This window comes from Synergistetes bacterium HGW-Synergistetes-1 (assembly GCA_002839185.1).
Taxonomy (GTDB): Bacteria; Synergistota; Synergistia; order Synergistales; family Synergistaceae; genus Caenicola.
The window spans coordinates 346,029-402,290 of the sequence record PGXO01000001.1; the positions used below are offsets into that span (position 1 = coordinate 346,029).

Annotated in this window: 66 protein-coding genes and 2 pseudogenes (2 of these 68 running past the window's edge); 5 read left to right on the top strand and 63 right to left on the bottom strand. The window is 47.0% G+C overall.

Annotated features, from left to right (window positions below; translation table 11 throughout):
- The 7 genes from CVV54_01620 to CVV54_01650 all read right to left on the bottom strand — a co-directional run.
- A protein-coding gene (locus tag CVV54_01620; protein PKL05536.1) for a pur operon repressor crosses the window boundary here: on the bottom strand, window positions 1-226 show its beginning. The gene continues 575 nt to the left of window position 1, outside the view; the window shows 226 of its 801 coding nt (coding positions 1-226); the start codon lies at window positions 224-226; its stop codon lies off the left edge, out of view.
- A 6-nt stretch (window positions 227-232) separates the two neighbouring features.
- Window positions 233-1,081 carry a hypothetical protein gene (locus tag CVV54_01625; GenBank protein PKL05537.1) on the bottom strand — a complete coding sequence of 283 codons (849 nt, stop codon included), beginning with the start codon at window positions 1,079-1,081 and terminating at the stop codon, window positions 233-235.
- 88 nt (window positions 1,082-1,169) lie between these two features.
- Complete coding sequence (locus CVV54_01630) at window positions 1,170-1,415, bottom strand: hypothetical protein (GenBank protein PKL05538.1); 246 nt, start codon at window positions 1,413-1,415, stop codon at window positions 1,170-1,172.
- Window positions 1,416-1,546: 131 nt separating this feature from the next.
- Window positions 1,547-3,460, bottom strand: a complete 1,914-nt coding sequence (gene selB, locus CVV54_01635; GenBank protein ID PKL05539.1) for a selenocysteine-specific translation elongation factor — start codon at window positions 3,458-3,460, stop codon at window positions 1,547-1,549.
- Window positions 3,453-4,889: an L-seryl-tRNA(Sec) selenium transferase gene (gene selA / locus CVV54_01640; GenBank protein PKL05540.1), complete on the bottom strand. Its 1,437-nt coding sequence runs from the start codon at window positions 4,887-4,889 to the stop codon at window positions 3,453-3,455. The genes selB and selA overlap by 8 nt, the downstream gene beginning before the upstream one ends.
- Before the next feature lie 130 nt (window positions 4,890-5,019).
- Window positions 5,020-6,162, bottom strand: a complete 1,143-nt coding sequence (locus CVV54_01645) for a coproporphyrinogen dehydrogenase (protein ID PKL05541.1) — start codon at window positions 6,160-6,162, stop codon at window positions 5,020-5,022.
- Window positions 6,162-7,973 (bottom strand): elongation factor 4, encoded by a 1,812-nt coding sequence (locus CVV54_01650; protein PKL05542.1) that lies wholly within the window; start codon window positions 7,971-7,973, stop codon window positions 6,162-6,164. The genes CVV54_01645 and CVV54_01650 overlap by 1 nt, the downstream gene beginning before the upstream one ends.
- A 163-nt stretch (window positions 7,974-8,136) precedes the next feature.
- Here CVV54_01650 and CVV54_01655 point away from each other — a divergent pair, with 163 nt between their 5' ends.
- Window positions 8,137-9,210 carry a pyrrolo-quinoline quinone gene (locus tag CVV54_01655; protein PKL05626.1) on the top strand — a complete coding sequence of 358 codons (1,074 nt, stop codon included), beginning with the start codon at window positions 8,137-8,139 and terminating at the stop codon, window positions 9,208-9,210.
- Window positions 9,211-9,219: 9 nt separating this feature from the next.
- On the top strand, window positions 9,220-9,405 hold the full coding sequence (locus tag CVV54_01660; protein PKL05543.1) for a hypothetical protein: 186 nt from the start codon (window positions 9,220-9,222) through the stop codon (window positions 9,403-9,405).
- 390 nt (window positions 9,406-9,795) lie between these two features.
- On the opposite strand, the gene CVV54_01665 is transcribed toward CVV54_01660, so the two are convergent.
- From CVV54_01665 to CVV54_01675, 3 genes are read right to left on the bottom strand one after another with little or no spacing between them, the layout of a single operon-like run.
- A complete protein-coding gene (locus CVV54_01665; GenBank protein PKL05544.1) occupies window positions 9,796-11,073 on the bottom strand; it encodes a peptidase M20 in 1,278 nt (425 codons plus the stop codon).
- A 40-nt stretch (window positions 11,074-11,113) separates the two neighbouring features.
- Window positions 11,114-12,322 carry a diaminopimelate decarboxylase gene (gene lysA / locus CVV54_01670; protein PKL05545.1) on the bottom strand — a complete coding sequence of 403 codons (1,209 nt, stop codon included), beginning with the start codon at window positions 12,320-12,322 and terminating at the stop codon, window positions 11,114-11,116.
- Window positions 12,306-13,490 carry an NAD-dependent malic enzyme gene (locus tag CVV54_01675; GenBank protein PKL05627.1) on the bottom strand — a complete coding sequence of 395 codons (1,185 nt, stop codon included), beginning with the start codon at window positions 13,488-13,490 and terminating at the stop codon, window positions 12,306-12,308. The genes lysA and CVV54_01675 overlap by 17 nt, the downstream gene beginning before the upstream one ends.
- A gap of 191 nt (window positions 13,491-13,681) precedes the next feature.
- On the opposite strand from CVV54_01675, the gene CVV54_01680 reads away from it, so the two are divergent.
- Window positions 13,682-14,197: a formylmethanofuran dehydrogenase gene (locus CVV54_01680; protein ID PKL05628.1), complete on the top strand. Its 516-nt coding sequence runs from the start codon at window positions 13,682-13,684 to the stop codon at window positions 14,195-14,197.
- Between the two features lie 80 nt (window positions 14,198-14,277).
- On the opposite strand, the gene CVV54_01685 is transcribed toward CVV54_01680, so the two are convergent.
- Genes CVV54_01685 through CVV54_01700 form a run of 4 tightly spaced genes read right to left on the bottom strand, consistent with a single transcriptional unit; the run spans window position 14,278 to window position 18,510 of the window.
- A complete protein-coding gene (locus CVV54_01685) occupies window positions 14,278-15,279 on the bottom strand; it encodes an aspartate-semialdehyde dehydrogenase (protein ID PKL05546.1) in 1,002 nt (333 codons plus the stop codon).
- The gene (locus tag CVV54_01690; GenBank protein PKL05547.1) at window positions 15,279-16,511 is read right to left on the bottom strand and encodes an aspartate kinase; all 1,233 of its coding nucleotides are present in this window, start codon (window positions 16,509-16,511) and stop codon (window positions 15,279-15,281) included. Before CVV54_01690 ends, CVV54_01685 begins: the two co-directional genes overlap by 1 nt.
- On the bottom strand, window positions 16,511-17,473 hold the full coding sequence (locus CVV54_01695; protein PKL05548.1) for a homoserine kinase: 963 nt from the start codon (window positions 17,471-17,473) through the stop codon (window positions 16,511-16,513). The genes CVV54_01690 and CVV54_01695 overlap by 1 nt, the downstream gene beginning before the upstream one ends.
- On the bottom strand, window positions 17,470-18,510 hold the full coding sequence (locus CVV54_01700; GenBank protein ID PKL05549.1) for a threonine synthase: 1,041 nt from the start codon (window positions 18,508-18,510) through the stop codon (window positions 17,470-17,472). Before CVV54_01700 ends, CVV54_01695 begins: the two co-directional genes overlap by 4 nt.
- Window positions 18,511-19,001: 491 nt before the next feature.
- Here CVV54_01700 and CVV54_01705 point away from each other — a divergent pair, with 491 nt between their 5' ends.
- Together CVV54_01705 and CVV54_01710 are read left to right on the top strand one after the other, a co-directional pair.
- Complete coding sequence (locus tag CVV54_01705; GenBank protein PKL05550.1) at window positions 19,002-20,357, top strand: radical SAM protein; 1,356 nt, start codon at window positions 19,002-19,004, stop codon at window positions 20,355-20,357.
- A 166-nt stretch (window positions 20,358-20,523) separates the two neighbouring features.
- Window positions 20,524-21,018: a transcription elongation factor GreA gene (locus CVV54_01710; GenBank protein ID PKL05551.1), complete on the top strand. Its 495-nt coding sequence runs from the start codon at window positions 20,524-20,526 to the stop codon at window positions 21,016-21,018.
- An 81-nt stretch (window positions 21,019-21,099) separates the two neighbouring features.
- On the opposite strand, the gene CVV54_01715 is transcribed toward CVV54_01710, so the two are convergent.
- The 49 genes and pseudogenes from CVV54_01715 to CVV54_01955 all read right to left on the bottom strand — a co-directional run.
- Window positions 21,100-22,056 (bottom strand): D-alanine--D-alanine ligase, encoded by a 957-nt coding sequence (locus CVV54_01715; GenBank protein PKL05552.1) that lies wholly within the window; start codon window positions 22,054-22,056, stop codon window positions 21,100-21,102.
- A 63-nt stretch (window positions 22,057-22,119) separates the two neighbouring features.
- A complete protein-coding gene (locus CVV54_01720) occupies window positions 22,120-23,814 on the bottom strand; it encodes a hypothetical protein (GenBank protein PKL05553.1) in 1,695 nt (564 codons plus the stop codon).
- Complete coding sequence (locus tag CVV54_01725; protein ID PKL05554.1) at window positions 23,802-24,347, bottom strand: hypothetical protein; 546 nt, start codon at window positions 24,345-24,347, stop codon at window positions 23,802-23,804. Before CVV54_01725 ends, CVV54_01720 begins: the two co-directional genes overlap by 13 nt.
- 91 nt (window positions 24,348-24,438) lie before the next feature.
- Window positions 24,439-25,371: pseudogene (locus tag CVV54_01730) on the bottom strand (hypothetical protein).
- Window positions 25,372-25,401: 30 nt separating this feature from the next.
- The gene (locus CVV54_01735; protein PKL05555.1) at window positions 25,402-27,009 is read right to left on the bottom strand and encodes a CTP synthase; all 1,608 of its coding nucleotides are present in this window, start codon (window positions 27,007-27,009) and stop codon (window positions 25,402-25,404) included.
- Window positions 27,010-27,047: 38 nt separating this feature from the next.
- Entirely contained in the window at window positions 27,048-28,430 is a 1,383-nt protein-coding gene (locus CVV54_01740; GenBank protein PKL05556.1) for a peptidase M23, read from the bottom strand.
- 54 nt (window positions 28,431-28,484) lie between these two features.
- Window positions 28,485-29,810 carry a transcription termination factor Rho gene (locus tag CVV54_01745; protein PKL05629.1) on the bottom strand — a complete coding sequence of 442 codons (1,326 nt, stop codon included), beginning with the start codon at window positions 29,808-29,810 and terminating at the stop codon, window positions 28,485-28,487.
- 252 nt (window positions 29,811-30,062) lie between these two features.
- Window positions 30,063-30,518, bottom strand: a complete 456-nt coding sequence (locus CVV54_01750; GenBank protein ID PKL05557.1) for a hypothetical protein — start codon at window positions 30,516-30,518, stop codon at window positions 30,063-30,065.
- A 57-nt stretch (window positions 30,519-30,575) separates the two neighbouring features.
- A complete protein-coding gene (locus CVV54_01755) occupies window positions 30,576-31,445 on the bottom strand; it encodes a hypothetical protein (GenBank protein ID PKL05558.1) in 870 nt (289 codons plus the stop codon).
- A gap of 10 nt (window positions 31,446-31,455) precedes the next feature.
- Window positions 31,456-32,418, bottom strand: coding sequence for a 6-phosphofructokinase (gene pfkA / locus CVV54_01760; protein ID PKL05559.1), 963 nt, complete (start codon window positions 32,416-32,418; stop codon window positions 31,456-31,458).
- A 91-nt stretch (window positions 32,419-32,509) separates the two neighbouring features.
- Complete coding sequence (locus CVV54_01765) at window positions 32,510-33,193, bottom strand: hypothetical protein (GenBank protein ID PKL05560.1); 684 nt, start codon at window positions 33,191-33,193, stop codon at window positions 32,510-32,512.
- An 83-nt stretch (window positions 33,194-33,276) separates the two neighbouring features.
- Window positions 33,277-34,473, bottom strand: a complete 1,197-nt coding sequence (locus tag CVV54_01770) for a methionine adenosyltransferase (GenBank protein PKL05561.1) — start codon at window positions 34,471-34,473, stop codon at window positions 33,277-33,279.
- A gap of 113 nt (window positions 34,474-34,586) precedes the next feature.
- Window positions 34,587-35,036: an N-acetyltransferase gene (locus CVV54_01775; protein ID PKL05562.1), complete on the bottom strand. Its 450-nt coding sequence runs from the start codon at window positions 35,034-35,036 to the stop codon at window positions 34,587-34,589.
- Between the two features lie 91 nt (window positions 35,037-35,127).
- Window positions 35,128-35,310, bottom strand: a pseudogene (locus CVV54_01780) (alcohol dehydrogenase).
- 97 nt (window positions 35,311-35,407) lie between these two features.
- A complete protein-coding gene (locus CVV54_01785) occupies window positions 35,408-36,607 on the bottom strand; it encodes a hypothetical protein (protein ID PKL05563.1) in 1,200 nt (399 codons plus the stop codon).
- A gap of 181 nt (window positions 36,608-36,788) precedes the next feature.
- Window positions 36,789-38,156 (bottom strand): L-lysine 6-transaminase, encoded by a 1,368-nt coding sequence (locus tag CVV54_01790; protein PKL05564.1) that lies wholly within the window; start codon window positions 38,154-38,156, stop codon window positions 36,789-36,791.
- A gap of 462 nt (window positions 38,157-38,618) precedes the next feature.
- Window positions 38,619-39,656, bottom strand: coding sequence for a rod shape-determining protein (locus tag CVV54_01795; GenBank protein ID PKL05565.1), 1,038 nt, complete (start codon window positions 39,654-39,656; stop codon window positions 38,619-38,621).
- Window positions 39,657-39,729: 73 nt separating this feature from the next.
- On the bottom strand, window positions 39,730-40,506 hold the full coding sequence (locus tag CVV54_01800) for a tRNA pseudouridine(38-40) synthase TruA (protein ID PKL05566.1): 777 nt from the start codon (window positions 40,504-40,506) through the stop codon (window positions 39,730-39,732).
- 2 nt (window positions 40,507-40,508) lie between these two features.
- Window positions 40,509-41,312, bottom strand: a complete 804-nt coding sequence (locus tag CVV54_01805; protein ID PKL05630.1) for a transporter — start codon at window positions 41,310-41,312, stop codon at window positions 40,509-40,511.
- Entirely contained in the window at window positions 41,309-42,157 is an 849-nt protein-coding gene (locus CVV54_01810; GenBank protein ID PKL05567.1) for an energy-coupling factor ABC transporter ATP-binding protein, read from the bottom strand. The genes CVV54_01805 and CVV54_01810 overlap by 4 nt, the downstream gene beginning before the upstream one ends.
- Window positions 42,142-42,978: an energy-coupling factor transporter ATPase gene (locus CVV54_01815; GenBank protein ID PKL05568.1), complete on the bottom strand. Its 837-nt coding sequence runs from the start codon at window positions 42,976-42,978 to the stop codon at window positions 42,142-42,144. The genes CVV54_01810 and CVV54_01815 overlap by 16 nt, the downstream gene beginning before the upstream one ends.
- Window positions 42,979-42,982: 4 nt before the next feature.
- Complete coding sequence (locus CVV54_01820; GenBank protein ID PKL05569.1) at window positions 42,983-43,336, bottom strand: 50S ribosomal protein L17; 354 nt, start codon at window positions 43,334-43,336, stop codon at window positions 42,983-42,985.
- Window positions 43,337-44,398 carry a DNA-directed RNA polymerase subunit alpha gene (locus CVV54_01825; GenBank protein ID PKL05570.1) on the bottom strand — a complete coding sequence of 354 codons (1,062 nt, stop codon included), beginning with the start codon at window positions 44,396-44,398 and terminating at the stop codon, window positions 43,337-43,339.
- 23 nt (window positions 44,399-44,421) lie between these two features.
- On the bottom strand, window positions 44,422-45,048 hold the full coding sequence (locus CVV54_01830) for a 30S ribosomal protein S4 (protein ID PKL05571.1): 627 nt from the start codon (window positions 45,046-45,048) through the stop codon (window positions 44,422-44,424).
- Between the two features lie 25 nt (window positions 45,049-45,073).
- Window positions 45,074-45,466, bottom strand: a complete 393-nt coding sequence (locus CVV54_01835; protein PKL05572.1) for a 30S ribosomal protein S11 — start codon at window positions 45,464-45,466, stop codon at window positions 45,074-45,076.
- Between the two features lie 25 nt (window positions 45,467-45,491).
- A complete protein-coding gene (locus CVV54_01840) occupies window positions 45,492-45,869 on the bottom strand; it encodes a 30S ribosomal protein S13 (protein PKL05573.1) in 378 nt (125 codons plus the stop codon).
- A gap of 4 nt (window positions 45,870-45,873) precedes the next feature.
- Entirely contained in the window at window positions 45,874-45,999 is a 126-nt protein-coding gene (locus tag CVV54_01845) for a 50S ribosomal protein L36 (protein PKL05574.1), read from the bottom strand.
- 64 nt (window positions 46,000-46,063) lie between these two features.
- On the bottom strand, window positions 46,064-46,282 hold the full coding sequence (locus tag CVV54_01850; GenBank protein PKL05575.1) for a translation initiation factor IF-1: 219 nt from the start codon (window positions 46,280-46,282) through the stop codon (window positions 46,064-46,066).
- A 9-nt stretch (window positions 46,283-46,291) separates the two neighbouring features.
- Entirely contained in the window at window positions 46,292-46,612 is a 321-nt protein-coding gene (locus CVV54_01855; GenBank protein PKL05576.1) for a KOW domain-containing protein, read from the bottom strand.
- Window positions 46,603-47,373: a type I methionyl aminopeptidase gene (gene map / locus CVV54_01860; GenBank protein PKL05577.1), complete on the bottom strand. Its 771-nt coding sequence runs from the start codon at window positions 47,371-47,373 to the stop codon at window positions 46,603-46,605. The genes CVV54_01855 and map overlap by 10 nt, the downstream gene beginning before the upstream one ends.
- Window positions 47,370-48,020, bottom strand: a complete 651-nt coding sequence (locus tag CVV54_01865) for an adenylate kinase (protein ID PKL05578.1) — start codon at window positions 48,018-48,020, stop codon at window positions 47,370-47,372. Before CVV54_01865 ends, map begins: the two co-directional genes overlap by 4 nt.
- Before the next feature lie 14 nt (window positions 48,021-48,034).
- Window positions 48,035-49,330, bottom strand: coding sequence for a preprotein translocase subunit SecY (locus CVV54_01870; GenBank protein PKL05579.1), 1,296 nt, complete (start codon window positions 49,328-49,330; stop codon window positions 48,035-48,037).
- Window positions 49,331-49,777, bottom strand: a complete 447-nt coding sequence (locus CVV54_01875) for a 50S ribosomal protein L15 (GenBank protein ID PKL05580.1) — start codon at window positions 49,775-49,777, stop codon at window positions 49,331-49,333.
- A 12-nt stretch (window positions 49,778-49,789) separates the two neighbouring features.
- A complete protein-coding gene (locus CVV54_01880) occupies window positions 49,790-49,972 on the bottom strand; it encodes a 50S ribosomal protein L30 (GenBank protein PKL05581.1) in 183 nt (60 codons plus the stop codon).
- Between the two features lie 14 nt (window positions 49,973-49,986).
- Window positions 49,987-50,505 carry a 30S ribosomal protein S5 gene (locus tag CVV54_01885; GenBank protein PKL05582.1) on the bottom strand — a complete coding sequence of 173 codons (519 nt, stop codon included), beginning with the start codon at window positions 50,503-50,505 and terminating at the stop codon, window positions 49,987-49,989.
- A 16-nt stretch (window positions 50,506-50,521) separates the two neighbouring features.
- Entirely contained in the window at window positions 50,522-50,887 is a 366-nt protein-coding gene (locus CVV54_01890; protein PKL05583.1) for a 50S ribosomal protein L18, read from the bottom strand.
- Window positions 50,888-50,903: 16 nt separating this feature from the next.
- Window positions 50,904-51,446 (bottom strand): 50S ribosomal protein L6, encoded by a 543-nt coding sequence (locus tag CVV54_01895; GenBank protein ID PKL05584.1) that lies wholly within the window; start codon window positions 51,444-51,446, stop codon window positions 50,904-50,906.
- Between the two features lie 14 nt (window positions 51,447-51,460).
- On the bottom strand, window positions 51,461-51,865 hold the full coding sequence (locus CVV54_01900) for a 30S ribosomal protein S8 (protein ID PKL05585.1): 405 nt from the start codon (window positions 51,863-51,865) through the stop codon (window positions 51,461-51,463).
- Window positions 51,866-51,895: 30 nt separating this feature from the next.
- Window positions 51,896-52,081: a type Z 30S ribosomal protein S14 gene (locus CVV54_01905; GenBank protein ID PKL05586.1), complete on the bottom strand. Its 186-nt coding sequence runs from the start codon at window positions 52,079-52,081 to the stop codon at window positions 51,896-51,898.
- 14 nt (window positions 52,082-52,095) lie between these two features.
- Entirely contained in the window at window positions 52,096-52,638 is a 543-nt protein-coding gene (locus CVV54_01910; GenBank protein ID PKL05587.1) for a 50S ribosomal protein L5, read from the bottom strand.
- A gap of 11 nt (window positions 52,639-52,649) precedes the next feature.
- A complete protein-coding gene (locus tag CVV54_01915) occupies window positions 52,650-52,976 on the bottom strand; it encodes a 50S ribosomal protein L24 (GenBank protein PKL05588.1) in 327 nt (108 codons plus the stop codon).
- Between the two features lie 13 nt (window positions 52,977-52,989).
- Window positions 52,990-53,358: a 50S ribosomal protein L14 gene (locus tag CVV54_01920; protein PKL05589.1), complete on the bottom strand. Its 369-nt coding sequence runs from the start codon at window positions 53,356-53,358 to the stop codon at window positions 52,990-52,992.
- 3 nt (window positions 53,359-53,361) lie between these two features.
- Window positions 53,362-53,658, bottom strand: a complete 297-nt coding sequence (locus tag CVV54_01925; protein PKL05590.1) for a 30S ribosomal protein S17 — start codon at window positions 53,656-53,658, stop codon at window positions 53,362-53,364.
- A 6-nt stretch (window positions 53,659-53,664) separates the two neighbouring features.
- Entirely contained in the window at window positions 53,665-53,880 is a 216-nt protein-coding gene (locus CVV54_01930) for a 50S ribosomal protein L29 (protein PKL05591.1), read from the bottom strand.
- Between the two features lies 1 nt (window position 53,881).
- The gene (locus CVV54_01935; GenBank protein PKL05592.1) at window positions 53,882-54,301 is read right to left on the bottom strand and encodes a 50S ribosomal protein L16; all 420 of its coding nucleotides are present in this window, start codon (window positions 54,299-54,301) and stop codon (window positions 53,882-53,884) included.
- A gap of 6 nt (window positions 54,302-54,307) precedes the next feature.
- Entirely contained in the window at window positions 54,308-54,982 is a 675-nt protein-coding gene (locus CVV54_01940; protein ID PKL05593.1) for a 30S ribosomal protein S3, read from the bottom strand.
- A 12-nt stretch (window positions 54,983-54,994) separates the two neighbouring features.
- Window positions 54,995-55,327 carry a 50S ribosomal protein L22 gene (locus tag CVV54_01945; GenBank protein PKL05594.1) on the bottom strand — a complete coding sequence of 111 codons (333 nt, stop codon included), beginning with the start codon at window positions 55,325-55,327 and terminating at the stop codon, window positions 54,995-54,997.
- Window positions 55,328-55,340: 13 nt separating this feature from the next.
- The gene (locus CVV54_01950) at window positions 55,341-55,625 is read right to left on the bottom strand and encodes a 30S ribosomal protein S19 (protein ID PKL05595.1); all 285 of its coding nucleotides are present in this window, start codon (window positions 55,623-55,625) and stop codon (window positions 55,341-55,343) included.
- A gap of 27 nt (window positions 55,626-55,652) precedes the next feature.
- Window positions 55,653-56,262 carry the 3' portion of a 50S ribosomal protein L2 gene (locus CVV54_01955; protein ID PKL05596.1) on the bottom strand. 215 nt of this gene lie beyond the right edge of the window, so only the last 610 of its 825 coding nucleotides appear in the window; its start codon lies beyond the right edge, outside the window; it ends in the stop codon at window positions 55,653-55,655.

A 56,262-nucleotide genomic window follows, 5' to 3' on the forward strand; every position in this document is an offset into this window, starting at 1 on the left:
TACAGAGAGGTATGAACCGTGCACCGCCGCTGCGTCCCCGATCGACCTGCATCTGGCCGAATCCTTCAGCAGTCATCGCCGAATTGATCACTTCAACGTCATCGCTGATAACAGTTTTTGATACATTAAATTTGCCTGCCAGATCTGTCAGGGAGACAAGTTTGGAAGGAGTAAGCATAAACTTGGCCGCCAGTCTTACAAGTCTTTCTGTTCTCTGCCCTCTCATTGAGCATCACTCCAATTCCGTTGTTTTTATGATCCATTCTTCCCGTTCTAAAAATTGTTTTGCATTATTAAGAGAGAAACCGTCTCTGAATAGCATAAAGAGTGCGCTTCCACTGCCGGATAACCCCCAGGCAAGTGAGCCTGACTTTTCAGCAATATCAAAAGCTGTACGGTACTCTGAGTGTTTCTTTGATAATGCTTCGAGAAAATCATTGTGCAGAAGGCCAATCTTCCCTTTTGATCTTAATTTTTCAAATATCGTAAGTATCTCTTCCCTGCATCCTTCGTACCGATGTTCTGTTTTATTATTCTTTCTCGATCTGTCAATTTCCATATATGCAGCTGAGGTATCAGAACTCCATCGCGGAAATACAAGAAACCACTTCAAATCCGGTGTTCCGGTCAGAGGTTCTACATTTTCGCCAAGTCCTCTAACGATCGCCAGATCAGCGTTCCCTGCAAGAAAAGGTACATCTGCTCCGATCCGGGAAACTGGACCGTTTTCGATGTCCAGCCCATATTTATTGTTCAACCAGCACAGCAGTGCCGCTGCATTGCCGCTCCCAGCGCCTACCCCGCTTCCGGTAGGATATTCTTTTTTCAGGCGCATTTGCAGCGGAGGTATCTCCGAACATTTTGACCTTGCCCACTTCAATGTCCGGACAAGTATATTTTCTCCGCTGATTTCCATACCCTCTGTTATTATAATATCACCTATATTTTCATCGTCATGAGGTTGAATTGTCAACCCCTCTATCCCTTTTTTCTTCCAAAACAAAGAAATAATTTCATGGTAGCCATCAGGCCTTTGAGAAAGCACTTTAAGTGTTATGTTGATTTTTATTGGGCTGATCAATAATTCTTCCAGAACTATCACCTCTGCTAAAATCGGTCTCCATAAAAAAACATGCCCTGGCTTTTGCCAGGGCATGTTTTTTCTTATTTTAGAAAAGATTCTCCCCGCTTGATTCCAGCTGCACTTCAACCTCTCTAGTCAGAAGATCCGCATAACTGAAGGAGACTGTGCTCTGCTGAGATTCAATGTAGACAGTGAACAGACTTGGATATGTTTCCTGAATGATCCCGTTTCGCTCTTCGACTTTTCTACGGCCATTCGCGGCCCTGTAAAAAATTCGGGATCCTTTGTGCAGACGCACTAGTTCTCTAATAGTATCTAAAGTTTGCGCCATACACTTCACCTCCGACCCTTAGTCGGACTATTGTACAGCAAATTCAGATAAATATCAAGTTTTTAATAATATTTACTAATTGAAACAATCAAGTCTATAACAGCACAAAACTTTAAAACATCAACTCAGTCTCATCGTTTAAGAAGCAGTCTTTTGTCACCCACCCTGCGGGTAACTCCTTTACTGTCGAAATATTCAAGCAATGGAAGGATGTATTTCCTGCTGCTGTTCGTTATATCACGCACTCCCGCTAAGGTGATCTCACCATCGATTCCGGCAAGCTTTTTTCTCAGGTCCTCCTCAATGGTCAAAAATAGAAGGTAGCCCTCTCCAATGATGCTGAGATCCTTACGCTCTTTCAGATAGGCGATCATCCTGGTCATTTCTTTTTCAGACACACCAAGGGCAGATCTTGCTTCTTCCACTGAATGCATTGCGTATCCCGCAGTGATCGCCAGTTCCCTGAACTTTGAGACCTCTGAAAAAAATTTGGCTTCATCAAATGGTTCAAAATCTGAAAGTCTGTATCTGTCTCCATCCAAAACAAGCCACCGGTCTCTTAGAAAGATCCTGAGCAATTCTTTAACGAAACGAATATCGTTGATCATAAGGCACTTTGAAACTTCTTCAATTTCTATTCCTTTTCTCTCAGGATGTTCTCCATGGAATCTTTTCAGTTCTGATCCCAGGACCCCCTTAAGAAAACTTATTTTTTCTGACGAAATGTAAGTCGTCTCGCCTGTTTTTATCGTTGCCATGCGGCCCTTAGCCTCAAGGCTCGATACGATACTCTCAAGCCGGGATTTATCCGTTCCAAGCAACAGGAAGGCCTTCCTGGCCTTCAGGATCCCTTTGTAGTCAAGAAGGGAGGCAAAACGATCCTTTTCGTTTTCGCTCTCTGAGACTTTATTCAAGAAAGATATCAGAGATGCTTTTGATATTTTGCTCTTTGGTCTTTCTCCTGCAGGAAGCAAGACCCTTCCTCCCGCTATCGTTCTCAAGGGGCTGTATGTCCTGAGAATGAAATGAGCATCATGAGAGACAGTTATCTCTTCTTCGGGGAGCAGTTGAGCAGGTGCAGATTCCCCGGGCAATATTCTCTCCCTGTCAAGGAGCGAGATCCTGGCAATCGTATCTGTGGTTCCGACATGAAGCCTCAGCCTCTGCCAATGCTCCACAGGCTCGCTGAAGGAACTCAGTACTTTTACATGAACATCTAAGCATCCTGTTGCCGAAAAACTTTCAGCTGCAGTGAGAGCATCCCCTCTTTTTACTTTATCCAATGATGTTCCGGAAATGTTGATGGCAACCCTCTGACCGGCATATGCAGCTCCTACATTTTCACCGTGGACCTGCAGTGACCTCACCTTGGAGGCCAATCCGGCCGGCATGATCTGGACATCGTCTCCCTCTGATACAGATCCCTTCATCGCTGTACCCGTCAGAACAGTGCCAAAACCGGAGATGTGGAATGCCCTGTCCACCGGCATAAAGAATGCTCCGTTCCGGTCTCTCTGCTTTGCAGAGAGGACCATCCCTTCAATCTCAGACAAAAGGTCCGGTATGCCTTTCCCGGTGAGTGCAGAGACCGGGATCAGCGGTTTTCCTTCGAGAAAGGTGCCTGCTGTAAGCGAATATATCTCATCTTTTGCCAGCTCCAGCATTTCTTCATCCACCAGGTCTATCTTGTTGATGACCGCTATGCCGTTTTGGATACCCAACAACGTGAGTATCTCAAGATGTTCCCTCGTCTGAGGCATTACACCGTCATCAGCAGCGATAACAAGCATCACTGCGTCAATACCTGCCGCACCTGCAACCATCTGCCTTATAAATTTTTCATGTCCGGGAACGTCAATTATGCTTATTGTCTTTCCGGACGGGAGGTCAAGAGGGGCAAACCCAAGCTCGATCGTCATCCCTCTCTTTTTTTCCTCCAGGAGACGGTCGCAGTCCACCCCTGAGAGCGCTCTGACTATGGCTGTTTTTCCATGGTCGATGTGCCCTGCTGTGCCTAAAACGAATGGGTATTCCCTGTTAGTCACTGCTTTCTGCCTTTTCCCGGTTTAATGAAAACATCTCTCTGAATCCATCAAATATCCACTTTTCATCCTTTTCTGAAAGGGTGCGCACATGGAACAATAATCTGTCTTCACTAGCTCCTGTAATTACCGGAACACTGAGGAGCCTCAGCTTTTCTGCAAGCTTCCCTGTACTGCCAAGTTCTGGAAGTTTAAGTGAAACAGCATATCCGGGCAGTTCAGAACCTGGAAAAGCTCCGCCGCCAACTGTATCATTTACCGGAATTACATCAAGAAATACTGAGCGAAGTCTGGTCTTGCCCAAAAGGCCTGAAAGCTTCCTTTTGAACCTCTTTGCCTGCCTCTTCATATCTTCGGCATTCCTGTTTATCATCCTAAATGTCGGGATAGATCCCGTCTCTCCCTTGAGATAGAGCCTCAGCGTAGCCTCAAATGCTGCAAGAGTCATCTTGTCCACTCTTAATGCCCTAAGGAGTTGATGTTGTCTTAATTTATCCACCAGACAGGCAGATCCTGCAATAACACCTATCTGGGGTCCTCCAAGAAGCTTGTCTCCTGAAAAAGTGACCAGGTCTACACCGGATTCAATGCACTCTTTCACAGTCGGGTCACCTTTTAATGCCGGCCCATCCATCTTGACCAACATCCCGCTTCCCAGGTCTTCCATGAAGACAAGATCATTAGCATGCGCCATCGTGGCAAGTTCTTCCCTGGGAACAGAGGAGGTAAAACCCTGGACTGAAAAATTTGAAGTATGCACCTTAAGTATCATTGCAGTCTCTTCTGTTATTGCACTTTCATAATCTCGCAGATGTGTCTTGTTTGTAGTACCGACTTCGACCATCCTGCTGCCCGAAAGTGCCATTATTTCCGGTATCCTGAAAGAACCGCCTATCTCTACAAGTTCTCCCCTTGAGATCACTGTTTCCTTATCTTTTGCAAGGGCTCCGAGAGAGAGTATTACAGCCGCCGCATTGTTGTTGACCACTATTGCCGCTTCTGCTCCGGTCAGACGGCAAAGGAGCCACTCTACGTGGTCGTTCCTGTGCCCCCTTGATCCGGTTTCCGGCGAATATTCCAGTGTGCTGTAGTTCGCCGCAACGCTGTTTACAGCATCAACAGCTTCTTTTGCTAGAAGGGCCCTGCCCAGATTAGTATAGAGAACGACTCCGGTAGCATTAACCACCGGCCTCAGGCTTTTATGCGCTCGGGTTTTCAGCCTTTTTTCGGCTTCAGCAGCGATTTTTCCTGTGTCAAAAGCCGCGTCAGGATCTTTGAATATTTTCTCCCTTTGGTCATCGAGCACTCCTGAAATGACTGATTTTACTGAATCACGGCCTATTTCAGCTTCGTATTTCCCGATCCAGGGCATTGAAAGGATCTTGTCCATTGATGGTATATTGCGCATAGCGTTCTGGATCTTTTCTTTCAAGGAGAACCCCTCCTGCCGGCTGATAAAAAAATATAAGATCTAAATATCAAATATAAATACTGCTGTTGCGTACAATAAAAATTATTCCCAGTCATCTTCACTAAACATTATAAAGTACACCGGGTAAGAATCAAACCAGTTCAGACCAAATCATGTTTGCGACCCTCATGCCTTTTGATGAGAGAGAGATCCTTTTTTCGGAAATATCGTAAAGGTCTTCAGTAAACCGACTAAGTTTTTCAATTATCTTCTTCTCTTCCAAGATTCCGTACTTATTGGAAAATTCTTCCCTGTCAATTCCTTTTGACATCCTCAAAGCAAGTACCGCTGCTTCCGACGCCTTTCTTTCTCCAAATAGCCTTTCGCCTGAAGCTATCGAACTGCCGCCCTGATCAAGCGACCTGGAATATTCAGTGATCCCGGATATATTTTTGTATCGCCAGCCCTTAAGAAAGCCTGATGCGCCCGGACCGACCCCGAGATACTCCCCTTCTTCCCAGTAGTTGATATTGTGCCTGCTCTGATGCCCCTCTTTGGCAAAATTTGCAATTTCATACTGATTATAACCTTTTCGCGGCATATACCACTGGGCCCACCTATATGGCAAATAACCATCAGAAAGATCCTTTTCGGGCATTGACTCCCAAAGAGTACCGGGTTCCAGCGTAAGCTGATATAAAGAAATATGGTCTATTCCTGACTTTACCGCCTGGCTGAGGGTCCTCGACCAATTTCTGAAGGTCTGTCCAGGAAGTCCGAACATGAAATCTGAGTTGACAGAAAAACCTGATGCAAGGGATGCGGATATCGCTTCGTATGCCTGAGCGGCGCTGTGAAGCCTGCCCAGCTGTATCAGCTCGGCATCATCAAAACTCTGGGCTCCGATGCTTACCCGTGAGACCCTCCAGTCCCTCCAAAAGAGCAGATGATCAGCCCTTAAGGAGTTTGGATTAGCCTCGACAGTAACCTCTGCACCCGGCTCAAATATGAAATGGCTGTCTATTATCTCAGCCAGCCTGAGCCACTGAGGTCCGGTGATAACAGTAGGAGTGCCTCCGCCTATGTAGCATGTAGAAAGGGATGGTTTTCCTATGCGTTTTTCCCACCACTCGAGCTCTTTACTCAGCATTTCAAGCCACAGATCCCTCTCTCCCTCCGAGGGGACCTTGCTCTCAAATGCACAGTAAGGGCATTTTCTCTCGCAAAAAGGGACATGTATGTAAAGAGAGAGCCCCCCTGCGGGAGGCTCAAAAGGGTTCATGCTTTGGGTCATTATTTATCCTCTGATTTTGTGACATCCATGAATGCAAGGAAGGCTTCCTGCGGGATTGAGACCCTTCCGACCTGTTTCATGCGTTTTTTCCCCTCTTTTTGCTTTTCAAGGAGTTTCCGTTTTCTGGTTATATCTCCTCCGTAGCACTTGGCAAGAACGTCTTTCCTTACTGCTTTTATGTTCATCCTTACAATGACTTTTTTCCCTATCGCAGCCTGTACAGGTATCTCAAAAAGCTGCCTTGGGATAAGCTCCTTAAGCTTTCCTACAACTGCATGCCCCCTGTGGTAAGCCTGGTCCGTGTGGCATATGAAGGAAAAGGCGTCTACAGGCTCATCCTGGAGAAGGAGGTCGACCTTTACAAGGTCGGCTGCCCTGAAACCTATATGGTCATAGTCAAGCGATGCATAGCCTTTTGTGCTGGATTTCAGTCTATCGTGGAAATCAAGTATAAATTCCGCCAAAGGCATGTCGTATGTAAGCCTGACTCTTTCCGGAGTTATGTAGTCCATACCGACATACGTACCTCTTTTTTCCTGGCATAGCTGCATCGCTGCTCCCACAAACTGCTCTGGCATAAATATCGTCAGCTTTATGTAGGGTTCCCTTATCTCTTCGATCTTTACCTGGTCAGGAAAATCTGATGGCTTATGAGCTTCGATTACGCTTTGGTTGGTCAGCACAATTTGATATACAACGTTTGGAGCTGTGGCAACAAGGTCTACCCCAAATTCTCGGCTCAATCTTTCTTTTGCTATCTCCATGTGCAGAAGCCCCAAGAATCCACAGCGGAAACCAAACCCAAGCGCAGCGGAATTCTCCGGCTCAAAGCTAAGAGCTGAATCGTTTATCTGCAGTTTTTCAAGAGCTTCCCTCAGCTGGTTAATATCTTCCCTTTCAACGGGGTAAAAACCACAGAACACAACAGGTTTTACTTTCCTGTAACCAGGCAGCGGGCTTGCTGCTGGACGCCTTGACTCTGTTATGGTATCCCCTACGCGCGCCTCGTCTATCGTCTTTACGCTTGCCGCCAGATATCCGACTTCTCCGGGGCCAAGCTCAGAAACCTTGACCATGTCCGGCCTGAACATCCCCACTTCGTCAAGTTCATAGTCACGCCCAGTGGACATGAATCTGATATTTTTCCCGGCCTGGAGGGTTCCGTTGACCACCCTGACATAGCATATGACACCTTTATAGTTATCATAGACCGAATCAAAGATAAGAGCCTGCAGAGGCGCATCGGGGTCGCCATTCGGAGGCGGCACATCACGCACTATTCGCTCCAGAAGATCCGCTATGCCCTCCCCGGTCTTTGCGCTTACGCTAATGGCGTCGGCTGCGTTTATCCCGATGATATCCTCTATCTCTTTTTTTACTCTGTCAGGCTGTGCAGAAGGAAGGTCTATCTTGTTTAATATCGGGATTATCTCAAGGTTAAGATCTATCGCGAGATAACTGTTGGCAACAGTCTGAGCTTCTACACCCTGTGCTGCATCCACTACCAAAACCGCTCCCTCGCACGCTGCAAGTGAGCGGGAGACCTCATAAGTGAAATCGACATGACCCGGAGTGTCTATCAGGTTCAGCACATATTCCTGTCCGTTCTTGGCTTTGTAGTTCATTCTTACAGGGACAAGCTTGATCGTTATGCCCCTTTCTCTTTCGAGATCAAGCATGTCAAGCAGCTGGGCCTTCATATTGCGCCCTTCTATCGTACCTGTCTCTTCCAGCAGTCGGTCTGCCAGCGTTGATTTTCCATGGTTGACATGGGCTATTATGCTAAAATTGCGAAACTTGTCGAGAATCATCGATGTCACTCCTTCAGTCAACAGTATATTTTAGCCGAAAAAGCACCATTTTATCAATCATTCTTTTTGACGATAGACAATATTGCAAAAGAGATTAAGCTAATCAAATCAATTAAAAGGGGCGATCAGATTGGACCGTAAAAAGCTGAGTATTTTAACAGTCATGCTATTTCTTACACTTGCAATACAGATCCCTGCTTTTGCGCAGGATTGGCCGATGTTTCGTGCTAACAGCCAAAGGACCGGAAATGTCGATAATAATACAGCCAAGGTCGATTTTACAGGCAGAAAAGATTGGACTGTAAAGATCCCTGACGCGGTGAGATCTTCTCCTGCAATATTTAAGAGCTCAATAATTTTTGGCTCCAACAACGGTAACGTTTACTCCATGGATCTCTATTCAGGGAAAATAAACTGGACCTTCCTCACAGGCAACTGGGTGGTATCTTCGCCTGCGATCATTGACGGCAAAGTTTTCGTTGGAAGCTACGACAGCCGGATGTACTGTCTGGACGCCGAAACAGGAAAAATGATATGGAAGTTCACCACTCACAACAGTATCCATTCTTCACCTGCAGTTGCAGACGGTATGGTCTATTTCGGATCTAACGACGGATTTGTCTACGCCGTCGATATAAAAACAGGGTGGCAGAAATGGAGGTACAAGACTGAGCGTGCAGTTCAGGGTTCTCCTGTGGTCTCAGGCGGAGTGGTATACGTAGGGAATAACGAAGGCAAGCTTTTCGCTATTGACGCAACATCAGGAGCACTCAAATGGCGTGCTGTTGTTGGCGGACCTATCGTTTCAGCACCGGCTGTTAAAGATGGGCATCTCTACTTCACAAGCCAGGACGGCAAGATATACTGCGCAAGGATCAAACACCAGGCTGTAATATGGAACTATGACTCAAAAGCGCAGATAGAAACATCCCCTCTTGTGGAGGATGGAAATGTCTTATTCGGGAACATCAAGGGATGGGTGACCTCCCTTAACGCCATGACCGGATCTTTGGTGTGGAAATACAAGGCGAATGAATCGGTATATTCTTCACCTGCAGCATTCTCAGGAAAAATATTTTTCGGGACCAACAGCAATGTGCTCGTATGCCTTGACGGAAAAACCGGAAACGTTGTGTGGAGAGCTCCATTTGACGCTGATGTCCTTACAGCCCCTGCCATTGCAGAAGACCGGATCGTAATTACTGGGGCTGATGGGAAGGTTTGCACCCTTAGATAGCGGCGCTTTATGCGCCGCGTTAAACTGCCTGGAAATTTCGTCCAGGCGGGAAGCTGCGACAAAAACGGTCGCGGGAAGCAGTTGGGAAGCAGTTGTTTAAGGCAGGCGGAATTTGTGGCTTTTCAAGCCGCGGAGAATTTGCCGGGTGATTTATCCGGCGGAGAATTTGCGACATGGGGCGTCGCGGTGAATTAGACCTTGTGCCACATTCACGTCGTCCCCGAATGCCCCGGTCGGATCCAGCCTCTCTAGGTTCTTGCTATGACTAGCATTTTAAGACCCCAACAAAAGCCGCTGGATTCCCGATTGTATCATTCGGGAACGACGGAGATTAGGGCAAATGCCTGGGATGACCGACGGTTTTGAACCTCCGCGGACCTTGGCCGCAATTCTCCGCGATGCGAAGCGAGCAAATTCTCCGCAGCCCAGAGGCTGCAAATTCTTCGCGGCATGGTCCACGCCGCAATTCTCCGACCCTGACCCTGGCTCCTACGATTGTTTGACTATAGTTTGACCGGTTTCACAACTGCTTCACTACGGCTTCACGCGACTGATCCCGTCGCAGCTTCACAATTGAAGACGCCCCTATTTGCCGTTTAGCATAAAAACAGTTCTATACAACACGCCAAATGCAATACCCATCGCATTCTCGTCAAAATCAAAATGATCATTATGGTGCCCGGCTTTTGTATCAGCGCCTATGCCTATGTAGGTGGCCTTTCCGCCGTTGTCCTGGACTTTTTTCATCATCCAGCAGGCGTCATCGCTTCCTGCCATTGGCTGTATCAGGTCAGTGCTGTTTACTCCGCAGACAGAGGCTGCAACCTTCATTACGATTTTTGCAAGGTCCCTGTCACTGCTGGCACTTATCGCTTCACCGCATTTCTGCGTTGTGAGTTTGACATCGTACATCTCCGCCGCACCGTGGAGTATTCTCATAACTGCCCGGTAAATGTATACTGCCGCATCTTCTGTGGCGCCCCTTGTCTCTATTTTCATATGTGCTTTCGGGGGGACAACGTTTCTTCCGTCTCCGGCATTAAGCACCCCGACATTCGTACGAGTCAGACCGTCCGGAGAGGGAGCAATACCATGGATGCTGAGTGCTGCCGAGGCGGCTGCCAGAAGGGCGTTTTTGCCTTTTTGCGGTTCCGCACCTGCATGTGCACCCACGCCCTTATAGTCCGCGTCAATTTTTGTAGAATAGAGAAAACCGTCTGTTCCTCCAAAAATTGTTCCCGTTGGATTGCCCAGTCCCAGATGGAGGGTAAGGAAGTAGTCTACGTCATCAACTGCTCCGGACTTTACAAAAGCATATCCGCCCCTGGCCCCTTCCTCCGCAGGCTGGAATATGAAGCGAACTTTGCCTTTCAGCGAAGACTTCTCAGAAAAGAGCTCTTCTGCAAGGGTCATTCCTACAGCTGTGTGGCCGTCGTGGGCACAGGCGTGCATGCAGTTGGGGTTAACTGAATTGAAGCCAAGCTGCCTCGGCAGGTGTGTAGATCCTTCTGTTTCAGTTGTATCCACGCAGTCAATGTCAAACCTTATTGCAGTTACCGGTCCCGGTCTGCCCGTGTCTATTTCTGCTGTCAGGCCTGTCAGCCCCTTCATCTTTTCTATTATCTCCGGAGATGCACCCTGGCTTACAGCTCTTCCTATCTGAGCTTCAATGTCAGCGTTGCGGCCTAGGACGTGCTCCATTTCAACAAATTCTCCGGCAAACTGGATGTTCATTCCGACATCTGTCAGTGTCTCTGCTATTTTCGATGTTGTCCTGAACTCGGCCCAGCCAGTCTCAGGATACCTATGGAAATCACGTCGTCTTTCCACCATTTTTTTAAATACTTTTTCTTCAGAGTACATTCGGTACCCCCCTAACCATGTAACTGGCTGCTTAATAATGCTAGAAATTATTCATCAGGCTTTCCATTGTATCCGCCTTCCTAATAAGCCTGACGGATCCGTCCTCGGCCATAAGGACTTCTGCAGGACGAAGCCTGCAGTTATAGTTTGAAGCCATCGAATAACCATAAGCCCCGGCATTCTTTACGGCAATTATGTCGCACTCTGAAACAGGTCCAATATTTCTATCCATAGCCAGTATGTCTCCGCTTTCACATATATTTCCGACAATAGTTGCATTGTTTATGTCGTTGACCGCTTTTTTGTCTGAGAGAACTTCAATTTCATGATATGAATCATAGAGCACATGTCTCATCATTACATTGAAACCAATGTCAGTGCCGACGTAATATTTACCGTAGTTCTTTTTTACGGCATGTACGGTCCCAAGAAGAAGTCCGCATTCAGCTGATATATACCTGCCTGGTTCGCATTTAAAATGGACATTTTGGTTGTCGTATTTATCAAGGAAGAGATCGATCGTCTCAAATAGTTTCTCCGATAGTTCGCTGAGATCAAGTCTTTTTTCTCCGGGCTTGTAGGGTACTCCGAAACCTCCCCCGAAATCTATGAATTCCAGCCCTGGAAAATTTTCGGCTATCATATCAAGAAGTGATTTTGCTGCGTCGACATAAGGATCAGCATCCAGGAACAGGGATCCTATGTGCTGGTTTATCCCGATAAGCTTAAGGTCATATTTTTCAACTATTTTTTTTACTTCCGGGTAAAATTCAGACTGGATACCAAACTTAGTCTTATGCCCTGCTGTTATGACTTTTTCACAGTGTCCTGCCCCCATACCGGGGTTGAACCTGACAGCAACACTTCCTCCCGGATCGATCTGGCCGAACTGCTCAAGCTGGGATAGTGAATCAACGCTTACAAGTATCCCTCTCTCGATGCAGTAACTCATTTCCTCACATGAAACATTGTTGCCTATATAAAATATCTCTTCCGGAGCAAAGCCTGCGTTCTGCAACACAAAGATCTCTCCAGGTGACATTGCGTCAGCACCCAGCCCCTCTTCGCGAATGATCTTCAATAAAGAGAGGTTCGTGTTGGACTTCGCAGAAAAACTCGGCTTAATCCTTCCGCGAAAAGCCTCAAGCAGGTCACGGCACCTTTGTCTCAGGATGCTCTCGCTGTAAACGTATAGAGGGCTTCCGTATTTTTTCAGCAGTTCCTGTGCTGTATCAAATTTCACAAACAAACGTATCACTCCCGTTTAAGTTTATTCTGGCAACTCCTGTTCTCAGGGCGGCATTTGCAACAGCTTTTGCAACAGCCGGCACTACCCTTGGATCGAGAGCAGATGGGATTATGTAATTTTTTGACAGTTCTTCATCGCTTACAAGTTCTGCCAGAGCCAGTGAAGCTGCAAGTTTCATTTCTTCGTTGATCCTTCTCGCCCTCACATCCAACGCTCCTCTGAATATACCCGGGAACCCCAGGCAGTTGTTGACCTGGTTCGGGAAGTCACTCCTTCCGGTAGCAATTACAGCTGCTCCTGCTGCCAGCGCCTCTTCAGGGAATATCTCAGGTGTGGGATTTGCCATAGCAAATATCACGGGATCCTTTGCCATTCTTCTGACCATATCCTGTGTCAGCAGCCCCGGTCTTGAAACTCCGAGAAATGCGTCTGCGCCCTCTATGACTTCAGCCAGCGGGCCCTTTGCGCCTGTTGGATTTGTAATGGCGGCAAGTTCCTCCTGCGCCCCGGTCATGCCTTCGGTATAGCCTGAGCAAAGAGCCCCATGTATATCGCACACAATTACATCCGCTGCTCCGGCGGATAGGAAATACCTTGCAATTGAGCTTCCTGCTGCTCCGGCTCCGTTTATGACGAGCCTGGCTCCCTCTATGGTACGACCCGTAAGCTTGAGAGCGTTTTTATAAGCAGCCAGAGCAATTACAGCTGTTCCGTGCTGGTCGTCATGAAATACAGGGATATCAAGCTTTTCCTGGAGCTTCCTTTCTATTTCAAAACATCTGGGGGCGGAGATATCCTCCAGGTTTATACCACCGAACGAAACGGCTATCCTTGAGACCGTTTCTACGAAATCATCTACATCTTTCGTACTCACGGCTAGCGGTATTGAGTCGATCCCTGCAAACCTTTTAAAAAGACAGCTTTTACCTTCCATTACAGGCATTGAAGCCGCGGGACCAATATCTCCCAGCCCAAGCACCGCTGTGCCGTCTGTTATCACGGCTACCAGGTTATTTTTAATTGTCAGGTCCCAGAGGGCATCAGGGTCGTTTTCTATCTTCCTGCATGGCTCTGCAACTCCCGGCGTGTAGACCAGTGCGAGGTCTTCCATGGTATCGATCGGGGTACGGCATTCAATGTTCAGTTTTCCTTTAAGTTTTTTATGCATTTCAAGCGATCTTTCAAAGATGTCGTTTACCAATATCAGCACTCCTCAGTTGTATGAATGTTGTTTTCTTTGTCGGACTTGTTCGGGTGATCATACCCTATTTCTTAATATTACTACTTCAGCAGGCAAGATGCTATCATAATGGCCTACACAATGAATAAAAGGAGCTGATCCTCTTGGATAAAAAAACAATGCTTGAAAAGGCGGCCCATTTTCATGGACACACATGCGGAGGACTGCTGATAGGTGTATCAGCCGCTCACTATGCGATGGAACTTCTGGGAACAGAAGGATCGTCAAAGGATGAGGAGATCGTATGTGTCGCTGAAAATGATTCATGCAGCGTGGACGCGATACAGTCCATCCTTGGGTGCAGCGCAGGCAAGGGCAATCTTATTTTCCGAATGAGAGGCAAGCAGGCCTTTTCCTTCTTCAACAGACAGACGGGAAAAAGTTTTCGTCTCGTACTTAAGGATCTGGATTTCAGCACTCCGGAGGAAAAGATGAACTTCATGCTGAATGCCGGAGGGGAAGATATTTTTGATGTCAAAGAGGTTTCGTTTGACCTCCCGTTAAAAGCCAAAATATACAAATCCAAAAGATGCGCCCTTTGCGGTGAGCTTACTGCGGAACCGTGGCTCAGGGTCCAATGCGGCAAAGAGGTCTGTATTGACTGCTTCCAAAATAATGATCCGCTTATAAGGTAAAAAAACAACGAGAGGCCCTTCTTTTTTATAAAAGTCAGGGGCCTCTCACTCTTTTGATCTGTTTGAGCTGCTGATATGTCTTAGAGAAGCTCTGCTATCTGTACTGCATTAAGAGCAGCGCCTTTGCGAAGATTGTCAGATACGACCCACATTGAGATCGCATTTTTCAACCCCGTGTCTTTCCTTATTCTGCCCACATAGACCGCGTCTTTACCCGCTCCTGTTATCGGCATCGGATAGACCGCATTTTTAGGATCGTCCAAAACGACTACGCCAGCAGCGTTACGAAGGATCTCCTTTGCCTTTTTCGGTGCAAGTTCCTTTTCGAACTGGGCAGTCACGCTCTCTCCGTGGCAACGAAATATCGGTACCCGCACTGTGATGCCGCTCACCATGAGTTCCGGAAGATGCATTATCTTGCGCGATTCATTTACCATCTTCCATTCCTCTTCAGATATGCCTTCATCATCAAAGGCGCCTATGTGAGGGAGAAGGTTAAATGCTATCTGGTGAGGATAGACGCCCCCACCCGGCATCTCTTTTCCTGCGAGAAGAGCCTCTGCTTCATTTTTAAGCGTCTCGACTGCTTTTATTCCTGTTCCTGCAACAGACTGGTATGTGCTTATGTTTACATACCTGAGTCCAGCTTCTTTATGAAGGGGCCATAGCGCGACTACTGCCTGGATGGTCGAACAGTTCGGGTTTGCTATTATACCTTTGTGTCCGGCGGCATCCCCTGGATTTATTTCGGGAACTACCAGCGGGACATCGGGGTCCATCCTCCATGCAGAGCTGTTGTCGATGACCACTGCGCCTGAGTCAACAGCAACGGGGGCCCATTTTATGGAGGTCGATCCTCCCGCAGAGAAGAGAGCGATGTCAATATTTTTGAAAGACTCTTCAGATACTGCTTCGACAGTTATTTCTTCTCCCCTGAAGACGATCTTGCTTCCTGCAGACCGTGGTGATGCGAGAGGCCTGATTTTTGAGACAGGATAATCCCTTTGTTCGAGAGTCTTGATCATCTCTCTGCCTACAAGCCCGGTTGCCCCCAGGACAGCTACAGATCTCATCCTGTCCATTAAAAAGAAGCCTCCTCAATAAAATGTTCATGGAGCGCCTTCACGGCATCTTCCGCCCTGTTTGAACCGACTATGCAGGTAAGAGCAAGTGCAGTTGAAGCTATCATTTCAATATTTATCCCCTCTTCTGCCAGCACAGTGAACATCTTTGAGGGTATTTCGGGGTGGTTTGCAATACCGGCACCTACTATCGTTACTCTTGCAATTTCTGTATCAAAAGAGACTCCCTGAGCTTCTATCTCCCTGCATATTTGGCGTGAAACCTGGATGGCTGTCTCTAAATTTGCTTTTTTGACGAGAAAACCTATATCGTTTACTCCGCCTCTCATGTTGTTCTGGATTATCATTTCAGCGCCGACGCCATTTTCCGCCAGGCTGCTGAAAAGTCGTGCAGCGACGCCGGGAATATCAGGAACTCCCAGCAAAACAACTTTCGCGACCTGTGAATCGTGTACCACTGCTTTTATTACAAGACCTTCTGTAACCGGATTACTCATCACCCAAGTGCCCTCCTCTTCTGTAAAGCTGGAACCAACATAAAGCGGGATTTCATAGCGAGCCGCCATTTCGACACTGCGGGCCTGAAGAACATTCGCTCCCTGGACTGCCATCTCCATACACTCTTCAAAACCTATCCGTTCTATCTTTTTGGGCTTATTCACCACACGTGGGTCCCCTGACATTATGCCCTTAACATCTTTGAGCAGCTGACAGGATTCCGCACCCAGTGCGCCTGCCAGCGCAACTGCAGAAAGGTCTGAACCGCCCCTCCCCAGAGTTATAACATCACCGGAATCTGTAATGGCCTGAAATCCTGTTATCACTGCAACGATCCCTTCATTCAAAGCTTTTTCAACGTTTTTCGGCTCTATGCTGTATATCCTGCCTTCCATGGGAAACCCCTTGGCTTTTATCCCGGCCTGCAGGGCTGTAAAAGACTGTGCCGGAATACCGAATTTCTGTATTGCTAAAGCCAGGAGCGCAACACTTTGCTGCTCACCTGTTGCAAGCAGCTGATCCATCTCACGCCCGTTGCTGGTGTTCGCAACATCTTTGGCAAGAGCCAGAAGATCATCTGTCATGTTGCCCATGGCTGAAACCACTACTGCTACCCTATATCCGCTGTCACGGACTTTCTTTACGATCTGGGCGACATGTCTCATCCTTTCGGGGCCTGCAACAGAAGAACCCCCAAATTTTAAGACTGTAAGAGGAAGGCCTGCATGGTCCATTAATTATTCCCCCATACCCTTTCAATAGCATCTTTCAGCCCCATGTCAACAGTGACCTGGGGTCCCTGAGCACTGCTGTCAAGGACAAAGAACTGCGATCTGACACCATGTTCCGTGAACGTCTTGCACATTGTTTCGGCAACCCTCTGAGTCGGTCCGTTGACAAGAGCAATTACTGAAGGCCCTGAGCCGCTTATTGCAACGCTCAGGCATTCAGGGAGTTCTCGCACCCTGGAAAAAATGACTTCCCCGCCGCTGAAGAGCTTGCTTCTGTACTGCTGGTGCAGCCTGTCATCCATACCCCATTTAAGGTAATCCCATTTGCCTGTTGCCCATGCGGCAGTAAGCAGAGCAGCTCTTCCCAGATTGAATACTGCGTCTTCAAACGGGACCTGTTTGGGAAGGGCTTTTCTTGCATCAGACGTTTTTACTCTTTCATCCGGAACTGCGACAACGCAGAGCACCTCAGGAGGAAGAGCCGGGAGGCTTACATACCTCAGGTTTTCTCCATCCCAGCAGCTGACTACCATTCCTCCCAGGAAACAGGGGGCCACATTGTCAGGGTGGCCTTCGATCCGTGTCATCAGCTGGAGTAGATCAGCTTCTCCTGCTTCATGGCCTGTCAGGTATTTTGCTATCAGAACACCTGCAACTACAGCTCCGGCAGAACTGCCAAGTCCGCGGCAGAGGGGGATGATATTATGACACCAGAGTGAAAATCCCGGGCCTTTGACTCCCCATCTTTCACAGGCCACTTCGTAAGCCCTGACAACAAGATTCGCGGCCGGATCTGAAAGTTCTTTAGCTCCCTCTCCATGCGCTTCTATGTTGTATTGCTTTTCCGGCAACAGCTCAATTACCTTGAATATGTTGTAAAGGGAAACCGCCATGCCTATAGTGTCAAAACCGGATCCCAGATTGGCGCTGGTAGCCGGTACTCTCAGTGTTATCAGAGGATTCAACCTTTCATCACCTCCAGAAGTTCTGCAAGCGTGTCACCTATCTCTATTGGCCTCCCAACCTGCGACATGGCTGTATCCGGATCTTTGAGGCCATTGCCTGTAAGCACCATTACTACTCTGATGCCCTTTGGGAGCCGTCCGAGTTTCTTGAGTTTTACCAACCCTGCCAGTGGGGCGCATGATGCGGGTTCTGCAAATATTCCGCCTTTTGATGAAAGGAAATACTGGGCAGAAAGGATCTCTTCATCTGTAACAGAGTTGAATTCCCCGTTTGATTCCTTTACTGCATCTTTAGCCAGATGCGCGCTTACGGGGTTTCCAATACGTATAGCAGTGGCGATCGTCTCAGGCTCAGGACATGGCTCCCCTGTTACAAGAGGTGCAGCTCCCGCTGCCTGAAAACCCATCATTTTAGGCAGTGCCTTGATTTTTCCGATCTCCTCGTACTGCCTGTAACCTGCCCAATAGGCACTGATATTGCCGGCGTTGCCTACAGGTATGGCATGCCAGTCCGGAGCTGCTCCGAGATCCTCACAGACCTCCCAGGCGCCGCTCCTCTGACCCCATAGACGATAGGGGTTTACTGAGTTGACGATGGCGTAGCCTTTTTCATCGGCAGCCTCCCTTGCCATTTCAAGCGCCCTGTCGAAATTTCCCTTTACTGCTATAACTTCGGCTCCGTACATCAACGCCTGTGCCAGCTTTCCAAGGGCAACTTTGCCTGCCGGCAGCAGTACATAACAGGGGATCTGTGCTGCTGCAGCGTATGCTGCGGCAGAAGCTGAAGTATTGCCGGTAGAAGCACAGACAAGGGCTTTCGCACCGGATTCGAGTGCTTTGGCTACCGCCATTACCATTCCCCTGTCTTTGAATGAACCTGACGGGTTGCAGCCTTCAAGCTTTCCCCAGAGATCGATCTCCAGTTCTCTGCTTATACCTTCAAGGTGTACTAATGGTGTGTTTCCTTCTCCTAATGTTATAAGCGGCGTTTTGTCCGTTACGGGAAGAAGGCTTGCGTATCTTTGGATAACTCCCATTTCAATTCCCCCTTAAAATAATAAATACCGCCCCTGTACTTTGACAGGAGGCGGTATATTCCGCGGTTCCACTCCACTTCGGTCAGGTCTGTAAAAGACTTGCCCTCATTCGCGCTGTACAGGGCGCACCCTGATACCTTATCTGTTTAAATTCCAGCTTCGGCATCAGCTCAAGGGTGGTTTTCAAAGACATGGCAACCGAGATCTTCCAGCGCCGGCAAAGCCGGGATCCCGTCTCTGGGATGCTTTTTGTCCCTTACTATCCCTATCATCGCTGTTCAAAAATTAAGTTGATTGTGAGCGTTTATACATCTACTTAGAGTAATTGTCAAGCAGTTCTAATGAATGGTAATATAGGAAATTATACACCAAGTTTGACTATCACTTCCTGGAGGGATAAAATCGTATAAATAATGGTGTCGGAGTCCTTATTCGATTGGGGTCTGCCTTGCGTATTTACAGTTGGGCGCAGATACAAAGGAGTGAGCACTATGACATTTAGCATGAAGGAACATGTTGAAAGTCTGGGAATCAAGACCGTACTTTCATATCTGGAAGGGGATCCGGAAAAAAATATCCCCAAAGTTGTAAAATGGGTAAAAATGTTTGACAGAAAAGGGATTTATTCTGCAGCATATCCGGGACTTGAAAAAATTGTCTCGGACCCGCAAGACATGTGGTTCCAATTTATCAAGAGCCTCTATTCAGACATCGACCCTAAAGTGAGAAAACGGATATTCAGGAATTTTTTACTGCACTCAGCTATCGAGGGATTCAGCAAACGAGCAAAAAACGAGGAAAAATATAACTGCAACGTGCCGTGGGCTATACTTATGGACCCTACAAGCGCTTGCAACCTGCGCTGTAAAGGCTGCTGGGCTGCTGATTACGGCAGTTCTATGAATCTTGAGAAAGAAATATTGGACAAAATAGTCCAGGAAGGCAAAGAATTGGGCACATATACATATCTCTTCAGCGGCGGGGAACCACTCATGAGAAAGGATGACCTTTTAGATATTTGCAAAGAACATGACGATTGTTTATTTTTGGCATTCACAAATGCCACTCTGATAGACCATTCTTTCGCAGATCAAATGCTTAAAGTAAAGAATTTTGTTCCTGCCCTAAGCATAGAGGGTTTTAAAGACGAGACCGATTTCAGAAGAGGCGAAGGAACATACCTTGCTGTTGAGAATGCCATGAGGGTCCTGAAAGAAAAGAAACTGCCCTTTGGTATATCCTGCTGCTATACAAGCAAAAACTACAAGTCGATAGGGAGTGATCAGTTTTTTGATCACATGATAGAGATGGGGGCAAAATTTGTCTGGCTCTTTACTTATATACCTATAGGCGAGAATGCGGTAATTGACCTGATGACAAACGCAAAACAGCGAGAATTTATGTACAGGCAAGTACGCAGCTTCAGAAAAACAAAGCCCATTTTTACAATGGATTTCTGGAATGACGGAGAATATGTAAACGGCTGCATCGCCGGAGGAAGAAGATATCTTCATATAAACGCAAATGGAGATATTGAGCCCTGTGCATTCATACACTATTCAGACTCTAATATCCGTAATAAAACACTGTTAGAAACTTATACGTCGCCTTTGTTTATGCAATACAGGCAAAATCAGCCATTTAACAAAAACCATCTGCGTCCCTGTCCCCTTCTGGACAATCCCGAACGTTTAAGGATGATAGTTGAATTATCAGGTGCTAAGTCAACATATCCAGATAAACCCGAAGATGTCATAAGTTTAACTTCCAAATGCATGGACAGCTCAAAGCTCTGGGCTACTGTCGCGGATAAACTCTGGGCTGAAAACATGGGGCATAAAAAATAGGGAGTGCCTGTTGATATAAAAATATGTATACGCGCCTTTTTTCAAAGAGCAAAATCAACCTTAATCACATACATTTTTTTACGTACAATATTAATTGATATTTATAACTCTTTCTGCTAGAATGCTTTCCGCACAGGAGTATTTCGACTAGGTGGTGTTTGGTCACATGGCAGCAACAAAGGCATACGATGACAAAGTTATTATGACACGCGAAGGATACGACAAACTCAAAGCAGAGCTCATAGCACTGCGCGGAGACGGAAGAGCCGAGATAGCCGCCAAACTTGAAGAAGCGAGAGGATTCGGCGATCTCAGCGAAAACGCTGAATACCACGCAGCCAAGGAAGAACAGGAGAAACTTGAAAATAGGGTACTCTGGCTTGATTACCAGCTAGGTAAAGCCAAGATAGTTGACGCAGAGGATGTTGATACAAGCTCAGTAAGCCTTGGGACAACAGTCACTCTAAAAGACCTGGACCTCAAAAAAACTCTTATCTATACCCTTGTAGGAACTGAAGAAGCTGACATAAAAGAAAACAGGATCTCTGCCGCCAGTCCGGTCGGAATGGCGATAACCGGCAAAAAGATCAATGACGAGGTCATGGTCAGAACTCCCCGCGGCATAAGACATTTAAAAATAATGAAAATCAGGCTTAAATAAAGCCTGATTTTTTTATTTTTATGTTTAGGTTACAATTATATAATGTTTAGCTGAAAACTAAATATTAAATGTCTCTTTTTCTTAGAACCTTCTTTCAATACGGAAAGACACTTTTATCACGCTTTCAAGAAAATCTCCGAACTCCAGGCCATAGGCCCTTGCTGCCTTTGGAACAAGGCTAGTGGCTGTCATTCCGGGTGCGGTATTGACCTCCAGTAAATATGGTTCTCCTTCGTCATTGACCCTAAAGTCTACCCTGCTGTAAGACCTGCACCCAAGGCTTTTATGAGCAAGGACGGCCAAGTCACCGATCTTCCTTGATGCTTCTTCTGAAAAATCCGCGGGACATATATATTCTGTACAGCCGCTTGTGTATTTATTTTTATAGTCATAAAAACCTACGTGAGGCCTGATATCTATTGCAGGAAGCGCTAGGACTTCTCCGTTTTCCTTTTCCCATACCGGAACAGTGATCTCCCTGCCAGGGATATACTGTTCAACAAGAGCTTTTTCTTCATTTTTGTAGGCTTTCCAGCAGTTTTCTATGCCTTCTTTCAGTTCCTCTGCTGTTTTTGCCAGAGTGACACCAACAGTACTGCCTCCGCTGTTGGGCTTTACGACCAATGCCCCGTACCTGTCCAGCATCTCTTCCTCACGGATGCCGGCCGGATTTCCTTTGTGGATTATGCTTCCTTCAGGCATTGGAAGGTCATTGACAGAAAAGAGCAGTTTTGCGACTGTCTTGTCCATTGCAAACATACATGCTTCAGGTCCTGAGCCGGTGTATGGTATACCATAGGCATCAAGACATGTCTGGAAGCGTCCGTCTTCTCCCCAGTCTCCGTGAAGCGCGATAAATACACCATCTGCATTGAAAGTATGCCATTTTTCAACGAATTCCTTAGGTGAGAGAACATCTTCCAATACAACTGAGTGACCTTTCTGAGACAGTGCCTCGTATACCGCTCTGCCTGAGTTCAGCGATACTTCCCGTTCGGGGCTTGTTCCGCCGTATGCAACAACTATCTTCATTTGCATCAAGTCCTTTTTAAACGATCAAATTTGTCCGGTATCGAAGTAATTAACTTATGATCCAATTAATCAGAAACTCTTTTTGGTTGCCTCTGAATTCGTCTCTGACTGTATTCCTATTTTTACATCCGGGTAGGCATTTATGAAGAAAAAGAGTCCAGCTTTTATTTCGTCCCCTGCCTTGTTGTCACTTATCCACAGATGCCAAGTTATGCAGTGCTTATTGTAATTCACAGAATAGTACATGGAGCCTATTTCCTGTGAAATATTGTCATAGGTGGCAGTCACAGAGAAAGTCCATTTTTCCCAGGAGGCCCCGAAAGGCAGTGGGAAAGAGACAGTCTGGTAAAAGTTTTCGTTGTCAGCATATCTGTCCCATGCAAGGGGTGATGATCCTTCAGCCCATCTCCTGAAGTACATGGAGCTGAAATTTAGTGAACCTATATTCCATCTCACTCCGAACCACCCGTCGATAAGGTCCTGAGTCTGGTCTCCGCCTTCGTATGTATGGTACACGTATCTTGCACCGTAAAAAGGTTTGAAGAAGAAATCCCCGACATCGGGCGATCCTGTCATTTCAGTGCCGAAAAGTATCCTTTCCCTCCATGGCATGACAATGCCAAGGTTATCCTGATAGCGCCCGTAAATACCAAAGAATCTTATCTTACCCCAGTTTGAATCTTTTCCGTACCATGGCGAGTATACGCCAAATTCCGGGTCTGTCCAAACATTAAAGCGCTGTTCCAGTCCCGGTCTCATTTCAGTCTCTATCAATTCTCTCTGGGCCTGATATAGTATCGCCCTCCAGCCGTTTGGTGCATTATACTCAAGTCCCCACTTAGGGCGCCACATTATCTCATCAGAATCAGAGTCATAAATACGATCAGACTCTAAAAATACAGAGAGCCCCTCTGACAGTATCTCTCTGCTGTAACGTAGCCTTGCCTCCAACATATCGTTTGACCAGTATATAGCGTTGACATTCAATTCTCCGAAATTTCCTAATTCAATATATCCTTTAAGCCCACCGCCCATACCTTTGTTTGAATCATATGAGAAATAGGGAAGAAGACTCTGCTCTTTCGGTCCCAGTTTTGCCACGTAATCAAAGGGGTAGGTAAATATGCACTTCTCTCCGATGTATATTCTCGGACGCCTTATTATCATTTTTTTGTTGGGTATTATTACTACTTTCTTGGATTTGAGCCTGTAATGGGGTTTTTCAAAATCACAGGTCGTCGTCGTCACGTTCAGCCATTCTGTTATCTGCTCATCTTCAGCATCCTTTTTGCTCTTTTTGGGACGTGATTTGAGAACACCGAATTTTACAGCATCATCCACGGGCATTACTTTGACATTACCACCCTGCAAGTAAAGCGCGTCCATCTTGCCTGAAGCATCAGTCAGGAGGCCCCTTCTTGTTTCAAGGCTGTAAGTCAGGTGCTCTCCTGTCAGTTTGTCCGGTCCTGAAAAGAGCGTTACCTTTCCCCTTTGATCAGAAAAAGCCTCCACAAGCTGATTGTTGCTGTTGTATTCAACATGAGGAGCAAACATCCGCATGGTTTTATTTCGCACCTTAACGTTTCCGTCCGCTGTAGCTATCCCTGTGTTCTCCTGATAGACTACGCTGTCAGCGTCGATATGGACCTCATCAGGAGTTTCTTCAGCAGAAAGAGGTGTGAGAAGAAATGCACATGTAAAGATGAGGCCAAGCAGAATGACCTTTATTGGTCCGTCCAGAAATATTTTATTCATTCTTTCCAAGTTACTACTCCCCCGCCTGATACTATGCATTCTCCGCTTTTAGTATCGTAGGTACCCTCTTTACCTTCAACTGTGATCTTTCCATCCGTTATTATTACACCCTTGAAAAATCTCCACAGTTCTTTGGCTGCTTCAAATTCAACTCTGCCAGCCTTAAGGTTGTAAACATTATTTTTTTCTGTCATGACAGCGTCTGCGCTTGTCATTTCGATATCGTTGTTGGCTCTTGTAAATACACCTTTATCCGCGTTGATCCTGGTGACCTTGTCACCACTTTCAGTGATAGTAATATCAAGAGACTCCCCGTAAAAGAGTCCATCCCTGTGTTCTACCCTCGGAGAGATCAGTTTCCACTGCGCTCCGTTGATCTCCCTTTCTATTTCGATATTTTCAACAATAATATCCGGCAGAGGAATGTCACCTGCCCTGTTGGCAAGGTTAAGATCTCTCCATAAAAAGACCACAATCACAGCGATAAAAACCAACGCTGCGATCGTGTATGCCTTTTTACGGGATATTTTTTTTATTGACAAATCAATGTCATTCCAATCAAAAATATTACGGATTTATCTGTGATCCGGTGCCCTGAGGAGATGTCGCATCCCCGGAAACAGCCATAGATGATATCTGACTTGGTATCATATACCCGTGGACAGTTGCAGCAGATGTTGTTTCAACATAGAACAAAGTACCCTCTTTCAGGTGGTTGTCCGAACCCCTTACGAGGAAACCACCGGCAAGGCCAAGAGGACCAAGAAGGACTGCACCCGCAAAACTTGCGCCTACTGCTCCATAAGTCGCAGCATCAGCTTCCATAGCTTTTTTCGCTGCTTCTCCCATTGCTACAGTAACTGAGTTGGGGCCTATGACTTCAAGCGCGTCGAATGCCATTTCAATTTCCGATGGCCGTCCGAAGCTGCGCGGAGGCTTGACCTTGGTTATGTGGGCAAAGATCCTGCTGCCTCGGGGAGCTACAAGATTCTTGTTTATCACGATCTCTTCTACCAGTTTCAAAACAACTTTGTCATCGACCTTTACATTTTTCACCGTGAGTGTCTGAGAAAGTGATGTCTTTACGACAGTTGCGGCAGGTATCTCTACCGGGGTCGCAAGAACTCCTTCAGGAAGAAGCTTGGTTATAATCCTCTCTGTTCTTGAAGCCAGGGCGCCGCCCTGAACTGTTCCTTCAACGACTGCTTCCAGTGTGTCGATCCTTCGTGCCAGTGACCATTCCGGATGTATCTGCTGAGTAACAGCCCATTCTGCAACAGAGAGCTTGAAAAGGAGCGATGGCTGAGTTGTTGTCCCCTTCTCCAAGAAATCCAGCATAGCAGTCTGGCGTTCCGTCAGACTTCCGGGAAGCTCTCTCCCGAAGACTTCTTTTTCAGCTGTGTTAAGTCTGGAAAGAAGCCCTCCTCCCTGAGGCGAACCATAAACTATCGTCTCTATCCTCTCGAGTGTTTGAAAGGCAGGACCTCCGTCAACAGCTACATCTGATGCAGATGAGACTGTCACCGATGCAAAGGCTGTAAGAATTACTGCAGTCAGCATCAACATACTTTTCAACTTCATAATCGTTTCCTCCTTTCAATTTTTCACTTTAGAATTTTTTACAGCTGCTGCAATGAAATCCAGGAATAACGGATGGGGTTTTACCGGACGGGATAGAAACTCTGGATGGAACTGAACTCCCAGCATCCATGGGTGACATGTATTTTCCATTATTTCTACCTGTCCCCCTGAAGGACATATCCCGGCTACTATCATTCCGGCCTTTTCAAAGAGTTCTATATATTGATTGTTAAATTCGAAGCGATGCCTATGTCGCTCGCTTATTATCTCTGCACCATATATTGAAAAGGATTTCGTATCCTTCTTAAGTTCACACGGGTACGCTCCCAGCCTTGATGTTCCTCCTATGTCAGCTATGTTTTTTTGCCCCTCCATGTAGTGTATAACAGGGTGGGGAGTCATTTCGTTCATTTCAAGACTGTTCGCTCCTGAAAGTCCGAGGACGTTTCTGGCAAATTCTATAACTGCAACCTGCATCCCAAGGCAAAGGCCAAAGTACGGGACTTTGTTCTCCCTTGCATATTTCGCCGCTGCTATCTTTCCCTCTACTCCCCTCTGACCAAATCCTCCCGGTACAAGGATCGCATCCGCTTTGGACAGAATTTCTTCCGGGTTCCCATTTTCAAGATCCTCCGCTTCGACCGGCATTACCTGCACTTTCACGCCATTAGCTATACCTGCATGTGCAAGGGCTTCGTTCACGCTTAGATAGGCATCCTTGATTTCTGTGTATTTGCCGACAAGGGCAACCGTAACCTCACCTTTCAGGTTGTCATATTTCTCCAGGAATGAATTCCAGTCTTCCATGTCAGGCTTAACATCTGAGTTCAAGCCTAATTTTCTCAATGCGATCGTGTCAAATTCCTGTTTGTGCAGTATGGAAGGTATGCGATAGATGGAATCTGCATCTATGGCTTCAAATACACAATCCGGCATTACACTGCAGAAAAGTCCGATCTTCTCTCTGAGATCCCTTCCAACCGGGTACTGTGAACGACATACAATAAGATCAGGCTGTATGCCTATGCGTCTAAGTTCGTTGACGCTGTGCTGTGTCGGTTTTGTCTTTAATTCACCGGATGCGGCTATGTACGGGACAAGCGTTACATGGCAATAGAGTATATTTTCTCTCCCTATCCTGCCTGCAAGCTGCCTGATCGCTTCAAGGAAGGGAAGTCCTTCTATGTCTCCCACTGTTCCGCCGATTTCAGCTATTACAACATCTTTGTCTTCGCCTACTCTCAGTATCCTGTCCTGTATCTCATTTGTTATGTGAGGGATGACCTGGACCGTTGCCCCATTGTATCCGCCGCTTCTTTCCCTCTGTATTACAGCGGAATAGACTTTACCGGTTGTGCAGCTGTTTTCTCCGGTAATAGCCTCATCGATAAAGCGCTCATAATGCCCAAGGTCAAGGTCTGTCTCCGCTCCGTCCCAGGTAACAAAAACTTCACCGTGCTGGAACGGGCTCATTGCACCGGCATCTACATTTATGTATGGATCCATCTTTATGATACTGACCCTGTAGCCTCTTCTCTTAAGCAATACACCAAGAGATGCGGCGGTTATTCCTTTACCTAATGAAGAAACGACTCCGCCGGTAACAAAAACATACTTTGTCATTTAAAACGCCCCTTTAATGTCGCAGTTTAGCAATAAAATTACCTTAAGTATCTTAGAGGATTCTGCGGGGTGCCATTCCTGCGCACCTCAAAATGGAGGTGATTACCCGTAGACCTTCCTGTGCTGCCAACTCTTGCTATCTGCTGTCCTGATCTTACCGTAGCACCATTCCTTACAAGAAGACTGCTGCAGTGTCCATAGAGAGTAGAGATACCTCCGGGGTGAGAAATAACTATAGTCTTTCCATATCCGCCCATCCAACCGGAGTGTACTACTCTTCCATCTCCTGCTGCCACTATGCCTCTCCCTCGTGGTGCCCTTACATCCAGTCCCGAGTGGAAAACCCTCCTGCGTCCAAAAGGGCTGCGTCGCCATCCAAATACACTGGATATCTTGCCCATGACCGGCCACCGGAACTTTCTTGACGATGTGGTAACAGTCGTCCTGGCAGCTCTGGCACTGGTTCTTCCCGCAGATGCCGTTACAGCGGCAACCTTAGCTCCGGGAAGGAATATTTCGCTCCCTATCTTGAGCTGCGTTTCGTCGCTCATCAGGTTTGCCGCATAGACAGCCTGTTTATAAGAACCATGCTTATCGGCCAGTTTGGCAACAGTATCATTTTTGGCCACCTTGATAAATATCCCGTCCTGGTTTGGGATCCTGAGCACTGTACCAAGTTTTAGGTGGTTGATGTTCGATATTTTGTTGGATCCGATTATGGTGTCAAGATCAAGATCGAATTTATTCGCGATCGTCCAGAGCGAATCACCATCTTTGACTACATACTCAGTCAGCAAAAGAGGCTTGCCTCTTTTTTCAAGGTCAGCTTCATACTTTTTAAGTTTGTTGACGTAGGCAAGCGTCAGAGGAACAGAATCAGTCCGGTCAGGAATATAAAGAATATCCGTATACTTTGGGTTTTCGTTTGGCTTGAGGCCGTTCGCACGTCTGATATCCTCAACTTTTACTCCGTACTCTTTCGCCACAGAATCAATGGTATCCCCCTGGTCCAGTATGACTTCCTGCCAGCATATGTCCCCAATCAGAGCTTCTTTGTCCTCACTGAGGATCAGTCCATCGCCTCTTGAGAGCACTCCATATAATTTAAGTTCTTCTGTGGTAAGTGTGGGGATGCTCGGAAGGGGTCCAATCCCTATTGGGATGACCTCTGTTTCGGACTCAAAAGGTTCAGATGAAGAGCTGACAGCTGACAGCTCAGAGACGTCAACCATTAAAAACCCTCTGCTGTTGACAGTTTTTTCAGATATGTCCGGCAGGTCCATCCCTATCCAGTACATACCTGCTCTCTCAGCTGCCATTGCAGACAGGATCACAGATGCCGACAGCGCCGCAATGATAAACAGGCTGAAGTATATCGTTTTTCTTTTTTTCAATTTGATCAAGGTAAACCTCGACATCATTCAGTCACTCCACACATCATCCGTTCTCACTGACTTTAGCATTTAGTGAACAGTTCAGCCCGCCTTTATTGTAGCAAGAAATTCGCGATTATTCACCGTGTTGCGTAATTTATCCAAAATAAGATTCAGCACTTCTGCTTCATCCATATTAGCTATTTTCCTTCTCAGCGCCCAAATGCGCTGGAGGTCATCTTCAGGAACCAGCAGCTCCTCTTTTCTTGTGCCTGATTTAGTTATGTCCAGAGCCGGGAATATTCGCTGTTCTGATATCTTTCGTGATAAATGTACTTCCATGTTCCCGGTTCCTTTGAATTCTTCATATATGACATCATCCATCCTGCTGCCGGTTTCGACAAGTGCCGTTCCTATTATAGTGAGACTTCCGCCAAATTCAATATTTCTTGCTGCTCCGAAGAATTTTTTAGGGAAATAGAGAGCAGCTGGATCCATACCGCCGGAAAGTGTCCTTCCCGAAGGAGGAACGATGAGGTTTGATGCCCTTGCCAGCCTGGTTATCGAATCAAGCAGCAAAACTACATCCTTGGATACTTCGACCAGCCTTTTTGCTTTTTCAAGCGCAAGCGCTGCTACGCGCATATGCTCTTCTGCCGGTCTGTCAAAAGTGGAGGCGATGATCTCTCCATCGACAGAACGCGCCATGTCTGTAACTTCTTCCGGTCTTTCGTCAATCAGAAGTACCATCAGGATAACTTCAGGATGATTAGTTGTAATAGCGTTCGCGATATTTTTCAGGAGGGTCGTTTTTCCTGCTTTCGGAGGAGAGACTATGAGAGCCCTCTGTCCTTTGCCTATCGGGGCAAAAAGGTCTACCATCCGGGTAGAAACGACTTTTCTGTCTGTCTCCAGATTTAATTTTTCATCAGGGAATATTGGAGTGAGCGATTCGAATTGGGGTCTTTTTCTTGCAGCTTCCGGATCTGTAAAATTAACATTTTCCACTCTCAGAAGAGCCTCATAATGTTCCTGTTCCTTGGGTGGGCGAATTATTCCCCAGACTACATCTCCGTTCCTCAGTCCAAATCTGCGGATCTGTGAGGCAGAAACATATATGTCATTGCTGCTAGGAAGCAGTCCGGACGGCCTAAGGAAACCATACCCTTCAGAGAGGCACTCTAGTGTTCCTCCGTTGAACCTGTACCCCATAGTTTCAGCCTGAGTCTTAAGTATATCAACTATAAGGTCGTCTTTACGCCTGGCCGATATTGAAGTAACACCTATCTCTTTCGCAATCTTTCTCAGTTCAGCCAGTGTTTGCTGTGCCAGAAAATTGAACCCCAATTTGGGATTGGTATGCTTGTGCTGCTTAGCATATCCATTGCCATTGTTATTGCCATTCTGCTCTTTGTTTGCCTCCGCGATTACAGCAGATACAGCTTCGGGGGCAACTTCAGGAAGAGATGCTTCCTTTAAAACACAATTGACATCTGCAGCAGATGTCACCTCATTCACTGGTTCAGATGCAATAACATCATTTTCTGCTTCATTCAGCTGGATCGTCTCTTTTTCTTTTTTTACTGTGGAAGAGCTTTTGGTCCTTGTTGTTTTCTTCTTTGGTTCTTCTGTAGTTTCACTTTTTTTTCTTGGCAACTTCTCTGACCTCCCGGTCTAGTGTCATTTTCTTCTTACTATTTCGAATTTGATGTCCGACCATACTTTTGCAGGCGTGGAAACAGTAACTCTATACGAACCTACCGGGAGAGGAGTCCCCTCTTCCCTTAAAAGATAAAAAGCTCTTACCCCGTCTTTAGTCATAAGTTTAAGAGGTTCCGAAAGGACCAGTTCCTTGCCGTAATACCATGAAACCTCCAGATGGCTGCCTTCACGTGCAGAAGAATACTTCAGCCACAAACATATCTGACTAGGACCGTAGGGGATGCTGTTGCCGATCAGCAGAGGCTCACGGTTATCTCCAAGTTCCTGGCAGATAACTGCTTCTTCGACCTTAAAGAAACTTGAGAACGGACCGACTTTTAAGCTCCATGTCACCAGCAAAAGCAGGAGAATTACACTGAAACCGAGAAGGACAAGCGGTCTCTTCTCTGACATATGCGTATTGATGCTTTTCATGCAGTACCACCAATCTCTAACCTAGCATTTTACCATGAGTATCTAAAAAAACAAAAATCATGAACTATATTTATTCCATATTTCGTATAGCTCTGAAATAATCCCTTCGTGCACGTCGATCTCAAAACCGTCCACAGTAAGTTCTGATTTTTTGCTTATACCATCCACTGCTTTTTTCTCAATAAGCGCTTCAAGCATGGACCTCTCATCATTCTTGCCTGGGCCAAGCCATTCTCTCCAAATATATGAAAGAGCAGTACTGAGTGCGTAACAGCCCCAGTTGCTGACATCTACAGGTATGGTTACATCTGTGCGTATGACGGAAAGACACTTTCTGAACTCCGGTCTGATATTACATATTTCTGTGACAAAGTTGCCCATCCCAACTTCATTTCCTCCGTCACCTATCCCTACTGTAAAAATATTTTTGCGCGAACAGAGGACTGAGATCCAGTCCAACGAAGGTGTCCAGGCAGAAATATCCTCGCTTCTCATGTTGTAAAATTTGCCGTCTGCCGCACGTCCCAGACGTTCTGTGAATACTACGGCATCAGGAGAAAAAGAATCAAGTTTATCAAAACGGTCAACTGCTATCACTTTTTCTTCAGGAAAACCGGCAGCAGCTGCACTTGCCCTAATTGCATCCAGACAAAGGTCGTCTGTCCAGATCTCAGTTTCAGCACCATGCTTCCAAAATGCCCTTGCCAGAACAACTGCCCCTCCGGGGCCATCTGTTTCAGGCGCTCCTGAAGAGGGAACGAAAAAACCCGAAACCACAGCGACCTTGGAGACATCAGCCAGTACTTCTGCGGCTTTTTGCAAGTAGAGGTGTTTGCACAGGTTTGAGATACCTCTTTTGCCTTTATTTGAAGCAACGATATTGACCAGTTCTTCTGCAAATCCTGACGGTAATCTGTATTTTTCCATTTGATCGTCTCTAAATGCTGAGTATTTCAACAAGTCTCAGCATATCAGCATCCAGGCTTCTTTTTGTTTCCCATGCGGTTTTGATATCAGAGGAGACAATATTGCCGTTTACCCTTCCAACCATCATCCCCCGTCCTCCTTTAATAAGGAGTTCTACTGCAGCGGCACCCAGCCTTGAAGCAAGTACGGTGTCAAAACATGAGGGAGCTCCTCCTCTTTGCAGGTGTCCAAGTACAACGATCCTGGGGTCATAGCTGCCCTGACCCTTAAGCTTTTCTGCAAGTTCAGAAGCCGACATAACTCCCTCTGATAAGACGATAATAGAGTGAGTTTTACCCCTCTCTTTTGCGTAGCTCAGTTTTTGGGATATAGCCTCAATATCAGGAGCTATCTCCGGCACAAGGACAAATTCTGCTCCGCAGGCAACACCCGTCTCCAGGGCTAAAAAACCTGAGTTTCGCCCCATGACCTCGACAATAAACATCCTGTCATGGCTGGATGCCGTGTCACGAAGTTTGCTTATGCACTCCAGAGCTGTGTTGCATGCCGTATCGAAACCAATAGTGCAGTCTGTCCCAGCTATATCATTGTCTATAGTCCCCGGTATCCCTACAACAGTTACTCCCCTGCTGTGCAGCTCATTTGCCCCGCGGAAAGAACCATCACCGCCGATAACTACTAAAGCCTCAATATCATTTTCTTTAAGTTTTGAAACTCCTGCATTGACGCCTTCCGGCCTAAAAAATTCAGGACACCTTGCTGTTCTCAGGATCGTCCCTCCATGGAGAAGTATCCCTCCGACAGAACTCCTTGTCATAGGGACAAGATCGCCCTCCAGCAGCCCCTCATACCCTCTCCTTATCCCAACAACATCAAGTCCGTTGTAGAGAGCAGTACGTGTTACCGCCCTTATCGCCGCATTCATGCCCGGAGAATCTCCTCCACTTGTCAGGACACCTATCCTTTTTAACATGCTTAAGCCTCCCTGTTAAGCCTGATCATACAATATTTGTTTACGACCAGACTCTGTTTGTATTGATCCACTATCCACAATAGAAAGAAACCTATTGTTTCACCCATGAAGCTTCATTGTCCTGTGAAGATACCCTTCTTGACCACACTAATACAGAACATACCTTTCCCGCAGCCTTTTCCACTGCTGATATCGCTGCACGCAGAGTATTTCCTGTGGTGTATACATCATCGACCAGCACAACTGAACGTCCTGCAAGGCTTTCTGATCCCATAGCGTCTGCCGGCATCATTTGCCTTGATGAGCTCGTCTTTCCCGCCTGAGGAAGGATATCATTTTTCCAGAAAAGTTTTTTGTCGTCAGCAGGTATATTCCATACCTGAGAAATACCTTCAGCCAGCAGTAACGACTGATTATATTCCCTCCTGCCGGATCTGTGTAAAGGTACAGGTATAAGGATGTCTGCATCTTTATCAATAAAGGTTTCGCCCATAAGCCTGCCCATTGGTATACCCAGAGAACGTGAGTTTCTGTATTTCAAGTTCAGCAAAAGTTCACGAGAGATGCCTTCGTGAAGTGAAAGCGCATGACAAGGGACTGAATTGCTGCAGCACACAAGGCCGTAAGGGGCGCCGCATTTAGCACAAAACGAAGGAAGCGGAGAAACAACTGACCTCATGCACCCGTCACAGCATGATATTCCGATCCTGCCGCAGACAGGACATGTTTCAGGCCATAAAAAATGAAAAAGAGAATGTACGAGATCATCAGTCATAAATTTAAAGAAAGAACACCGCGAGGATGTCGAAGAAATACCTTTTCGGTGATCCTGCGGTGCTCTGATATACAAACCCTGCCCTATACAGCAGCTGCTTTTTTGAGTATCTCTGCCTTGTCAGTGCGTTCCCATGTGGGAATCGGATCAAGATCTACACGGCCCATGTGACCGTATGCAGCCAATCTTTTGTAACACGGTTTGCGAAGTTCTAGATCTCTAATTATTGCCGCGGGGCGAAAATCAAAGTGCTCCCTGATAATTTCTGTTATCTTCTGGTCAGGTATGGTCCCGGTACCAAAAGTTTCTACCATTATCGATACAGGTTTTGCAACGCCTATAGCATAAGCGACCTGTATCTGGCAGGCTGCGGCAAGCCCGGCAGCAACAACATTTTTGGCTACGTATCTGGCCATGTAGGCGCCGGATCTGTCGACCTTCGTCGGGTCTTTCCCGGAGAAGGCCCCTCCGCCGTGGGGAACAGCGCCCCCATATGTATCTACAATTATCTTTCTTCCTGTAAGGCCGCTGTCCGCCTGTGGTCCTCCCATGACAAAACGCCCTGTCGGGTTGATAAGTATCCTTGGTTTTTTTTCTATCAGAGATTCCGGTATTACCGGAGCTATCACGTACTTTTCCACATCTTCGGCAATCTGCTGCTGTTCTACCGCAGGATGGTGCTGTGTGCTTATTACTATCGTGTCAACACGCACAGGTTTGCCGTCTACATACTCTACAGTGACCTGGGCCTTTCCGTCCGGGCGAAGGTAGGGTATTGTCTTGTTCTTCCTTACCTCAGCAAGTTTGCGTGTGAGTTTATGGGCGAGTGAGATCGGCATGGGCATAAGTTCCTCTGTCTCATCGCATGCATAACCGACCATCAGTCCCTGGTCTCCTGCCCCGATCTTATCAATTTCATCTTCGGAGAGGTCTCTGGCCTCTAGTGCTTTGTCCACTCCCTGTTTGATATCCGAAGATTGCTCATCGATAGCTGTAATAACTGCACAGGTGTCACCGTCAAAACCATACTTTGCCCTGGTGTAGCCTACTTGCTTCACAGTGTCCCTTGTTATCTTTGGAATGTCGACATAGCAGCTTGTTGTTATCTCTCCTGCTACTACTACAAGTCCTGTGCTGACAAGGGTCTCACATGCAACTCTCCCCATTGGGTCTTCCTTGAGGATAGCGTCCAGTATCGCATCTGATATTTGATCTGCGAGTTTGTCAGGGTGCCCCTCAGTCACTGATTCTGACGTGATAAGATACCTTTCTTTGCTCATTTCAAACACCTCCGTTTATATTTGCAGCTGATTTTCAGCGTGCCATCGTAAAATTTTATTGCCAAACGTTCTTTTTGACCAGCGTCGGCGTCTTGGTAACATTTTGCTGGCTTTCAGGAATATTCTATCGGCCTTCTCTGCATGATCAGGAGTCCGTCTCTCGTTTCAAATCCCAATTTGCACATGAAGTCTATAAGTTCACTCGTGTAGGTCACTATCAGGGGTACCGGTTTTATGACCGGATGGTTGAGAGCGTAGCGTAGCAGACTTGAGCCGAGTCCTTTACCCTGGTGGTCAGGGTGGACAAGGATATCCCAGAGAGATCCCCTGTATACAAAATCTGTAATGATACGGCAAAAAGCAACAAGTTTGCCATTATATCTGACAGAAAAACACATACTCGTTCCCTCAAGCATCTTCTCGATCTGTTCAAGAGAGCGGCTCCTGCCCCAGCGTGTAAACCTGTACAGATCCTGGAGCTCTTCAGGCGTTATCGCGAGCTTGCTGTCGTAATAATAATAGCCCGGACAGATATTATCGCTGTTTTCAAAATTTTGTTTCATCCAGATCATCCTCTGTTTCTTCTTCATCATAGCTGCAGCCTTCTCCGTTTTCCTGGCAGGAGGCAGGTTTCTCCTGAACATTACCGGCAAGAGCAAGACCTCCTATGATCTTTCGAAGATCTCCGCGCCTGGCATCCTTGCTTATGGTCAACTCCATCACTTGTCCGGCACCGCACTTTGAACAGGTCCAAACAGCCCGTGCAATACCGTCCGGACCTGGAGAACCAGCAAGGACCTTAACCTCACCGCATTTCTGGCAAGCTACTATGAGCATATGATAAACCTCTTTTCAGCAGGCTTGAAATAACCTGAACACAGGAAGATGATCCTGCAGGCATTTATAATTAATTGAACATATCCAAATAATGTCTTTAATTTGTTTTGAATCTAATCTTTACAGGACCTTCAGTGTAGATATCCTGTGCAGCAAAAATCCTGAGTCTTACATCTGATTTGGAGTTGGTAATAACTTCAATGACTTGCATAAATTCAGCTGTGTCAATTGAGCCGACATTACCACTCAAAGGATCTCTAAGGACTCCGTCTCTGGCCGCCCTCGAATTAATGTCCCTGAGCATAATAAACAATGCCTCTTCCACGTCTTCCCTGGAAGAACCTTTTTTTATATTCTTCTCTGCAAGCATATCCCCGGAATTAAATATCACTTTGGTATTGTACGTCTCCAACTCCGCCATTACAGGCTCTCCCTCAACAGCATTGGAAAGTGCGGTGAGCCTCAGCAGATAGCGCCCCGGGGTTTTAGAAATTATAGACTTTGCCCTTTCTATTGAGCTTTTATCGACCAAGGGCCTTTTAATAGACTCAGGCTTGGTTCCGAAACGGTAAGCGAGAAGAGCCTGAGTCTCTCCTATGAGTCTGTCTACAGCCAGATCGATCTGGTGCGCAGTTGATTCCGGCCCACTTATTACTCCCTGTGCCAGTTTTTCTCCTGTCAAAGCTGCTATCCTGCCCTCTCTGAGACGCTGGATATCTGCTTTGAGCTTTTCTGCTTCTTGTTTAAGGGCGGCAACCGAAGCCTCAAGTTTTTTGCTTTCCTGCTCCAGAATAGCTTTTTCTTCTAAAAGTATCTTTTGTTCTTCTTCTGTTTTATCCTTTATTATTGTCATTTTTTCAAGTTCAGCCCTAGCTTCCTTAAGGCTTTTAGTGCCCGCAGAAAGCTTCTCTTCAAGGACATGAAGCTCGTCCTGCTTTTCGATAACGTCTCCCTTGCTCCTAAAGAGCTCTATTTCCATACCCTGAAGGTTGGTCCTGTTTTGCTGGAGCTCTGCAGTTAAGGTCGTTATCTGGTTTTGTACATAATTCATACTGAAAAGGGCTGTCCTTACGGGTTCAGAAGCAACACTGATCACAAGGAGCGTGAATAATGCGATGCCGATCCCTGTAATTACTGAAATTATTCTAGATGTATATTTAGGGCGAAGTTTTAAAAATGTCACCCTTTTTTTGCCAAGCTTCATTCCAATTATGTCACCGGCCCACGCAACGACAGCACTGACAATTGCCAGTGTTCCAAGCAGGCTCCAATTCATTTCTCTGAAGAGTTCAAACAATGACTTCTCTCCCCCATGACATGATTATTAATCGCGTATAAACCTATCACAATTACTGACATTATAGCAGGATAATTTTACCTGTTTTATAAAAATATTGTAAAAGGACAAAAAAATAAATGGTCCGGCTTGTGCCGGACCATTTTCATTCAAAGCAATGCCACTTGTATGGTTTGTTTTATTACTTCTTGAAAACAGCCTTTGCGGCATTACGTGATATTTCGATGCCCTTTTCGAGGTCTGCGACCGGCACATTAAGGGCCGGACGGAACCGGACTGTATTACTGCCGCATCCGAGGATGAGCATCTTGTTGGCGTGACACTCCTTGAGGAATTTATCACGAAGCTCGGGTGAGCAGATGTCGTATGCGCACATCAGTCCCTTGCCTCTTACGTTCTTGATAAATTCAGGGAACTCTGACTGAAGTTCATTGAGTCCTTTGATGAGTGCCGGACCTGCTACATTACTTACATAGTCGAGGACTTTCTCTTCGCGGTATATCTCAAGGTACTTAGCTGCACGTACCATGTCCACTGTATTGCCGCCCCATGTTGAATTGATACGGCTTGAAACTGTAAAGCAGTTCTTTTCGACTTCATCTACCCTTGGACCTGCTATAAGTCCGCATACCTGGGCCTTCTTACCAAATGAGAAGATGTCCGGTTTGACGGGTGCGTGATGCTCCCATGCCCACATCTTGCCGGTGATGCCCATTCCGCACTGGACTTCGTCGAAAATAAGCATGATGTCAGACTCGTCGCAGACCTGGCGCAGCTGCTGATAGTACTCTGTGCGGAAATGGTTGTCTCCGCCTTCACCCTGGATCGTCTCGATAATGATAGCAGCAATACCGTTCGGGTCGCTGGCAATAGCATGTTTGATCTGCTTCAGTGACTGTGCTTCGAGCCACTCTACTTCTCCGATATGATTTTCAAGCGGGAAGGTAATCTTTGGGTTGAGTACACGCGGCCACTCCGTGAATTTGGCGAAACGCTGGTGTTTATTGGGGTCGTTAGTGTTCGTTACAGAAAGTGTGTAACCGCTGCGACCGTGGAATGCTTCATTGAAGTGCATTATTTTAGTTCCCACTTTGCCGTCATAAGCTTCTCCCTTTGTAATTTTCCCAGCGGCAAGAAGCTTGCTTACTTTCCAGTCCATGGCAACTTTAAAGGTATTCTCTACGGCCAGTGTTCCATAGTCGATAAAGAACGTATGCTTGAATCCCTGAGGTACTGCAACCTCACCAAACATTTTTACAAATTCGGCCATTTCCTGAGTGTAAATATCTGAGTTAGCGACTTTATTTATTGCTGCACGGAAAATTTTCTCTTTGAATTCAGGAGTCTCCAGCTTGGGGTGATTCATCCCAAAGGGCGAAGATGCGAAGAAGGTGTAGAAGTCAAGCCAGTCGGCCCCGCTTGCTGAATCATGAATGTGGCTGCCCCGCGATTTTTCCATATCGATAACGATATCAAAACCATCTCTGAGCAAAAGACTTTCAATTGTCTTAAAAACATCCTTGGGCGCTACTGAAAATTTTGCTGTCATTTGCACTACCTCCTTAGATTTTTGTACCATATATCATCATCAGTTCATTAATACACATTACCCACTTAATAAGTTTAGTTGCTGTTTTTTTTTAAATCAAGACCATATTTCCAGAATACAGTATACAATTTCCGCAACATCAGACTTGTTTTGCACTCTACAACATAGTCGTTTTCATAAAAAACAACAAAAATCTTCAATTACACAACTAAAAATCATCGTTTAGAGGGCGAATACTAGAACCAAGATTGACGATAAATTGTATCATAAACTTTTATATAATATACAACAAAATTAAATCTAACTATTCTGAATATAACAACTCAGCAAACCTAAGGTTTGATTACAATTATCACCGCTGTAAGCGAAGCTTTTTTTTGAATCGTAAGACGTTTTTGGTTTCTTTTTATGCCACGGAGTTTATTTTTTAATTCTAAGCAATACCCTAAGTAAATGACGGTCCTATCTTCCTTTATATCCTCGCCTTGTAGCTGAGTAAATAGCTCCTGTTTCCTTGAGTTTATCTATCGACTCAAGGGCTATGCCGGTCCCGAGTGCAACGCACTCAGATGCAGACTCGGCAACTACAGCGTTTATCTCTGTTTCCTCTATTATCAGCTGATCAAGTCCGTTGAGGTATGCGCCTCCGCCTGTGAGGATTATGCCCCTGTCAATTACGTCAGCTGCAAGTTCCGGAGGTGTTTTTTCCAATACCCTCTTAATACCTGCTATGATCGCTCCGACAGGTTCTTCAATTGCCCTTGCAACATCCGAGCTGCCCACCGTTATCTGCCTCGGCAGTCCCTGGACTAGATCTCGCCCTCTGATCTCCATTGTCTTCTCGGGCGTTCTTTCCCTGCATGATCCTATTGTTTTTTTGAGATCCTCAGCGGTCTGTTCTCCAATGGCCAGGTTATACTGGCGCCTCATATACCTTATTATGGCTTCGTCAAATTTGTCTCCTCCGACACGAAGCGATTCAAAAACGACAAGACCGCCAAGAGAGACTATTGCAACATCTGTCGTGCCGCCGCCTATATCGACGACCATGTTTCCTACCGGTTCACCTACCGGCATGTTGGCTCCGATAGCTGCGGCCATTGGCTCCTCTATCAAATATGCCTCTTTCGCGCCAACTTCAAGCGCTGCTTCAAGGACAGCGCGCCTCTCTACATCGGTGGCTCCGGCCGGGACGCCTATCATGACCCTGTGTCTCACGATCCTCTCCATGCCGGATGTAACTTTTTTTATAAATTCCCTCAGCATTACCTCAGTCATTGTGTAGTCAGCAATTACACCGTCTCTTAGTGGACGTATCGCAACTACGTTTTCAGGAGTTCTTCCGATCATGACTTTGGCATCCTCTCCTACAGAAAGGATCTTGCCTGAATTCTGGTCAAGAGCTACTACAGAGGGTTCTCTGAGTACGACTCCTTTTCCTTTTATGAATACTATTACAGTTGCAGTTCCAAGATCTATACCTATATCTTTGCTCCACAAATCAGTCAGCCTCCCAAACTTTCAAGGATGCCCTGCTAAGGCTCCCGCTCATAAACGACAAAATCATTTTACATCAAAGAGCTCTATTGTGGCTATTCCACAAAGGCTCCCCATATTCTATTCTCCACAAAAAAAGACCGTTTGGCGGAAAGGTCCTGCCTGCTGTCCTCTTATCAGACCCTGGCTCAAAAAGAGACTTCATCCAATCAGGTTCTCTTTCACCTTTGGCAACAAGTTCGAGATCACCCATTATCATCCTGACCATGTTCGTCAGAAAACCACTGCCGACGATCCTAAGCCAGATCAAAGGCCCACGTCTCCGCAGTTTAACTTCGTACATCGTTCTGACAGGGTTGTCAGGAACGTTAGGTGCGCGACAAAAATTTGAGAAATTATGTTCACCCTCAAGAAAACGGCAGGCTTCTGAAGCAAGCCCCCAATCGTACCTGTCCCCCATGATCCAATGGGTGAATGGCGCAATATGGGGATATCTCGTCTTTCCGGTCCAAAGAAAATAGACATATTCCCTTTTTAGGGCATCATATCTGGCGTGAAAGTCAGGACTTGTCTTCTTCAGTCTCATGGCTGAGATGCCTTCCGGAAGGTTGGAATTCAAAGCCATCAATAATCTGTATTCATCCCATTCCTTTGACATGTCAAAGCTGCATACCTGCGCTCTGGCGTGTACTCCTGAGTCAGTCCTGCCAGCGCCTGTCACTGAAACAGGCTGTTTGTTGAGCATAGTGAGCACATCTTCAACGGCTTCCTGAACGGAAAGTCGGCCAGGCTGCACCTGCCACCCGAAGTACAAACTGCCATTATAACTCAATTCAGCAGCATACCTTGTCATCGTTACATCCACCTGTTTAGGGAGATCACTGAGGCAGAAAAAACAACGAAGGCTGTCAAAGCTTTATTTTCAGCACTTCCCCATGTGAGCGGATACATTCTTACCCTGCCTTTTCCGCCTCTGTAACACCTTGCCTCCATTGCGGAAGCAAGTGTGTCTGCACGTTTGAAAACAAGGACAAAGAGGGGGATCAGAACAGGGATATATGCTTTGGCCCTTTTTATGAGGCCTCCGCTCACAAAATCTGCCCCTCTTGAAACCTGTGCATTTATGATCCTCTCGGTTTCTTCGAACAGAGTCGGAATAAATCTCAGGGCTATCGTCATCATCATTGCCACCTCATGAGCAGGAAAGCCAAAACGCGTGAGGGGTCCAAAAGCTCCTTCCAGACCGTCAGAAAGTTCGGAAGGGCTGGTAGTGAAAGTAAGCAAGGCAGTGAATAAAACCAGCAGGTATAGCCTCAGCCCCATTCGAAAGGCTGTAATAGTCCCTTCGACGCTGGCTTTCAGCGGTCCTATAGAGAATATGATATTGCTGCCGCCTGTAAAAAAAATATTTAGGAGTGATGTAAAAATTATAAGTACCAGTATTGGTTTGGCTGATTTGATCAATGCTTTTGTAGGTATTTGAGACCTCTTTGCTATAAAGATTATTAAAGATGCCCACATTGCCATCGCAGGAAAGCTTCCTGACATAAAAATCAAAATCATTGAGAGCACTGTAATAAGAAGCTTACAGCGCGGATCGAGTTTGTGGATAAAAGAATCGGCCGGCATATACTGGCCCAGGGTCACACCTTTGATCAGCGACATCTAATTTTAGCCGCCTTTATCTGCTCTGCAAGATAATATGGGTCTGAAGTTAAATTTTCTATGCTTCCTGTTTTTTTCAATTCATATGAAAGGGAGAGGATGTCAGGGAGTATGAGGCCTTTAACGTTAATGTTGGACAGGATCTCCGATATCTCCAAAGGAGTACCGTATGCAGTGACCGCACCTTCAGAAATGATCAGTATCCTGTCGCTGATATTCAATGCCAGTTCGAGGTCATGTGTTATGTGGATCACGCAAATCCCTTTTTCAGACATAGATCTTAATAGAAGAGTGAGCTCGCACACACCTGTAAAATCAAGCCCTGCTGTAGGTTCATCAAGTACAAGGTAGCTGGGTTCTGATGCAAGTACAGAGGCAATTGCCACACGCCTTTTCTCTCCTCCAGAAAGCAGGAACGGGTTGGCTGAAGCAAAAGAGTTGTCCAGTCCTATAAGATCCATTGCCTCAAACACTCTTTCTTCAAGAGCATCACCCCTCTGTCCCCAGTTATGAGGCCCGAATGAGATCTCATCACGGACTGTTTCAGCAAATATCTGCTGTTCAGGGTACTGGAAAACGAGACCAACGCACTGACGGATTTTTTTGAGGTTGTCAGGATCGCTGTCTGTATTTAAACCATCAACTATCACTTCACCGGACTGGGGGACCAAAAGACCATTTAAATGCATAGCCAGTGTAGATTTTCCACTGCCGGTATGACCGACAATCGAAAGGATCTCGCCCTTCTCTGCGATAAATGAGACATTTTGAAGGGCTTTTGCCTCAGTGGGCAGCCCAGGATTATAGGTAAAACTTAGGTTTTTTACTGTAAGAGACATAGTTTTTTCCTTATCTCCCGAATGTCTGACCTCGTCGATCCGGGTATGATACCGCTCTTTACAAGCTCTTCTTTGAGCACAGCTACAGGTGGTTTTGCAAAACCCATATTCTTTAGTTCATTCTCCGATATGGATAAAAAATTCTCTGTTTTTCCCTGCCAGGATATTTGACCATCTGTTACTACAACTGTCCTGTCTGAGTTAAGTATCTCGTCAAGCCTGTGCGTGACCTGCACGATCGTACTACCGGAACTATGTTCTCTTTTGATAAGGTCAAGGAAACTTTTTCTCGATGCAGGATCCAGCATAGACATCGCTTCATCCAGCAAAAGCGATCCGGGTCTTATCGCAATTACTCCGGCAAGCGCCAGTCTCTGTTTCTGACCCCCAGAGAGTGAAGATACGGCGTGTTTTCTTTTTTCCCAAAGTCCGACTCCAACAAGGGCGTCCTTTACTCTGATCACGATCTCTTCAGATGGCAGCCCAAGATTTTCAGGTCCGAAAGCCGTGTCTTCTTCAACCACAGATGCGACTATCTGATCTTCTGGATTTTGGAATACTATAGAAACTTTTGACCTTATCAACTCAACACTCTTTGTATCATTTGTGTTTATCCCGTCAATAAAACAACAGCCCTGCGATGGTAGCAGCAGGGCATTGAACAATTTCAGCAAAGTAGATTTCCCCGACCCATTAGGTCCGAGGAGTGCGATCCACTCGCCGGCGCGGATTTCCAGATCTATGCCTTTAAGGACTTTTTTTTCAGTATCCGGATACTGGAACTCCGCGCCCTTGAGATAAAGGGTCGTACCTGAACTCATTAAATTATTCGACCAACTGTATAACCGCCATCTCGGAAGCATCGCCGACACGGGCGCCAAGTTTTACGATCCTTGTATAGCCGCCGTTGCGGTCAGCATATTTGGGTCCAAGTTCATTGAAAAGCTTTGTTACAGCCTCTTTATGCGGCAAGCGTGCCACGACAAGACGACGGTCGTTGATGTTGCCTGATTTAGCCTTTGTAATAAGCTTCTCGGCTACTCTGCGAACTTCCTTTGCCCTGGTCGTTGTAGTCACAATGCTGCCCTCAATGAAGAGACTGGCTGCCATATTGCCAAGCATGGCCCACCTATGGGAGCTGCAGCGTCCCAACCGCCTTGTTGTAACGCGGTGTCTCATTTAATTTTCCTCCTTTTGTTTCTCTTCATTCGTTTCAGTGATATCGTCTAAAGGTGTACTGATGTCACCGCTTAGATTCAAATCGAATTTTGAAAGTTTCTCTTCTATTTCCCTGAGCGATATCTTGCCTAGGTTGCGTATCTTTAGAAGGTCTTCCCTTGTTCTTGAAACCAGTTCACCTATCACATGAACTCCGCCGCGAAGAAGACAATTCTCACTGCGAACAGAAAGTTCAAGATCACGGACCGGCCTTGAGTATATTGAATTCTCACCCATTGGGAAGCCAGCCATTACAGGCTGTTTTTCGAAACCTGAGGCACCGGAAAGGACCTTTGTGTTTTCCTCGCCTTTGATTATCTCTTCAAGTGCGCTGCTGCCCGGACCTGCCAGTGAATCCACTATCGAAGAATAGTATCCCTTGAGGACCCTGCTGGCCTGAATAACAGCCGACTCAGGAGAAACTACTCCGTTCGTCCATATTTCAAGTGTAAGACTGTCATAGTCAGTTCTCTGCCCCATCCGCTTGTCCTGGATGTCATACTTTACTCTTTTTACAGGTGAATAAAGCGCATCTGTCTGAAGAGCGTCGACAGGCAAATAAGAGGCGCGGGGACGGTCTATCGGCACGTATCCTGTCCCTGTACCTACATAGAGGTCCATGATCAAAGTAGAGCCCTCTTCAAGTGTGCAAATATATGCATCAGGATCCGGGAACTCCACTTCGCTGTCCGGTTCAATATCTGCAGCTGTAATCGCTTTGGGGCCCTTTACTTCAAGCCTTAGTGTAGTTACAGCTGAAGAGTGACAGCGTACCGGTATATGTTTAAGGTTTACCAGAAGCTCAATGACATCCTCTTTTACACCTGGGACGGTACTGAACTCGTGGAGAACCCCCTCAATACGCACAGCAACAATAGCAGCACCACTGATAGAAGAGAGCAGGACTCTGCGAAGCGAGTTGCCGAGAGTTACCCCATAGCCAATCTCTAATGGCTCAATGGTAATTTTGCCGTATGACGGGGTGGATTCCTGTACTATGATCTCATGGCGATCATGCTCCATATTCTCCCCCACCTTTCGTTTCCCTAACGGGCATAGAATTCAACAACGAGCTGTTCGTTTACAGGTACTTCAATCTGCTCGCGAATTGGCACTGTCAGCACATTGCCGGTCATGGAATCAGAATTGAAGGAGAGCCACGCAGGAATGCTGCGTACTGCCGCTGCTTCAGAATTTTCCTTTAAAAGGACAACATCTCTGCTTCCCTCAGCAACAGCTAAAACATCTCCGGGTTTAAGAAGAGCACTGGGGATGTCGAGCTTGCGTCCATTAACCGTGAAATGTCCGTGAGCGACCAACTGCCTTGCCTGACTCCTGCTGACTCCAAAGCCAAGACGATAAACAATATTGTCTATGCGACGCTCAAGGAGCTGCAGGAAGTTATGCCCTGTCTGTCCTGCAAGCTTGGTTGCCTTTTCATAAACTGCGCTGAACTGCGACTCGTTAAGTCCGTAAAAACGACGAAGTTTCTGTTTTTCTCTCAGACGGAGCCCATATTCGCTCATTTTGCCGCGGCGGGTACCATGCTGACCCGGCCTTGAATTACGCTTTGTAAGACCGCATTTCTCTGTGTAACAGCGGTCTCCCTTTAAAAAGAGCTTCGTACCCTCTGCACGGCAAAGCCTGCAGACAGGTCCTGTGTATCTGCTCATACCAGTCTTTTACCTCCTTTGTAGCCTACACGCGGCGCCGCTTGGGCGGGCGGCAGCCATTGTGCGGGATAGGGGTCGCATCTTTGATCACATTGACCTGAAGGCCAGCAGCCTGAAGCGAACGGATCGCAGATTCACGGCCTGGTCCCGGACCCTTTACAATAACATCGATCTCAACTACTCCGTTGTCCTGAGCAACTTTTGCTGCCTGAGATGCAGACATCTGAGCTGCATAAGGTGTAGATTTACGTGTGCCCTTAAAACCAACGTTACCACCCGAAGCCCAGGAAAGTGCATTGCCCTGCTTATCTGTAAGCGTGACTATGGTGTTGTTGAATGTTGAAAAAATATGTGCAACGCCATAGCTTACATTTTTTCTTTCTTTACGTTTACGACTACGCTGTACGCGTTTTGCCACCTGTTGTTCCCTCCTTGGTCAAGCCTTATTTCGTGGCTTTTTTCTTGCCTGCCACAGTCCTCTTGGGACCTTTGCGTGTACGGGCATTTGTCTTGGTCCTCTGACCGCGGACAGGAAGACCCTGACGATGTCTGAGGCCACGGTAGCAACCGATATCCATGAGACGCTTGATGTTCATTGCTATCTCACGGCGAAGGTCACCTTCAACCTTATGATTGTTTTCAAGCTCCGCACGCAGCTTCTGCTCTTCCTCTTCAGTAAGGTCTTTTACCCTCGTGTTTGGGTTGATGCCTGTAGTTGTGATTATCTGCTGTGCAACTGCCGGACCTACTCCGAAAATGTAGGTAAGGGCTATCTCAATTCTCTTCTCACGCGGCAGGTCGACGCCGGCTATACGAGCCATCCTGCTACCTCCTTGCTCCCTGGCGCTGTTTATGACGCGGATTCCTGCTGCAAATCACGCGTACAACACCATGGCGTTTGATTATCCTGCAATACTCACAAATTGTCTTTACTGACGGTCTTACTTTCATTAATGCAGACCTCCTTGAGAAATACTGAAAATCCCTTTTCAGGAACTAAAACCAAAATTAATTTCTATTTGTATCTGTATGTGATCCGCCCGCGTGTAAGATCATAGGGCGAAAGCTGCAGCAATACACGATCTCCCGGAAGAATCCTTATAAAATGCATTCGCATTTTTCCAGAAACGTGAGCCAGTATCTTGTGGCCATTCTCCAGTTCTACCTGGAACATGGCGTTGGGCAGTGGCTCCACTACCTTGCCTTTTACTTCAATTACTTCTTCTTTGGCCATGCAGTAGCCTCAACCTCCCTGTCTCCAAGATGTGTCGCTGTTATCCAGAATCGCGGAAACCTTCTGTATCAACCAGCCGTTGTCCAGGGGTTTCCCGCCAGCAACACGCCCAGCCACATCTTCGAGATTCATTAGTGTCCTTTGAAGGTGTTTCACGTTCTTTTTTTTAGGCTTCTCGACAAAGTAGCTGCTGCCGTCAGCTATGAAGACCCGTGTCTCACTTTCAATTCCCACCACTACGAAAAACTTTCCTTTGTTCTTTCCTCGGCGCACAAAGACCACATCGCCTGTTTCCAGAGCCCCTTCCTGTAAGTCAGGGGTCACTCCCATGGCGTAAGTATCTCCACACCGTCAGCGGTAACAAGAAGACTGTGCTCAAAATGAGCGGCATCGCTGCCGTCAGCTGTGACTACAGTCCAGTTGTCAGAAAGGTTTTTCACTTCTTCGGATCCTGACATGACCATCGGTTCAACACAGAAGGTCATTCCGGCCTTTAAAGTTATCCCGTTGCCGGGCTTTCCGTAATTGGGCACCTGTGGAGCTTCATGGAGTCTGCGTCCTATGCCGTGTCCGGCGTAATCTCTCACAAGACCAAAGCCTGATGGGATCACAAGGTTTTCAATAGCATATCCGATGTCTCCAAGCGTTGCACCGACTCTTACTTCGTTGACTCCCCTGTGCAGTGACTCAAGAGTGATGTCGAGCAGCCGCTGCCGATCTTCACTTATTTTGCCAACTGCAAAGGTACAGGCCGCATCTCCAAAAAAACCATTATAGGATGCTCCTGTGTCAATGCTGATGATATCGCCCTCCTGAAGCACTCTTTCTCTTGAAGGGATCCCGTGCACTATCTCATCATTCACAGAGGCACAAATAGTACCGGGAAAAGGTGTGGATACCCATGGGACTTTGTAACCTTTGAACGCAGGTTTTGCATTCTCTTTTAAAACAAGAGCCTCCGCCGCCTGGTCCAGAGTATAGGTGTCAACACCCGGTTTGACCATGTCTTTCATAAGTCTAAGTATATCAGCGACAATACGTCCGGCATGGCGCATCTTTGCAAGATCACGATCACTTTTGAAAGTAATCATTTACCTGCACCCTTCATTTTTTCAAGAAGCTTCAGGACAACATCCTTTCCACCGGCTGCATCAACCGAAACAAGAACATCTTTGTTGCGGTAATAATCGATCAAAGGCGCGGTCTGTTCGTGGAAGACGGTAAGGCGGTTGCGAATAACGCTTTCTTTGTCGTCATTGCGCTGAATTACATCTCCGCCGCACTTATCACAGACTCCTTCGACCTTTGCCGGTTTAAAGACTGTATTATAAATCTCACCGCAAGATTTGCATACTCTTCTTGTGGTAAGCCTCTGCACAACGATCTCATCATCCACGTCAAGCTGAATGACTGCATCAAGTGAAATGCTGAGTTTTTCCAAAATTGAATCAAGTGCTTCAGCCTGAGGTCTGGTCCTCGGAAATCCATCAAGCAGGAATCCGTCCTTACAGTCAGGCTCAACCAGCCTTGACTCTACCATGGCAACGATTACTGCGTCAGGGACAAGTTTTCCGGATTCCATATATCCCTTTGCATTTCTGCCAAGCTCGGTATCCGCTTTAACGTTGGCCCTGAGTATGTCTCCGGTCGATATGTGGGCAATAGGATATTTCTGCCTGATGCTCTCAGCCTGAGTCCCTTTTCCTGAGCCGGGTGCTCCGATCAGTATGATCCGCATCACATACCTCCGAATTAGAGTCTCAGAAGGCCGCCTGACTTACCTCCGCGGCGCTTCAGGATACCTTCATAATGACGCATTATAAGCTGTCCCTCTATCTGATGTACAGTATCAAGAGCAACACCAACCACGATTATTACGGCCGTTCCGCCAAAATAGAATGTGTTGATGTTCATGAGCCCTGTCATCATTGTTGGAACTACAGCTACTACCGCAAGTGCGACCGCACCTCCGAGAGTAATACGTCCCATTACCTTCTCGATATAATCAGTTGTGGGTCTGCCTGGGCGTATGCCAAGGATAAACCCGCCGTTTTTCTTCATGTTAGTCGATATATCTTCCGGCTTGAAAACTACCGCCGTATAGAAATATGAGAAGAAGATTATCATCGCAACATACAGGATAATGTAGATGGGACTGCTTGGGCTAAATGCGTTCTGTACGATCTGAGCAAAACTATGCTGGAAAAGACCAGCAATAGTATAGGGGAAAAGAAGTACCGATGATGCAAAGATTATCGGTATTACCCCTGCTGTATTTACACGCAGAGGAATAAAGCTGCTCTGCCCTCCATACATTTTGTTGCCTACCATGCGCTTTGCATACTGCACAGGGAGACGGCGCTGACCCTCCTGGAGCATTACACATCCTGCAACTACGGCAACCATTACAGCAATTGCCATAAGTACTACGAGTATGTTCATTTCTCCAAGTCTTACCAGCGTAAAAGTTCTTATTATCGCTTCCGGTATCCTGACAACTATACCGGCAAAAATAAGAAGAGATATGCCGTTTCCTATACCGTGGTCCGACATGACTTCACCAAGCCACATAACAGCCACTGCGCCGGTAGTAAGCGTAACAGCAACAAGTGCTATGTCCATCCAGCTGCCTGTAAATATACCTAGATTCCTGAGCCAGCCTGTCATTCCGACTGCCTGAATAAGTGCGAAGGCGATAGTGCCGTAACGTGTGTACTGCACTACCTTCTTCCGCCCTTCTTCTCCCTCTTTCTGCATCTTTTCAATGCTTGGCACAACAACTGCCAGCAGCTGCATGACAATGCTTGCATTAATGTAGGGAGTCACACCCAGAGCAAAAATACTGAATCTGCTGAGTGCTCCTCCGGCAAAGAGGTCCAGGAAACCTAAAACGCCGCCCTGCTCAAAAAGCTTTCCAAGAGCAGCAGCATCGACACCCGGTGTCGGCATGTGTGCTCCAAGTCTGTAGACGAACAACGCGGCCAAAGTAAAGAGTATCCGCCGCTTGAGGTCAGGCAGTCTGAAGGCATCCCGGAAGGAATCTAACACTTAAATCACCTCGGCCTTTCCGCCGGCTGCTTCGATCTTGTTTGCAGCCGATGCGCTGTAGGCGTTAGCGTGCACTATAAGATTTTTAGATAGTTCGCCGACACCGAGAATCTTTACTGGTTTGTCTGCACCGGATATAAGACGGAGAGCATAAAGGCCCTCTGCGGTAACTTCTGATCCGGCATCAAAACGTTCTTCAAGATCCGCAACGTTGACTATTTCATATCTGACGGCAAAACGAAAATTACTAAATCCGCGTTTTGGGATACGGCGTGCAAGAGGCATCTGGCCGCCTTCAAAGTTGGCCTTTATCGATACACCTGCTCTTGCCTTCTGTCCTTTATGCCCTTTGCCCGCGGTTTTGCCCTTACCGCTGCCCAGGCCCTGACCAAGACGTTTCTTCTTTTTACGTGAACCCTCTGCGGGACACAGTTCATGAAGATTCATGTCAGTACCTCCCTATTCCTCTACAGTCCATTCCAACAGATGAGAGATCGAATTGACCATTCCCATGATCTGCGGAGAATCCTCGTGACAGACTGTATCATTCAGCCTGTGAAAGCCAAGTGCCTTGATGATCCTCTCCTGACGGGGAGGGCGGCCAATTGTGCTTTTCTTCCACGTAATTGTTACTTTAGCCATTGTAGATCAACCTCCTACGCTTCCTTGCGGTCTTTGCCGCGCAGCCTGCGGATCTCTTCAGGAGTCCTAAGGTTTTTCACTGCAGACATTGTCGCATAGGAAACATTGATCGGGTTTGAAGTTCTTCCGATGACCTTAGTCAGTATGTCTTTGACTCCGCCGAGCTCCACTATCGCACGCACAGCTCCGCCGGCAATAACGCCAGTTCCCGGTGCTGCAGGGCGAAGAAGGACTTCTGCTGCTCCAAACTTTCCGATAATAGGATGGGGGATAGTATGCCCAACCTTCTTAAGATCGATCATGTTCTTCTTAGCATGCTCGATACCCTTGCGCATAGCCTCAGAAATTTCCTTGGCTTTCCCTATGCCAAGACCTACCTGACTGACGCCGTCTCCTACAACCACAAGAACGCTGAAACGGAAACGTTTTCCGCCCTTTACGACCTTGCTTACCCTGTTGATCGAGACTATGCGTTCTGAAAGCTCAAGGCCTCTGCTGCTATAGGTTTTATTACTAGGTGTCTCTTTCGCCACGTTTCTCTGCCTCCTCCTAGAACTTCAGGCCGGCTTCGCGTGCCGCTTCTGCCAGGGCCTTGACTCTGCCATGATAGACATGTCCGCCGCGGTCAAAAACGACAGCAATGATTCCCTGGGCCAGAGCACGTTCAGCGATCAGCTTGCCGACTGCTTTTGCAGCTTCCTGATTTCCGGTGCCCTTCATCTCCTTGAATGCCTGCTCCATTGTTGAAGCTGACACAAGTGTTCTTCCCTTTGCATCATCGATCACCTGAGCATATATGTGCTTCAGACTTCCGAATACTGCAAGACGTGGACGCTCCACAGTGCCTGAGATAAGTTTCCTGAGGCGACGATGGCGGAGCTCCCGCATTTTATTGCGACTGCGATTACTGATCAACGTCCTTCACCTCGCCTTACTTCTTGGCGCCGGCCTTGCCGGCCTTGCGGATTACATATTCACCTGAGTACCTGATGCCTTTGCCCTTGTATGGTTCGGGCGGGCGATACTCGCGAATGTTCGACGCGACCTGACCTACAAGCTGTCTGTCTATGCCGCGAACTACGATCTTGATCGGGCTTTCACATGCAAACTCTATACCTGCAGGGGGGATCACCTCTACAGGATGGGAGAAGCCGAGGTTGAGTACAAGATTCTGTCCCTGCATCTGAGCGCGGTAACCTACTCCGACGATTTCAAGAATTTTTTCAAAACCGTTGCTTACTCCTGTTACCATGTTGTTAAGGATGGCCCTTGTCATTCCGTGAGCAGCGCGTACAGGCTTTATCTCGCTTTCGCGTGTGACTAAAAGCAGCCCGTCTTCCTGTTCAACGTTGATCTGGGGCATAACTTGCATCTCCAGAGTTCCCTTGGAACCCTTTACAGAGACATGGCTGCCTTCGATCTTGACCTCTACTCCCTTTGGAAGCGGGATCGGTTTACGTCCTATTCTAGACACCTATGCCACCCCCATTACCATACATAACAAACGACTTCGCCGCCCAGTCCGCGCTTGCGCGCTTCTGCATCGGTCATAAGTCCTGCTGATGTTGAAATCATTGCAATTCCGAGACCTCCCATAACTTTGGGAAGCTCGTCTTTGCCTACATAAATACGGCGTCCTGGCTTGCTTATTCTACGCAGGCCCTGGATCACTCGCTCCTTTGCCGGTCCATAGTTCATAGTAAGTCTGAGTATAGGCATCGGCTGTTTTGCGTCATTGATCGTCTTATAGTTACGGATATAGCCCTCCTCTTTGAGGATGCGTGCCAATTCGAGACGCATCTTACTAAGAGGCATGTCCACCATTTCATGATAGACAACGTTCGCATTTCTAATGCGTGTGAGCATATCCGCGACAGGATCGGTAATATGCATTAAAGGATCCTCCCTTCCACGCCCACTTGCCTACCAGCTCGACTTGACTACGCCAGGGATCTTACCCTCGCGCGCAAGTTTGCGGAAACAGCAGCGGCACATGTTGAACTTTCTGATATAGCCCCGGGGGCGTCCGCACAGGGGGCAGCGATTATACTTTCTCACTTTGAACTTCGGTTCAAGCTGAGCTTTGTTTACCAAGCTTTTACGGGCCATAAGTATACTCCTTCCTAATGGGCGAAGGGCATGCCCAGTTCGGCCAACAGAGCCTGGGCTTCCTCATCCGCCTTCGCGGTCGTAACGAATGTTATATTCATTCCGCGCTGACGAATTACCTTATCGTAGTCTATCTCAGGGAAGAGAAGCTGTTCTTTGAGTCCAAGGTTGTAATTTCCCCTGCCGTCAAAACCCCTCTTTGAGATACCCTGGAAGTCTTTGATTCGCGGGAGCGCAATACTTACAAGACGGTCAACAAATTCCCACATTCTGGGTCCCCTAAGTGTTACGCAGCACGCTACAGGCATACCTTCACGGACCTTGAACCCCGCGATGGACTTTTTCGCCCTTTTCATCATGGGTTTCTGTCCGGAGATTATCGTCAGTTCGTTGATCGAAGCATCCATATACTTGTTGTCGAGTTTCGCTTCGTTAACGCCTATGTTGATAACAACTTTAACCAGACGGGGAATCTCCATGACGTTCTTATATCCGAATTGTTCTTTCAACTTCGGAAGGACGTCCTCGCTGTACTTTGTCAAAAGACGCGGTGTCATAGTTGTCCCTCCTAAACCTTGTCGATGATTTCGCCGCACTGTTTGCAGATACGGACCTTCTTGCCGCTGTCTAGAAATGCGCGGCTTACGCGGGTAGGTTTGCCGCATGAAGGACATACAAGCATCGCTTTGCATGCATGCAGAGGTGCTTCCTTCTTGACAAATCCACCGCGAGGATCTTTTTGTGTCGGACGCGCGCTCTTAGTCACCATATTGACGTTCTCAATGACTATTGTATCTTTCTGGAGATCCCTGCGAAGAACTTTGCCTTCTTTGCCGGCATCCTTGCCAGAAATAACACGAACACGGTCTCCTTTTCTGATTCTCATTTTGGACATGAACTGTTACCCCCTACACTACCTCGGGAGCAAGAGAGACTATTCGCATGTATTTCTTCTCTCTAAGTTCCCGAGCTACAGGACCGAAAATACGGGTTCCCTTAGGATCACCGTTGTTGTCTATGACGACAGCGGCATTGTCATCGAAGCGAACATAGGATCCATCCTTGCGGCGGATTTCTTTTTTCGTCCTGACTATAACTGCCTTTACCACGTCACCTTTTTTAATGTTGGCATTGGGAGTAGCCTCACGAACTGAAGCCACTATTACATCACCCACAGTACCTACCTTGTGGAAGCTGCCGCCTTTGACCTGGATGCAGAGGATCTTCTTTGCGCCTGAATTATCGGCTACATTTAGCACTGTACGAAGCTGGATCATAACCTACAATGCCTCCTCGTCTTCCTGTTTTACACCCATAACGGGGGCTCGCTCGATTATCTGCGCGACTTCCCAGCGTTTATTTGCGCTGAGGGGGCGGGTCTCTGCGATCATGACCTTGTCACCTATGCGGCAATCGTTAGTCTCGTCATGGGCCATAAACTTTTTGGACCGGAGAACCGGTTTCCCATAAAGTGAATGTTTGGCCATACGGTCAACACGAACAACTATGGTCTTATCCATTTTGTCGCTAACCACCACGCCGGTGCGGACTTTGCGATTTACTTTGTTTGCTTCCATCTCCGGCTACCTCCTTGCTCCTGAACGATCAATACCCTTTTCCTTTTCGGTGATTACCGTCAGTACGCGGGCAATTGTCTTTTTGACCTCTCTAATACGGCCCGAGTTGTTCAACTGTCCTATCGCATTCTGAAAGCGAAGGTTGAACAGCTCTTCCTTAAATTGCTTATGTTTGTCGTTTAGCTCAGATATGCTGAGATCTCTAAGTTCCTTGGGATCCATACTATTCACCTGCTCCCTCTCGGGTTAACAATTTTACCTTGATGGGCAGCTTGAAGGATGCCGTGCGAAAAGCCTCAACGGCTGTCTCACGGGGCACACCTGCTATTTCAAACATCACACGGCCGCGTTTTACTGCCGCGGTCCAGTATTCGACGTTTCCTTTACCCTTACCCATACGTGTTTCAAGAGGTTTTTCTGTTACTGGGCGGTCGGGGAATATCCGAATCCAGATCTGTCCGCCCTTTTTCATTTTACGGCTGATCGCAACACGGACAGCTTCGATCTGACGGGCTGTGATCCAGCCATTTTCACACGCCTGAAGTCCATATTCACCGAAATCAACCTTCGTGGCTCCCTTTGCATAGCCGCGCAGGGCCGTCAGGTGAGGTTTGCGGTACTTAACTCTTTTCGGAGAAAGCATCAGATGTTACCCCCTCTCCTGATGAGTAGGAACGGCTTCCATTACAGGTTTGCGTTCCATTATTTCGCCTTTGTAGATCCAGACCTTAATGCCAATGACGCCGTAGATCGTATGTGCTTCGGCAAAACCGTAATTAATGTCTGCCCTAAGTGTTGAAAGAGGAAGCTGTCCTTCAAGATACCATTCCGTACGTGCGATCTCAGCTCCGCCAAGACGTCCGGCACACTGGATCTTGATGCCTTTTGCTCCTGATTTCATTGCACGGAAGATCGACTGTTTCATTGCGCGGCGGAAGCTGATCCTGCGCTCAAGTGATGCTGCAACCCCTTCTGCCACTACCTGTGCTTCTGCATCAGGATTTTTGATCTCCTGGATATTGATCATAACCCGGCTTCCGGTCTTGGCCTGGAGTTCCTCACGAACTGCCTGTATCTCTGCACCCTGCTTGCCGATAACTACACCAGGCCGGGCGGTCCAAACTGTAAAACGCATAACGTTTCCAATACGCTCAATTTCCACGCGGCTTACGCCTGCTTTATTCCAGCGCTTCCTGATCCATTCCCTCAGTTCAAGATCATTATGCAGGAATTTGGCATATTTTTTTCCGTCTGCATACCAGCGGGATTCCCAATCGTAGATGACACCAATCCTGTAACCTACCGGGTGAACTTTCTGACCCACCGTCACCCCTCCTTATTTCTCGCCTACGACCACAGAAACGTGGCACGTATGGTGTCTAAAAGCATGCGCGCGTCCCATTGAAACGGGACGGAAGCGCTTCATGTAGCTTCCCTGATCCGCCTTTACTTCTTTTACTACGAGCTTGTCCATATCAAGGCCGAAATTGTGCTCTGCATTTGCTATCGCACTCTTAAGGACTTTTTCAGTTACACGTGCCCCTTTGTTCGGGGTGTACTTAAGTACCAGCAGCGCATCAGAAGCTTTTTTGCCTCTGATGAGAGCTAATACTTGACGTACTTTGGTCGCTGAGATACGGACCTGCTGGGCTGTTGCCTTAACTTCCATGACCCTGCCCCTCCTACTTCTTGACTTTCGTGGAGCGTTCCTGTCCGGCGTGACCGCCGAACTTACGGGTCGGTGCAAATTCGCCGAGCTTATGACCAATCATATTGTCGCTGATGTAAACAGGGATATGAATGCGGCCGTTGTGTACTGCAATAGTATGTCCGACCATTTCAGGGGTTACGCTTGAACGGCGTGACCAGCTCTTAATTACAAGCTTTTTCCCTGATTCGTTCATGTCCTCTACCCTACGGATGAGTTTCGCATCCACATAGGGTCCTTTTTTAAGTGAACGAGCCATCTCTGTATTCCCTCCTACAAACCCGGGTTACTTCTTCCGACGGCGGACTATGAACTTGTCCGAAGGCTTACGCTTACGTGTGCGGTAGCCCTTTGCCGGAGTACCCCATGGGGATACCGGATGCTTGTGTGACTTGCTCTTGCCTTCTCCGCCGCCCATAGGATGATCTACTGGGTTCATGATCATTCCGCGAACATGCGGACGAATTCCAAGCCAACGAGTTCTTCCGGCTTTACCGTAAACTACATTTTCATGTTCTTCATTTCCGACCTGTCCAACTGTAGCCATGCATTCAAGAAGGATAAGTCTCAGTTCCCCGCTTGGCATACGCACAAATGCATATTTGCCCTCTTTAGCCATGAGCTGCGCAGATACTCCTGCTGAGCGTACAAGTACTCCGCCGCGGCCAGGCTCAAGTTCTACGTTGTGTACTACTGTACCAACGGGGATATCCTTAAGCTTAAGAGCATTGCCGGGGCGAATGTCGGAATCCTTACCTGCAACGACGCTGTCTCCAACATTAAGACCCACGGGAGCAATAATATAACGTTTTTCTCCGTCAAGATAAGAGATCAGTGCAATACGGGCGGAACGGTTGGGATCGTACTCGATAGAGACGACTTTTCCGGGAACTCCC

What these genes read in the sequence shown, in the direction of transcription:
- CVV54_01815 (PKL05568.1), bottom strand. Translation starts at nt 42,978, where the DNA reads ATGAGTTCAGGTACGACCCTTTATCTCAAGGGCGCGGAGTTCCAGTAT.
- pfkA (PKL05559.1), bottom strand. Translation starts at nt 32,418, where the DNA reads ATGTTAAAAAGGATAGGTGTCCTGACAAGTGGAGGAGATTCTCCGGGC.
- CVV54_01655 (PKL05626.1), top strand. Translation starts at nt 8,137, where the DNA reads ATGCTATTTCTTACACTTGCAATACAGATCCCTGCTTTTGCGCAGGAT.
- CVV54_01740 (PKL05556.1), bottom strand. Translation starts at nt 28,430, where the DNA reads ATGATGTCGAGGTTTACCTTGATCAAATTGAAAAAAAGAAAAACGATA.
- CVV54_01920 (PKL05589.1), bottom strand. Translation starts at nt 53,358, where the DNA reads ATGATCCAGCTTCGTACAGTGCTAAATGTAGCCGATAATTCAGGCGCA.
- CVV54_01915 (PKL05588.1), bottom strand. Translation starts at nt 52,976, where the DNA reads ATGTCCAAAATGAGAATCAGAAAAGGAGACCGTGTTCGTGTTATTTCT.
- CVV54_01685 (PKL05546.1), bottom strand. Translation starts at nt 15,279, where the DNA reads ATGGACAGGATGAGATCTGTAGCTGTCCTGGGGGCAACCGGGCTTGTA.
- CVV54_01875 (PKL05580.1), bottom strand. Translation starts at nt 49,777, where the DNA reads ATGAATCTTCATGAACTGTGTCCCGCAGAGGGTTCACGTAAAAAGAAG.
- CVV54_01800 (PKL05566.1), bottom strand. Translation starts at nt 40,506, where the DNA reads ATGACAAGGTATGCTGCTGAATTGAGTTATAATGGCAGTTTGTACTTC.
- CVV54_01840 (PKL05573.1), bottom strand. Translation starts at nt 45,869, where the DNA reads ATGGCTCGTATAGCCGGCGTCGACCTGCCGCGTGAGAAGAGAATTGAG.
- CVV54_01880 (PKL05581.1), bottom strand. Translation starts at nt 49,972, where the DNA reads ATGGCTAAAGTAACAATTACGTGGAAGAAAAGCACAATTGGCCGCCCT.
- CVV54_01680 (PKL05628.1), top strand. Translation starts at nt 13,682, where the DNA reads ATGCTTGAAAAGGCGGCCCATTTTCATGGACACACATGCGGAGGACTG.
- CVV54_01650 (PKL05542.1), bottom strand. Translation starts at nt 7,973, where the DNA reads ATGATTCTCGACAAGTTTCGCAATTTTAGCATAATAGCCCATGTCAAC.
- CVV54_01710 (PKL05551.1), top strand. Translation starts at nt 20,524, where the DNA reads ATGGCAGCAACAAAGGCATACGATGACAAAGTTATTATGACACGCGAA.
- CVV54_01900 (PKL05585.1), bottom strand. Translation starts at nt 51,865, where the DNA reads ATGCATATTACCGATCCTGTCGCGGATATGCTCACACGCATTAGAAAT.
- CVV54_01765 (PKL05560.1), bottom strand. Translation starts at nt 33,193, where the DNA reads ATGACTGATGATCTCGTACATTCTCTTTTTCATTTTTTATGGCCTGAA.
- CVV54_01675 (PKL05627.1), bottom strand. Translation starts at nt 13,490, where the DNA reads ATGCATAAAAAACTTAAAGGAAAACTGAACATTGAATGCCGTACCCCG.
- CVV54_01905 (PKL05586.1), bottom strand. Translation starts at nt 52,081, where the DNA reads ATGGCCCGTAAAAGCTTGGTAAACAAAGCTCAGCTTGAACCGAAGTTC.
- CVV54_01665 (PKL05544.1), bottom strand. Translation starts at nt 11,073, where the DNA reads ATGTACTCTGAAGAAAAAGTATTTAAAAAAATGGTGGAAAGACGACGT.
- CVV54_01770 (PKL05561.1), bottom strand. Translation starts at nt 34,473, where the DNA reads ATGAGCAAAGAAAGGTATCTTATCACGTCAGAATCAGTGACTGAGGGG.
- CVV54_01790 (PKL05564.1), bottom strand. Translation starts at nt 38,156, where the DNA reads ATGACAGCAAAATTTTCAGTAGCGCCCAAGGATGTTTTTAAGACAATT.
- CVV54_01820 (PKL05569.1), bottom strand. Translation starts at nt 43,336, where the DNA reads ATGAGACACCGCGTTACAACAAGGCGGTTGGGACGCTGCAGCTCCCAT.
- CVV54_01925 (PKL05590.1), bottom strand. Translation starts at nt 53,658, where the DNA reads ATGGAAGCAAACAAAGTAAATCGCAAAGTCCGCACCGGCGTGGTGGTT.
- CVV54_01660 (PKL05543.1), top strand. Translation starts at nt 9,220, where the DNA reads ATGCGCCGCGTTAAACTGCCTGGAAATTTCGTCCAGGCGGGAAGCTGC.
- CVV54_01810 (PKL05567.1), bottom strand. Translation starts at nt 42,157, where the DNA reads ATGTCTCTTACAGTAAAAAACCTAAGTTTTACCTATAATCCTGGGCTG.
- CVV54_01945 (PKL05594.1), bottom strand. Translation starts at nt 55,327, where the DNA reads ATGGAAGTTAAGGCAACAGCCCAGCAGGTCCGTATCTCAGCGACCAAA.
- CVV54_01700 (PKL05549.1), bottom strand. Translation starts at nt 18,510, where the DNA reads ATGGGAGTTATCCAAAGATACGCAAGCCTTCTTCCCGTAACGGACAAA.
- map (PKL05577.1), bottom strand. Translation starts at nt 47,373, where the DNA reads ATGATTACTTTCAAAAGTGATCGTGATCTTGCAAAGATGCGCCATGCC.
- CVV54_01690 (PKL05547.1), bottom strand. Translation starts at nt 16,511, where the DNA reads ATGGACCATGCAGGCCTTCCTCTTACAGTCTTAAAATTTGGGGGTTCT.
- CVV54_01630 (PKL05538.1), bottom strand. Translation starts at nt 1,415, where the DNA reads ATGGCGCAAACTTTAGATACTATTAGAGAACTAGTGCGTCTGCACAAA.
- CVV54_01715 (PKL05552.1), bottom strand. Translation starts at nt 22,056, where the DNA reads ATGCAAATGAAGATAGTTGTTGCATACGGCGGAACAAGCCCCGAACGG.
- CVV54_01750 (PKL05557.1), bottom strand. Translation starts at nt 30,518, where the DNA reads ATGAAAAGCATCAATACGCATATGTCAGAGAAGAGACCGCTTGTCCTT.
- CVV54_01910 (PKL05587.1), bottom strand. Translation starts at nt 52,638, where the DNA reads ATGACACCGCGTCTTTTGACAAAGTACAGCGAGGACGTCCTTCCGAAG.
- CVV54_01850 (PKL05575.1), bottom strand. Translation starts at nt 46,282, where the DNA reads ATGGCCAAAGAAGAAGTAATTGAAGTAAAAGGCAAGGTAGTGGAGCCA.
- CVV54_01705 (PKL05550.1), top strand. Translation starts at nt 19,002, where the DNA reads ATGACATTTAGCATGAAGGAACATGTTGAAAGTCTGGGAATCAAGACC.
- CVV54_01755 (PKL05558.1), bottom strand. Translation starts at nt 31,445, where the DNA reads ATGGAAAAATACAGATTACCGTCAGGATTTGCAGAAGAACTGGTCAAT.
- CVV54_01950 (PKL05595.1), bottom strand. Translation starts at nt 55,625, where the DNA reads ATGGCTCGTTCACTTAAAAAAGGACCCTATGTGGATGCGAAACTCATC.
- CVV54_01735 (PKL05555.1), bottom strand. Translation starts at nt 27,009, where the DNA reads ATGACAAAGTATGTTTTTGTTACCGGCGGAGTCGTTTCTTCATTAGGT.
- CVV54_01645 (PKL05541.1), bottom strand. Translation starts at nt 6,162, where the DNA reads ATGACCCAAAGCATGAACCCTTTTGAGCCTCCCGCAGGGGGGCTCTCT.
- CVV54_01865 (PKL05578.1), bottom strand. Translation starts at nt 48,020, where the DNA reads ATGCGGATCATACTGATCGGAGCACCCGGCTCAGGAAAAGGGACTCAG.
- CVV54_01855 (PKL05576.1), bottom strand. Translation starts at nt 46,612, where the DNA reads ATGGGAGTGACCCCTGACTTACAGGAAGGGGCTCTGGAAACAGGCGAT.
- CVV54_01775 (PKL05562.1), bottom strand. Translation starts at nt 35,036, where the DNA reads ATGAAACAAAATTTTGAAAACAGCGATAATATCTGTCCGGGCTATTAT.
- CVV54_01825 (PKL05570.1), bottom strand. Translation starts at nt 44,398, where the DNA reads ATGGAGCATGATCGCCATGAGATCATAGTACAGGAATCCACCCCGTCA.
- CVV54_01830 (PKL05571.1), bottom strand. Translation starts at nt 45,048, where the DNA reads ATGAGCAGATACACAGGACCTGTCTGCAGGCTTTGCCGTGCAGAGGGT.
- CVV54_01845 (PKL05574.1), bottom strand. Translation starts at nt 45,999, where the DNA reads ATGAAAGTAAGACCGTCAGTAAAGACAATTTGTGAGTATTGCAGGATA.
- CVV54_01930 (PKL05591.1), bottom strand. Translation starts at nt 53,880, where the DNA reads ATGGATCCCAAGGAACTTAGAGATCTCAGCATATCTGAGCTAAACGAC.
- CVV54_01935 (PKL05592.1), bottom strand. Translation starts at nt 54,301, where the DNA reads ATGCTTTCTCCGAAAAGAGTTAAGTACCGCAAACCTCACCTGACGGCC.